This window comes from Nocardiopsis algeriensis (assembly GCF_014203695.1).
Lineage (GTDB): Bacteria > Actinomycetota > Actinomycetes > Streptosporangiales > Streptosporangiaceae > Nocardiopsis > Nocardiopsis algeriensis.
In genome coordinates this window covers 113,685-170,999 of record NZ_JACHJO010000002.1, presented here as the reverse complement: position 1 = coordinate 170,999, position 57,315 = coordinate 113,685, and the positions used below count along the sequence as shown (strand labels likewise).

49 protein-coding genes (2 of these 49 running past the window's edge) are annotated in these 57,315 nt (G+C 71.5%); 31 read left to right on the top strand and 18 right to left on the bottom strand.

Features of this window, described 5'->3' with window-relative positions; genetic code table 11:
- Window positions 1-658, bottom strand: partial view of an ABC transporter ATP-binding protein gene (locus FHS13_RS03070; protein ID WP_184287137.1) — the 5' portion only. It extends 266 nt beyond the left edge of the window; the window shows 658 of its 924 coding nt (coding positions 1-658); its start codon is at window positions 656-658; the stop codon falls past the left edge of the window.
- Between the two features lie 44 nt (window positions 659-702).
- The gene (locus FHS13_RS03065; RefSeq protein ID WP_184287134.1) at window positions 703-1,353 is read right to left on the bottom strand and encodes a TetR/AcrR family transcriptional regulator; all 651 of its coding nucleotides are present in this window, start codon (window positions 1,351-1,353) and stop codon (window positions 703-705) included.
- A 111-nt stretch (window positions 1,354-1,464) separates the two neighbouring features.
- Here FHS13_RS03065 and FHS13_RS03060 point away from each other — a divergent pair, with 111 nt between their 5' ends.
- Window positions 1,465-2,277 (top strand): carbon-nitrogen hydrolase family protein, encoded by an 813-nt coding sequence (locus FHS13_RS03060; protein WP_184287131.1) that lies wholly within the window; start codon window positions 1,465-1,467, stop codon window positions 2,275-2,277.
- 242 nt (window positions 2,278-2,519) lie between these two features.
- Window positions 2,520-2,762 carry a hypothetical protein gene (locus FHS13_RS03055; RefSeq protein WP_184287950.1) on the top strand — a complete coding sequence of 81 codons (243 nt, stop codon included), beginning with the start codon at window positions 2,520-2,522 and terminating at the stop codon, window positions 2,760-2,762.
- Window positions 2,763-3,006: 244 nt separating this feature from the next.
- Here the strand turns inward: FHS13_RS03055 and FHS13_RS03050 are convergent, their stop codons facing one another.
- Both FHS13_RS03050 and gabT read right to left on the bottom strand, forming a co-directional pair.
- Window positions 3,007-4,293, bottom strand: a complete 1,287-nt coding sequence (locus FHS13_RS03050) for an aspartate aminotransferase family protein (protein ID WP_184287128.1) — start codon at window positions 4,291-4,293, stop codon at window positions 3,007-3,009.
- A 132-nt stretch (window positions 4,294-4,425) separates the two neighbouring features.
- Window positions 4,426-5,763: a 4-aminobutyrate--2-oxoglutarate transaminase gene (gene gabT, locus FHS13_RS03045; protein WP_184287126.1), complete on the bottom strand. Its 1,338-nt coding sequence runs from the start codon at window positions 5,761-5,763 to the stop codon at window positions 4,426-4,428.
- A 159-nt stretch (window positions 5,764-5,922) separates the two neighbouring features.
- Here gabT and FHS13_RS03040 point away from each other — a divergent pair, with 159 nt between their 5' ends.
- The 10 genes from FHS13_RS03040 to FHS13_RS02995 all read left to right on the top strand — a co-directional run bounded on the left by FHS13_RS03040 (window position 5,923) and on the right by FHS13_RS02995 (window position 19,125).
- Window positions 5,923-7,380 carry a PucR family transcriptional regulator gene (locus FHS13_RS03040; protein ID WP_184287122.1) on the top strand — a complete coding sequence of 486 codons (1,458 nt, stop codon included), beginning with the start codon at window positions 5,923-5,925 and terminating at the stop codon, window positions 7,378-7,380.
- Window positions 7,381-7,495: 115 nt separating this feature from the next.
- A complete protein-coding gene (locus FHS13_RS03035) occupies window positions 7,496-10,471 on the top strand; it encodes an ATP-binding protein (protein WP_184287119.1) in 2,976 nt (991 codons plus the stop codon).
- 121 nt (window positions 10,472-10,592) lie between these two features.
- Window positions 10,593-11,474 (top strand): Fpg/Nei family DNA glycosylase, encoded by an 882-nt coding sequence (locus tag FHS13_RS03030; protein WP_184287116.1) that lies wholly within the window; start codon window positions 10,593-10,595, stop codon window positions 11,472-11,474.
- Window positions 11,475-11,596: 122 nt separating this feature from the next.
- Window positions 11,597-12,613 carry a LacI family DNA-binding transcriptional regulator gene (locus tag FHS13_RS03025; protein WP_184287113.1) on the top strand — a complete coding sequence of 339 codons (1,017 nt, stop codon included), beginning with the start codon at window positions 11,597-11,599 and terminating at the stop codon, window positions 12,611-12,613.
- A gap of 370 nt (window positions 12,614-12,983) precedes the next feature.
- Window positions 12,984-14,693, top strand: coding sequence for an ABC transporter substrate-binding protein (locus FHS13_RS03020; RefSeq protein WP_184287110.1), 1,710 nt, complete (start codon window positions 12,984-12,986; stop codon window positions 14,691-14,693).
- Between the two features lie 170 nt (window positions 14,694-14,863).
- Window positions 14,864-15,859, top strand: coding sequence for an ABC transporter permease subunit (locus FHS13_RS03015; protein ID WP_184287107.1), 996 nt, complete (start codon window positions 14,864-14,866; stop codon window positions 15,857-15,859).
- Complete coding sequence (locus tag FHS13_RS03010; RefSeq protein WP_184287104.1) at window positions 15,856-16,758, top strand: ABC transporter permease; 903 nt, start codon at window positions 15,856-15,858, stop codon at window positions 16,756-16,758. Before FHS13_RS03015 ends, FHS13_RS03010 begins: the two co-directional genes overlap by 4 nt.
- Window positions 16,758-17,708 (top strand): ABC transporter ATP-binding protein, encoded by a 951-nt coding sequence (locus FHS13_RS03005; RefSeq protein WP_184287101.1) that lies wholly within the window; start codon window positions 16,758-16,760, stop codon window positions 17,706-17,708. The genes FHS13_RS03010 and FHS13_RS03005 overlap by 1 nt, the downstream gene beginning before the upstream one ends.
- Window positions 17,709-17,716: 8 nt before the next feature.
- Window positions 17,717-18,625 carry an ATP-binding cassette domain-containing protein gene (locus tag FHS13_RS03000; protein WP_184287098.1) on the top strand — a complete coding sequence of 303 codons (909 nt, stop codon included), beginning with the start codon at window positions 17,717-17,719 and terminating at the stop codon, window positions 18,623-18,625.
- A gap of 296 nt (window positions 18,626-18,921) precedes the next feature.
- Complete coding sequence (locus FHS13_RS02995; RefSeq protein ID WP_184287096.1) at window positions 18,922-19,125, top strand: cold-shock protein; 204 nt, start codon at window positions 18,922-18,924, stop codon at window positions 19,123-19,125.
- A gap of 113 nt (window positions 19,126-19,238) precedes the next feature.
- On the opposite strand, the gene FHS13_RS02990 is transcribed toward FHS13_RS02995, so the two are convergent.
- The 5 genes from FHS13_RS02990 to FHS13_RS02970 form a co-directional block, all read right to left on the bottom strand.
- Entirely contained in the window at window positions 19,239-19,991 is a 753-nt protein-coding gene (locus tag FHS13_RS02990; RefSeq protein WP_184287094.1) for an MIP/aquaporin family protein, read from the bottom strand.
- 134 nt (window positions 19,992-20,125) lie between these two features.
- Window positions 20,126-21,619, bottom strand: coding sequence for a glycerol kinase GlpK (gene glpK, locus FHS13_RS02985; RefSeq protein ID WP_184287091.1), 1,494 nt, complete (start codon window positions 21,617-21,619; stop codon window positions 20,126-20,128).
- A 576-nt stretch (window positions 21,620-22,195) separates the two neighbouring features.
- The gene (locus FHS13_RS02980) at window positions 22,196-23,203 is read right to left on the bottom strand and encodes a threonine aldolase family protein (RefSeq protein ID WP_184287088.1); all 1,008 of its coding nucleotides are present in this window, start codon (window positions 23,201-23,203) and stop codon (window positions 22,196-22,198) included.
- A gap of 65 nt (window positions 23,204-23,268) precedes the next feature.
- Window positions 23,269-23,736, bottom strand: coding sequence for a MarR family winged helix-turn-helix transcriptional regulator (locus FHS13_RS02975; RefSeq protein WP_184287947.1), 468 nt, complete (start codon window positions 23,734-23,736; stop codon window positions 23,269-23,271).
- The gene (locus tag FHS13_RS02970; RefSeq protein ID WP_184287086.1) at window positions 23,733-24,365 is read right to left on the bottom strand and encodes a DJ-1/PfpI family protein; all 633 of its coding nucleotides are present in this window, start codon (window positions 24,363-24,365) and stop codon (window positions 23,733-23,735) included. The genes FHS13_RS02975 and FHS13_RS02970 overlap by 4 nt, the downstream gene beginning before the upstream one ends.
- Window positions 24,366-24,683: 318 nt before the next feature.
- Here FHS13_RS02970 and FHS13_RS02965 point away from each other — a divergent pair, with 318 nt between their 5' ends.
- The gene (locus FHS13_RS02965) at window positions 24,684-26,060 is read left to right on the top strand and encodes a GntP family permease (protein ID WP_184287083.1); all 1,377 of its coding nucleotides are present in this window, start codon (window positions 24,684-24,686) and stop codon (window positions 26,058-26,060) included.
- Here the strand turns inward: FHS13_RS02965 and FHS13_RS02960 are convergent.
- Entirely contained in the window at window positions 26,044-26,781 is a 738-nt protein-coding gene (locus tag FHS13_RS02960; RefSeq protein ID WP_184287080.1) for a FadR/GntR family transcriptional regulator, read from the bottom strand. The genes FHS13_RS02965 and FHS13_RS02960 overlap by 17 nt on opposite strands.
- Before the next feature lie 143 nt (window positions 26,782-26,924).
- On the opposite strand from FHS13_RS02960, the gene FHS13_RS02955 reads away from it, so the two are divergent.
- Together FHS13_RS02955 and FHS13_RS02950 are read left to right on the top strand one after the other, a co-directional pair.
- Entirely contained in the window at window positions 26,925-27,440 is a 516-nt protein-coding gene (locus tag FHS13_RS02955) for a gluconokinase (protein ID WP_184287078.1), read from the top strand.
- A gap of 81 nt (window positions 27,441-27,521) precedes the next feature.
- Window positions 27,522-28,211, top strand: a complete 690-nt coding sequence (locus FHS13_RS02950; RefSeq protein ID WP_184287075.1) for a hypothetical protein — start codon at window positions 27,522-27,524, stop codon at window positions 28,209-28,211.
- Window positions 28,212-28,240: 29 nt separating this feature from the next.
- On the opposite strand, the gene FHS13_RS02945 is transcribed toward FHS13_RS02950, so the two are convergent.
- Window positions 28,241-28,633, bottom strand: coding sequence for a hypothetical protein (locus FHS13_RS02945; protein ID WP_184287072.1), 393 nt, complete (start codon window positions 28,631-28,633; stop codon window positions 28,241-28,243).
- Between the two features lie 262 nt (window positions 28,634-28,895).
- Here FHS13_RS02945 and FHS13_RS02940 point away from each other — a divergent pair, with 262 nt between their 5' ends.
- The 6 genes from FHS13_RS02940 to FHS13_RS02915 all read left to right on the top strand — a co-directional run bounded on the left by FHS13_RS02940 (window position 28,896) and on the right by FHS13_RS02915 (window position 35,324).
- On the top strand, window positions 28,896-30,560 hold the full coding sequence (locus tag FHS13_RS02940) for an ABC transporter substrate-binding protein (protein WP_184287069.1): 1,665 nt from the start codon (window positions 28,896-28,898) through the stop codon (window positions 30,558-30,560).
- Window positions 30,561-30,716: 156 nt separating this feature from the next.
- On the top strand, window positions 30,717-31,721 hold the full coding sequence (locus FHS13_RS02935; protein WP_184287066.1) for an ABC transporter permease subunit: 1,005 nt from the start codon (window positions 30,717-30,719) through the stop codon (window positions 31,719-31,721).
- Window positions 31,718-32,764, top strand: coding sequence for an ABC transporter permease subunit (locus FHS13_RS02930; protein ID WP_184287063.1), 1,047 nt, complete (start codon window positions 31,718-31,720; stop codon window positions 32,762-32,764). Before FHS13_RS02935 ends, FHS13_RS02930 begins: the two co-directional genes overlap by 4 nt.
- 2 nt (window positions 32,765-32,766) lie before the next feature.
- Window positions 32,767-33,771 (top strand): ABC transporter ATP-binding protein, encoded by a 1,005-nt coding sequence (locus FHS13_RS02925; protein ID WP_184287060.1) that lies wholly within the window; start codon window positions 32,767-32,769, stop codon window positions 33,769-33,771.
- Entirely contained in the window at window positions 33,768-34,856 is a 1,089-nt protein-coding gene (locus FHS13_RS02920; RefSeq protein WP_184287057.1) for an ABC transporter ATP-binding protein, read from the top strand. The genes FHS13_RS02925 and FHS13_RS02920 overlap by 4 nt, the downstream gene beginning before the upstream one ends.
- Window positions 34,857-34,946: 90 nt before the next feature.
- Window positions 34,947-35,324, top strand: coding sequence for a thiol-disulfide oxidoreductase DCC family protein (locus FHS13_RS02915; RefSeq protein WP_184287054.1), 378 nt, complete (start codon window positions 34,947-34,949; stop codon window positions 35,322-35,324).
- Between the two features lie 58 nt (window positions 35,325-35,382).
- Here FHS13_RS02915 and FHS13_RS02910 read toward each other — a convergent pair whose 3' ends face one another.
- Window positions 35,383-36,261, bottom strand: a complete 879-nt coding sequence (locus FHS13_RS02910; protein ID WP_343064880.1) for a 3-methyladenine DNA glycosylase — start codon at window positions 36,259-36,261, stop codon at window positions 35,383-35,385.
- A gap of 20 nt (window positions 36,262-36,281) precedes the next feature.
- Window positions 36,282-38,036 (bottom strand): hypothetical protein, encoded by a 1,755-nt coding sequence (locus tag FHS13_RS02905; protein ID WP_184287051.1) that lies wholly within the window; start codon window positions 38,034-38,036, stop codon window positions 36,282-36,284.
- 239 nt (window positions 38,037-38,275) lie between these two features.
- Between FHS13_RS02905 and FHS13_RS02900 the strand changes: the two genes are divergently transcribed.
- On the top strand, window positions 38,276-39,700 hold the full coding sequence (locus tag FHS13_RS02900; protein WP_184287048.1) for an aldehyde dehydrogenase family protein: 1,425 nt from the start codon (window positions 38,276-38,278) through the stop codon (window positions 39,698-39,700).
- Window positions 39,701-39,758: 58 nt separating this feature from the next.
- On the opposite strand, the gene FHS13_RS02895 is transcribed toward FHS13_RS02900, so the two are convergent.
- Entirely contained in the window at window positions 39,759-40,781 is a 1,023-nt protein-coding gene (locus FHS13_RS02895) for a trypsin-like serine peptidase (protein WP_184287045.1), read from the bottom strand.
- A 168-nt stretch (window positions 40,782-40,949) separates the two neighbouring features.
- A complete protein-coding gene (locus FHS13_RS02890; RefSeq protein WP_184287041.1) occupies window positions 40,950-42,593 on the bottom strand; it encodes a CocE/NonD family hydrolase in 1,644 nt (547 codons plus the stop codon).
- 274 nt (window positions 42,594-42,867) lie between these two features.
- On the opposite strand from FHS13_RS02890, the gene dxr reads away from it, so the two are divergent.
- From dxr to FHS13_RS02860, 6 genes are all read left to right on the top strand, one after another.
- Complete coding sequence (gene dxr / locus FHS13_RS02885; protein WP_343064897.1) at window positions 42,868-44,085, top strand: 1-deoxy-D-xylulose-5-phosphate reductoisomerase; 1,218 nt, start codon at window positions 42,868-42,870, stop codon at window positions 44,083-44,085.
- 21 nt (window positions 44,086-44,106) lie between these two features.
- The gene (locus FHS13_RS02880; RefSeq protein WP_184287035.1) at window positions 44,107-45,459 is read left to right on the top strand and encodes a M50 family metallopeptidase; all 1,353 of its coding nucleotides are present in this window, start codon (window positions 44,107-44,109) and stop codon (window positions 45,457-45,459) included.
- Window positions 45,460-45,685: 226 nt separating this feature from the next.
- Window positions 45,686-46,840 carry a flavodoxin-dependent (E)-4-hydroxy-3-methylbut-2-enyl-diphosphate synthase gene (gene ispG / locus FHS13_RS02875; protein WP_184287032.1) on the top strand — a complete coding sequence of 385 codons (1,155 nt, stop codon included), beginning with the start codon at window positions 45,686-45,688 and terminating at the stop codon, window positions 46,838-46,840.
- Between the two features lie 352 nt (window positions 46,841-47,192).
- Window positions 47,193-48,653 (top strand): amino acid permease, encoded by a 1,461-nt coding sequence (locus FHS13_RS02870; RefSeq protein ID WP_184287029.1) that lies wholly within the window; start codon window positions 47,193-47,195, stop codon window positions 48,651-48,653.
- 218 nt (window positions 48,654-48,871) lie between these two features.
- Window positions 48,872-49,681 (top strand): nitrilase-related carbon-nitrogen hydrolase, encoded by an 810-nt coding sequence (locus FHS13_RS02865; RefSeq protein ID WP_184287026.1) that lies wholly within the window; start codon window positions 48,872-48,874, stop codon window positions 49,679-49,681.
- A 51-nt stretch (window positions 49,682-49,732) separates the two neighbouring features.
- Window positions 49,733-51,445 (top strand): flavin monoamine oxidase family protein, encoded by a 1,713-nt coding sequence (locus FHS13_RS02860; protein ID WP_184287023.1) that lies wholly within the window; start codon window positions 49,733-49,735, stop codon window positions 51,443-51,445.
- Between the two features lie 273 nt (window positions 51,446-51,718).
- Here FHS13_RS02860 and FHS13_RS02855 read toward each other — a convergent pair whose 3' ends face one another.
- Window positions 51,719-52,192 (bottom strand): Lrp/AsnC family transcriptional regulator, encoded by a 474-nt coding sequence (locus FHS13_RS02855; protein ID WP_184287020.1) that lies wholly within the window; start codon window positions 52,190-52,192, stop codon window positions 51,719-51,721.
- 171 nt (window positions 52,193-52,363) lie between these two features.
- On the opposite strand from FHS13_RS02855, the gene FHS13_RS02850 reads away from it, so the two are divergent.
- From FHS13_RS02850 to FHS13_RS02840, 3 genes are all read left to right on the top strand, one after another.
- Window positions 52,364-53,968 carry an alpha/beta hydrolase gene (locus FHS13_RS02850; RefSeq protein WP_184287941.1) on the top strand — a complete coding sequence of 535 codons (1,605 nt, stop codon included), beginning with the start codon at window positions 52,364-52,366 and terminating at the stop codon, window positions 53,966-53,968.
- Window positions 53,969-54,013: 45 nt separating this feature from the next.
- Window positions 54,014-54,853 carry a GNAT family N-acetyltransferase gene (locus FHS13_RS02845; RefSeq protein ID WP_184287017.1) on the top strand — a complete coding sequence of 280 codons (840 nt, stop codon included), beginning with the start codon at window positions 54,014-54,016 and terminating at the stop codon, window positions 54,851-54,853.
- A gap of 365 nt (window positions 54,854-55,218) precedes the next feature.
- Window positions 55,219-55,734, top strand: a complete 516-nt coding sequence (locus FHS13_RS02840; RefSeq protein WP_184287014.1) for an ATP-binding protein — start codon at window positions 55,219-55,221, stop codon at window positions 55,732-55,734.
- A 116-nt stretch (window positions 55,735-55,850) separates the two neighbouring features.
- Here the strand turns inward: FHS13_RS02840 and FHS13_RS02835 are convergent, their stop codons facing one another.
- Both FHS13_RS02835 and FHS13_RS02830 read right to left on the bottom strand, forming a co-directional pair.
- Window positions 55,851-56,693 carry an AMP-binding protein gene (locus tag FHS13_RS02835; RefSeq protein WP_184287011.1) on the bottom strand — a complete coding sequence of 281 codons (843 nt, stop codon included), beginning with the start codon at window positions 56,691-56,693 and terminating at the stop codon, window positions 55,851-55,853.
- A 396-nt stretch (window positions 56,694-57,089) separates the two neighbouring features.
- Window positions 57,090-57,315, bottom strand: partial view of a LuxR C-terminal-related transcriptional regulator gene (locus FHS13_RS02830; protein WP_184287939.1) — the 3' end only. Its footprint extends 2,273 nt past the window's final position; the window shows 226 of its 2,499 coding nt (coding positions 2,274-2,499); the start codon falls outside the window, past its right edge — the gene reads right to left on this strand; it ends in the stop codon at window positions 57,090-57,092.

Sequence of the window (57,315 nt, the reverse complement as noted above, 5' to 3'; positions counted from 1 at the left end):
GGCGCAGGCCCTCCAGCGTCCCCGACTCCACGGTGCGCCCCCGGCGGATGATGGTGACGGTGTCGCAGAGCTTCTCGACCTCGGACAGGATGTGGCTGGACAGCAGCACCGTGCGGCCCTGCGCCTTGGCCTCCAGCACGCACCGGGTGAACACCGACTCCATGAGCGGGTCCAGCCCGGAGGTGGGCTCGTCCAGGACGAGGAGTTCGGCGTCGGAGGCCAGCGCGGCGACGAGGGCGACCTTCTGCCGGTTGCCCTTGGAGTAGGTGCGGGCCTTCTTGGAGGGGTCCAGCTCGAAGCGGGCCAGCAGCTCCTCCCTGCGGTCGGGGTCCAGGCCGCCGCGCAGCCTTCCGAGCAGGTCGATGGCCTGGCCGCCGGTCATGTTGGGCCACAGGGAGACGTCCCCGGGCACGTAGGCCAGGCGGCGGTGCAGGGCGACGGCGTCCTTCCACGGGTCGCCGCCGAGCAGGCGGACCGTCCCGGCGTCGGCCCGCAGCAGGCCGAGCAGGACGCGGATGGTGGTGGACTTCCCGGCCCCGTTGGGGCCGAGGAAGCCGGCGACCTGGCCGGCCTCCACGGTGAGGTCGAGTCCGTCCAGGGCGGTGAAGCGCCCGAAGCGCTTCACGACGCCCCGGGCGTCGATGACGGTGTCTGTCATGGCCGGGGAATTCCTTTCTCGGGGGCGATGCGCCGCCGTGTCCGTCAGGTGGCGCCGTCTTTGTGGGCGAGGTAGGCGTCGAGGGCTGTGCTGTCGGGGAACAGGCCCTCGGTGTAGACCTCCAGGACGGGGAGCGCGTGCTCTGTCTGCCACTCCCGCACCACCTCGCGGAAGTCCACGTCGGGCCCCGGGTGCCGGAGGTTGACCAGGAGCACGAGCGCGCCCAGCGAACTGGCCGTCATCCACAGGGCCCGCGCCTTCGGGTCCCGGGTCGGGCGGATGGTGCCCGCCGCCTCACCGGCGGCCATGTAGCGCTCGACGTCGGCGACCATGCGGTCGAAGAGGGTGCGGGCGAGGTCTCCGCCGGCCTGCATGGAGCGGAAGACGTAGGCCACCAGGTGCGCGTACTCCTCCGCCGTGGCGAACTGCTCGATGAGCGTCCCGGAGTCGGGTGCGGTGACGCCCTCCGTCTTGACCTCGTCGATCGTGGCGGCGACGTGGTCGTCGCACGCCTTGCGCAGCGCCTCCTTGGAACCGAAGTGGTGGATCACGAGGCCGGGGGAGACCCCGGCGGCCTCGGCGATGGTCCGCACGCTGACGTCGAACCCGCGGTTGCCGAAGCACACGACGGCGGCGTCGCGGATGCGCGCGCGGGCCGTGAGGTCCGGGTTGCCGGGCGGTGTGGCTGAACTCATGTTCAAGAGACTAAACGACCGTTTAGCCCATGGCAAGGGCGTTTCAGATCGCTCTCTCGGGCTAGCCGTACACTCAGGGCACGAGCCCCAGGTGGACGAGGAGTGTTCTGCATGGTTCAGGTCGCGGTGGGCCAGTTCGCCCCGGGGCAGGACAAGAAGGCCAATCTGCACACGGTGGCCGAGCTGGCCGGACGGGCCGCGGAGCGGGGTGCGCGGGTGGTGCTGCTGCCCGAGTACGCCATGTTCACCGCGCCGCGCACCGACCACCGCTGCGTCGAGGCCGCGGAGCCCTTGGACGGCCCCTTCCTCGCGGCCGCGGCCGAGGTCGCCCGCAAGGAGGGTGTCCACCTGGTGGTCGGGGTCAACGAGGCCGGGGCGGAGGATGCGGAGCGCTTCACCAACACCCTGGTGGCGCTGTCACCGGAGGGGGAGCGGATCGCGCTCTACCGCAAGATCCACCTCTACGACGCCTTCGGTGTCCGGGAGTCGGACGTGGTCTCGCCCGGTCCTCTCGACGAGCCGCAGACCTTTGCCGTCGACGGGGTGGTCTTCGGCCTCCAGACATGCTACGACCTGCGCTTTCCCGAGGTGACTCGGCGTATCGCCGACGCCGGCGCGCATGTGGTCCTGCTCGCCGCGCAGTGGGTGCCGGGGCCTCTGAAGGAGGAGCACTGGCGGACGCTGCTGCGGGCCAGGGCCATCGAGAACACCGTGTACGTGGCGGCCTCGGGCCAGTCGGCGCCGCTGGGTGCCGGAAACAGCATGGTGGTCGATCCCATGGGGACGCCGGTCGCCGCGCTGGGAGAGCAGGGCTTCGAGGTCGCCGTGGCCGATGTTTCGGTTGCCCGGGTAGAGGAGGTTCGGGTCGCTAATCCGGCTCTTTCTCTCCGTCGCTTTTCGGTCGCTCCGCGGTCTGCGGGATGAGGTCCCTTACCCTTGCGGTCCGTCAGTTTTCCGGCAAAGCCTATGAATGTACAGGCTTGAACTGGGGTCTTCCCAGGCTTGTTCACGTAGGGTTATGATCTACCTGCACGGAGTGATTTGGTTTGGTCCGACCCCATCCGGGTCCCCCAGGCCTCTGATTCCTTTAAGGAGCCGGCGAGGACCGGCCCGCCAGACTGTCCTAAACCACGGGGGGAGCAAGGACATTGCGCGGAATGAGCACGATGTGCGAACCAGCCACGTCAGACGGTGCGTCCGACACCTACGTCTACGACCCGGAGGCGCTGAGCGCGGAGCAGCGCATGGGGGACGCCTGCGCCGCCTGCCACACCAGGTGGCCCAGGCCCCGCAGGGTCCTGGGGGTCCTGCCGGACGGGAGCCAGGTGTTCGGCTGCGGGGAGTGCGCGGCCGTCATGGGGCTCGAGGCGCCGACCGCCGTCGGCGAGAGGCTCTTCGCGGTCCGGTGAGCACCGGATGCGGCGGCGCTCCGGGTCCTAGGGGAGGAACGGACCCGGAGCGCCGGTGCGACGCGCTCGCTTCCACGGGGAGGAGGGGGAAGTGAGCACATCTTTCCTGGAAGGCATCCGATCGTCGGCGGCGGACCCGCCGACCGCACCTCCACGATACTCCGTGCCCCCTGTCACCGGCCGTCGGTGAGACTCATCGGTCCGGTATATCCGGGAACTCCGCCGTGTGCGTACCTCCGTGCCCTCACACCCCCGCGTCGACCGCGCGCACGGCGTCCAGCAGGATGTCGCGGCCCTCGGCGGCCTCCTCCTCCGACAGGGTCAGCGGCGGCGCCATGCGCAGCACGTTGCCGTGCACACCGCCCTTGCCGATGAGGAGCCCGCGCTCCCTGGCGGCCTCCAGAACCCTTCCCGCCGTCGCGGGTGCCGGGGCACCGGTCACCGGGTCGACCATCTCCACGGCGAACATCAGGCCCTTGCCCCGCACGTCCCCGACGCTCGCCAGTTCCGCCAGAGGGCGCAGACCCTCCAGGATCAGGGCGCCCCGGCGCAGCGCGTTGCCCTGGAGGTCGTGCTCCAGCACGTGGTCGAGAACGGCCCCGGCCGCGGCCATCGACACCGGGTTGCCGCCGAAGGTGGCCACGCCCGCGGCGGGGAGGCCGTCCATGAGGTCGCCGCGCGCCACGACACCGCCGACGGCGAAGCCGTTGCCCAGGCCCTTGGCGAAGGTCATGGCGTCGGGGACCACGCCGTGGTTGCCGATACCGAAGAAGCTCGTCCCGGTACGGCCCCAACCCGTCTGCACCTCGTCGGAGACGAAGAGGATGCCGTGCTCGTCCAGCACCTCCTTGTAGGCGGCGTACAGCCCGTCCGGCGGCATGGCGAAACCGTTCACACCCTGGACCGGCTCCGCGATCAGGCAGGCCACGTTCGGAGCGGCGGTGTCGAGGACGTCGCGCAGATCGGCGACGCAGGCCTCGACGTATTCCTTCTCCGACATTCCGCGGAACACCGGGGAGGCCTGGTCCGTGCCGTGCAGGTAGTGGACGTTGAGCGGTGAGAGGGAGGAGTTCTTCCACACGCGGTTGCCGGTCACGGCGATGGTGCCGTAGGAGCGGCCGTGGTAGCTGCCGCGCATGGCCAGGACCTCGTCGCTGCCGCGCGCGCAGGTGGCCAGCAGCAGAGCGGTCTCGTTGGCCTCGGTGCCGGAGTTGGTGAAGAACACCTTCGCGTCCGGGATGCCCGAGAGCTCGGCGATCCTCTCGGCGAGCTCGACCTGGCTGCGGATCAGGTAGAGCGTGGAGGTGTGCACGACCCCCTTGGCCAGCTGGCGCTCCACGGCCTCGCGCACCTCTGCCACGTCGTAGCCGAGCATGTTGGTGGCGATGCCGGCGAAGAAGTCGAGGTAGGTGCGCCCGTCGGCGCCGGTGACGCGCGAGCCGCTGCCACCGGTGATCTCCAGCGGGGACTCGTAGTACAGGGGCAGCCAGGAGGGCATGACCGCGCGGTGGCGCGAGAGAAGTTCCGACATGCGCCCAGTCTCCCCCGCCCCTGCTCACGGGTCCAGAGCGGCCCCTCCGACAGGCCCGCCAGGTACGCGCGAGGGCCGCGCCCCCGTCGGGGGCGCGGCCCTGCCTGCGGTACATCCCTCTTGGGGCGGACCTCAGATCTGCTCGAAGGCCTCGGCGAGGATGTCGAGGCCCTCGTGGAGGAGCTCGTCGCCGATCGCGAGCGGCGGCAGCATGCGGATCACGTTGCCGTAGGTGCCGGCGCTCAGCAGGATGAGGCCGCGGGCGTGGCAGTGGGCCAGGATCTTGGCGAGGGCCTCGGGGTTGGGCTCCTTGTCCTGGCCGGTGACCAGCTCGATCGCGACCATCGCGCCGCGACCGCGCACGTCACCGATGATCTCGTACCGGTCGGCCATCTCGCGCAGGCGGCCGAGCATCAGGTCGCCGATCTCGCGGGCCCGCTGCACCAGGCCGTCGGACTCGATGGCCTCCAGCGAGCCCAGTGCGGCGGCGCAGGCCGCCGGGTTGCCGCCGTAGGTGCCGCCCAGGCCACCGCCGTGCACGGCGTCCATCAGCTCGGCGCGGCCGGTCACCGCGGACAGGGGCAGGCCGCCGGCGATGCCCTTGGCGGTCACGATCAGGTCCGGGACGATGCCCTCGTGCTCGCAGGCGAACATGTGGCCGGTGCGGGCGAAGCCGGTCTGCACCTCGTCGGCGACGAACACGATGCCGTTGGCGCGGCAGAACTCCACCACGGCGGGCAGGAAGCCGGGGGCCGGCTCGATGAAGCCGCCCTCGCCCTGGATCGGCTCGATCACCACGGCGGCGACGTTGTCCGCGCCGATCTGCTTGGTGATCTGCTCGACGACCATCGCGGCGGCCTCGGGGCCGCAGTTGTCCGGGCCGGTCGGCCAGCGGTACGCGTAGGCCATGGGCATCCGGTAGATCTCACCCGCGAAGGGGCCGAAGCCCTGCTTGTAGGGCATGTTCTTGGCGGTCAGGCCCATGGTGAGGTTGGTGCGGCCGTGGTAGGCGTGGTCGAAGACCACCACAGCCTGGCGGCCCGTCGCGCTGCGGGCGATCTTCACCGCGTTCTCGACGGCCTCGGCACCGGAGTTGAGCAGGATCGAGCGCTTCTCGTGGTCACCCGGCGTGATGCGGTTGAGGGCCTCGCAGACCTCGACGTAGCTCTCGTACGGGTTGATCATGAAGCAGGTGTGGGTGAAGCGCCCCAGCTGCTCCGTGGCCCGCTCCACCACGCGGCGATCGGCGTTGCCGACGTTGGTCACCGCGATACCGGAGCCGAAGTCGATGAGGGCGTTGCCGTCGATGTCCTCGACGATGCCGCCGCCCGCGCGGGTGACGTACACGGGCAGGGTGCTGCCGACGCCCTGGGCGACAGCCGCGCGGCGGCGCTTCTGGAGCTCGAGGGACTTGGGGCCGGGGATCTCGGTGACGACCCGGCGGGACTGGGCGATCTCGGTCGCTGCCATGCGTCTGCCTCCTTCACTGGGTGCGGGAACGGTCGGGACGGTTGGCCGACGTGCACGACACTAGGTGCGCGGGAACACGTCAGGCATGGACACGGTGGATAATCGAACCAGGTGGATACGCCAATACGTCAGATCCTGCCAAGGAGGGGAGCTGCCGCGATGCCACCGACACTGGGCGCGCTGCTGCGGACGCCCTCCCTGCGGCTGGAGCTGCTCACCGGGCACGAGCACCTCGGCCGCCGGGTGGAGTGGGTCGCCGTCAGCGAGCTGACCGACCCCACCCCCTACCTGGCCGGCGGTGAGCTCCTGCTCACCACCGGCGTGCGCTGGGCCGACTCCGTCCCCGACCTGCGCGGCTACGTGCGCAGGCTCGCCGAGCGGAAGGTGGCCGGGCTGGGCTTCGGCGTCGGAGTGGTCCTGGAGCAGACCCCCGCGCAGCTGTGCGAGGCCGCGGAGGAGTTCGGCCTGGCCCTGTTGGAGATCGGCAGGGAGACCCCCTTCATCGCGGTCGGCAAGGAGGTGTCGCGCCTGCTGGCCAAGGAGGAGTACGAGGGGCTCAGCCGCGCCTTCACCGCCCAGCGCGACCTCACGCGGTCGGCGCTCTCGGGCGGGCCCGCGATCGCCGACCGGCTGGCCCGGGACCTCGACGCCTGGGTGCTCCTCCTGGCCTCCGACGGCTCGGTCCGCCACGCCTCGCCCGCGGCCGCCGCGGGACGCGGGGCCGACCTGGCCGGGGAACTGGGGCGCCTGCGTGCGGCGGGTCCCCGCGCCAGCCTCTCCCTGACATCGGGGGGCAAACACGTGTCCGTACAGCCGCTGGCCGTCGGCCACCGTGTCCGGGGCTTCCTCGCCGTGGGCGTGGACGGCCCCCTGGGCACCGAGCAGAGGACCCTCGTCAACGCCGCGGTGTCGCTGCTGTCCCTGGAGCTGGAGCGCAGCGCCTCGGGGGACACCGAGCGGACGGGGGAGGGCGTGCTCACCGCACTGCTCACCGGGGCGCTGGACCCCGAGCACCCGGGCGCCGCCCTGCTGCGCGAGGTGCTCCCGCCCGAGCCCGTCGTGGTGGCCGTGGCCGACCGCGCCGACCGCACCCACCCCCCGGACGGGGTGCTGGTCACCGAGCACGGCGGCCGCGGGGTGCTGCTCGCCGCGGCGGAAGCGGCCGCAGCCGCGGTCGGCGAGGTGCTGGAGGGCCCCACCGGGATGAGCACCCCCGTCTCCTACCGGGACCTGGCGCTCGCGCTCGCCCAGGCCGAGCGTGCCAGGGAGGCGGCCGGCACCGACGGGGTGGTCCGGGCCGCGGACCTGCCCGGCGGCCTGCTCGACCTGGCCGACAACCCGGTCGGGGCCCGGCTGGCCGAGGACCTGCTCGCCCCGCTCACGGCCGAGCGCACCTCCGCCGAGCTCCTCGCGTCGCTGCGCGCCTACCTCGCCGCCTCGGGCCGCTGGGACTCCGCGGCCGAGGCCCTCGGGATCCACCGCCACACGCTCCGCTACCGGATGAGGCGCATCAGGGAACTGCTCCCCGGTGACCTCGACGATCCCGACCACCGGGCCGAACTCTGGATCGCCCTGCGGATGAGCGGGCGCGGGGAGGGCGGGGCGCACCGTCCCTGAGGAGAACCGGGACGGTTTCCGCTGTTTCCCGGGCCCCGGACGCCGCTGTCCGTGACAATGGGCGCTGACATCGGAGTGTGACAGCACGGCTACGTGGTCGGCATCGGGAGGCGGTATGAGATCTCTGCGCGACGACGGGCAGACCGCGCAGAACGCCGGACCGGCTCCGGGGGCGGCCCTCCCCGGCGCCCGGAGCCCGGGAGAAGGGGATGCGCCGATGCACCGGAACCCCTCCGTCCCCCAGAGCGAGATCCGCGCCCTCCTTGCCTACCTGCGCGCCTGCCTGCGCCGCGAGGCCGTGCACACCCACGGCATGGGGCTCGATCTCCTCGGCACGGACGAGTGCGCCTGCCTGCCCGCCGGGCCGGAGCTGCTCTTCAGCGGCGCCGGCGAGACCCTTCCGCTCGGCCCCGCCGCGACCCGCGTCCTGCGGGCGGCGGACCGCGGCACCCTGACCCTGCGCTACGGCTATCCCCTCGTGATCCTCGGTGAGGGGACCGAGCGGTCCGTCCTGCCCCTGCTCACCGTCGATGTCCGGGCCGCGACCCCTGCCGAGGGGCCCGGTGTCCCCCGGGTCCGGGCGGTCGGCCCGCCCGACGTCAACCCCGCCCTCCTCGCCAGGGCCGGGATCACCGATCCCGAGGACCTCCTCGGGCTGCGCGCACGGCTGCGCTCGGGTGCCCCGGGCACGGGCAACCGACCGGCGGCCCTCGCCGCCCTCGCCGCGCAGGCGCGCGATCTCCTGGCCCGCCTGGAGATCGAACGCATCGACGACATCGACCCCCGCGCCGTGCGGGGCGCCCCCCGCAGCGCCTCGACCGGCGCCCACAACGTCGCCCTCCTCTTCCTTGCGGGTCCCGGAGCCGGCGGGCACGGGACCGGCACGGTCGGGGACGTCCTCGCCGATCTCGACCCGTCCGATCCCGACGGGTTCGACCCCGCGGACATCGGCGGCACGGCCCTGGAGGCCCTGCTGGGACCCTTCGGGGGCCCGGACGGCGCTCCCGCGGGCACGGACGGACCCGGTGACGGGGAGGAACCCGTCCCGATCTGCGCCGACGGAATCGGGCAGTCCCGGTACGAGGCCCTGTCCGAGGCGATGCGCGGACGGCTCACCGCGGTCGCCGCGCCGCCCGGCACCGGTGCGCACGACCTCGTCGACGCCGTCGTGCGCACGGCGGTCGGCACCGGACAGCGGGTCCTGGTGTGCGGGGCGTCCGAGGCCGATGTCCGGGAGTTCCTGGACCGGTCGGGGAAGGCCCCCGACCACCCCGTCGTGCGGGTCGGTGGCGAGGAGCACCTCGTCGGCCAGGTCCGCCTCCTCGCCTCCCTGCTCTCCGAGCGCCCCGGCAGCGCGGTCGCGGACGACGGCGGGGCGGCGGCCCGCGAGGACCTGGCCCGGCACTGGTCCCGGGTCCGCAAGGCGTGGGCGGCCATGGACGACCTGGCCTCCGGCGGCCACGAACTCGCCCGCCTGGTGGAGGAACGCCGCCGCGCCGTCGCCGAGGGATGGGACCCCGACACCCTGTTCACCCCCGAGCGGGGCGGCCCCGAGTACTGGCTGTACCGCGCCGAGCGCGCGGGCGCCGCCGGCCTGGCCGGACACCGCCACCGGGCTGCCGTGCGCCGGGAGCTGGGCGTGTCCACCGATCCTGCCGACCTCGACAGGCTGTGCTCGGTCGCCCGGCTGGAGACCCGATGGCGGGCGGCCGTGGACCGCCGTGTCCGGAGCGAACCGCTCGGCCGGCTCACCGAGGAGCTCGCCGACGCGCTCGAACGGCACAGCGAGGCCGGCACCGCCTGGTTCACCCTGGCGGTCGATGACCGCCTCCGGCGCGGCCGCCCGGCCCTGGAGAACCGCATCGAGAGCCTCAACTGGCACCAGGGCGGCGGCTGGCCCGGCATGCCCGCCCTGCTCGACACCCTGCCCGCCTGGACGTGCCGCACCGACCAGGTCCGTGCACTGCCGCCGCGGGCCGGCCTGTTCGACCTCGTGGTCGTCACGGGTGCCGAGCACACCCGGGTGGCCGAACTGCTGCCCGCCCTGTACCGGGGCAGGCGGGCCCTGGTCGTCGGCGACCCCGCCTGCCCCGGCCCGGGGAGCGCCCTGGAACCCGACGAGGAGAGGAGGATGCTCACCGCCGCGGGACTGAACCCCGACCGGGCGGGGAGGCGGAGGCTGCGCCACGGCTCGGGATCCGCGCTCGACGCCGTCCGGGCCTGTACCGGAACGACGCTGTGGCTGGACGAGCACACCGGTGCGCCTCCCCTGCTCGCCGAGGTCGCCCTCCGCCACTGCTACGACGGCCGGGCGGAGGTCCGTATCCGCCCCGATCCGGACGGAGGGCCTCCTCTGGAGTGGCGCGATGTCGGCGGCCGGTGCGAACCGGTCCCCGGGATGTCCTGCGTCAACCGGGACGAGGCCTACCGGACGGTCGTCGTGGTCGACGAGGTCGACGAGCACCTGCCCGCCGGAAGGGTGATCGCCGTGGTCACCCCGCTCCAACCCCAGGAGGCCCTCCTCCGCCGGCTGCTGGGCCGGCGCGCCCTGCGCCACCAGGTGCGTGTCGGCGGCCCCGGACTGCTCCGGCACGACCGCGACGCCGCCGACGTCACGGTGCTCTCCCCGGTGCTCGCCGAGGGTGCCCCCGCCGCCGTGGAGCGCAGGGTCCGGCGTATGCGGCACATGTGGTCGTCGGTGCTCACCCGCACCCGGCAGCGCCTGGTGGTCGTCGGTGACCGGGCGTACTGGTCGACGGCCGGGGGGTCGCTCGGGGACCTGGCGTCCCCGCCGGCCGAGCGGACCGATCCGGCGGTGCTCGCGCTGGCCGACGGGCTGCGCGAGGCGGGGGCCAGGGTCGTGCTCGCGCAGCCCGTGGCGGGTGGGACCGCGGACATGGCGGTCCACCTCGGTGCCCGACGCCTCCTGCTCCTGCTGGACCGGGCCCCCGACGGCCGGGCCCTGCGCCGCCTGGTCGACCGCGGCGACGCCCTCGGTCGAGCCGCCGGAGACCCCGTCGTGGTGGTCCCGGCCTGGCGCTGCTTCGCCGATCGCGGCACGCTGGTCGGGGAGATCCTCGCCGCACGCTGACACGGCCCCGGGCGGAAGGGCCCGGCAGGCGGTGACCTCCGCGGGGCGGGGCAGAGGCAACGGCGTCCTACCCTGGAGGCAGCACCGTGTCCGACACGGGCGGTTCGGAGGAGGGAGCAGGGTGCCTGAGGGCCACACGCTGCACCGGCTTGCGGCGCACTTCGACAAGACCTTCGGCGGCGGCGCCGTACGGGCGTCCAGTCCCCAGGGGCGCTTCGCGGAGGGAGCCGCCCGCATCGACGGCCGGGTGCTCACCGAGGGTGAGGCGCACGGCAAGCACCTGTTCCTCGGGTTCGACTCGGGGGAGTGGATGCGGGTCCACCTGGGTCTCTACGGCGCGTGGACCTTCGGCGACGCCGACGGTGAGCGCCACCTGGGCGCGCCCCGCGCGGAGGGGGCGGAGCGGCTCGGCCTCGTTCGCGACGACGAGGGTTTCGCCGTGCCCCCCGCCCCGGTCGGCGCGGTCCGGGCCCGTCTGGTGAACACCTCGGGATGGGCCGATCTGCGCGGCCCCTCGGCGTGCGAGGTGATCACCGAGGAGGAGAAGCGGGCGGTGCACGCCCGCCTGGGGCCCGACCCGCTGCGCGCGGACACCGACCCCGAACGGGCCTGGAGGACGGTCTCGCGCTCGCGCACCAGCATCGCCGCCCTGCTCATGCGCCAGGACGTCGTCGCGGGTGTCGGCAACATCTACCGTGCCGAGTCCCTGTTCCGGGCGGGCCTGGACCCGTCGAAGCCGGGCCGCGAGCTGGCCCGGGAGCAGTGGGACGTCCTGTGGGACGACCTGTCGGGACTGCTCCGCGACGGTGTGCGCGACGGCTACATCATCACGACCCGCCCCGAGCACCGGCCCGACCCGGACGTCCGACCGGTGCCCCGCCCCGACACCCTGTACGTCTGCTACCGCACGGGGGAGCCGTGCCGGGTCTGCGGATCGCCGATCGCCTCCCGGGAACTGGCGGGGCGTGTTCTCTACTGGTGCCCAGGGTGCCAGACCGCATAATTCCAGGCACCTTTGGGGGAAAGATCCCTTAGTGGGTGATTTGTGCGGGAGCCATGCAGTAGGATCCCCAGCTGTTCGCTTAACCGGTTCAGCGTGGGAGGTCGAGGCCCGTGGGATCGCTCATGAGGCGTCCGACGATCATGGACATCGCCCGCGCCGCGGGCGTGTCCAAAGGTGCGGTCTCCTACGCACTCAACGGCCGCCCGGGTGTCTCGGAGGAGACCCGGGAGCGGATCCTCGGCATCGCCCGCGACCTGGGCTGGGCCCCGAGCACCACGGCGCGCGCCCTGTCCCCGGGCGGACGGGTCGGCGCGATCGGCATGGTCGTCGACCGGCCCGCCCACGCCCTCGGGGTCGAACCCTTCTTCACCCAGCTCCTCACGGGCATCGAGACGGAACTGGCCTCCTCCGACACCGACCTGATTCTCAGGGTCACCGACGACGCCGGGGCCGAGGCGGACGCCTACCGGCGGTGGGCCGCGGAGCGCCGCGTCGACGGCGTGATCATGGTGGACCTGCGGATCGACGATCCCCGCGTGGCCCTCGTGGAAGGGCTCGCCCTGCCCGCCGTCGTCCTGGGCGGCCCCGGCGGAACGGGTGCCCTGCCCTGCCTGTACACCGACGACGCCTCCTCGGTCCGCGAGGTGGTGCGCTACCTCGCGGCGCTCGGGCACCGGAGGATCACCAGGGTGGCGGGGCCGGCGGAGTTCCTGCACACCCGGGACCGCACGCTGGCCTTCGAGGAGGCGACGGCCGGGGTGGGCGCGGCAGGGGACACGGTCCACGCCGACTACACCGGGGAGTCCGCCACCAGGGCGACCCGCCGCCTGCTGGCCCTGGCCGACCGGCCGACCGCCCTGGTCTTCGACAACGACGTCATGGCCCTGGCAGGGCTCGGTGTGGCGCACGAGATGGGGGTCGACGTGCCCTCGCAGCTGTCCATCGTCGCCTGGGACGACTCGGCCCTGTGCCAGCTGGTGCGCCCGTCGCTGACCGCGGTCGCCCGCGACGTGGTGGCCTGCGGTCGGCAGGTGGCGGGGATGATCGCGGAGGCGGTCGGCGGCGCGGCACCCCGTAGCCGGGAGACCGCGAGGGGTGAGCTCCAGCCGCGGGGGAGCACCGGGCCGCTGGAGCCGTGACCGCATCCGGGGAGGTGGACCTCACCACCCGGCCAGGGGACCATGGCCCCGGAGGCAAAAGCGCAGTTCGGATACGGTTCCGGGGTCTTTCTCCGGTTTCTGGACGCGTGTCCGCCCCGAGTTTTTCGGAGAAGTCGAGGTTCGATCGGCCTCGATCTGGGTACGTATGGGCATCTGCGCTGTTACAAGCAAATAACAGCGAAGTGTCAGGGATTGACGCTCTTCCACCCCACGTGTTGTTGTTAACATCACTTACCCGGTTCAGCAACGGCCCTGAGGTTCGCTTCCGTCTGGGAGCGCTCCCAACCTTCCGTCTCCCGGAAGAGGATTTCCCCCTGCACGGGCCGGCCGGGTGGAAGGAGGAGTCGAGATGAAGTCTCTTCGACTTCCTGCGGCGCTCGCGGCGCTGGCCCTCGTGGCCACTGCCTGTGCGGGCGAGGGCGGGAGTGAAGGAAGCGGCAACGGGGCCTACCCCCGGAACGAGACCCTGTACACCACGGGTACCGCGTGGGGTCCGCCGAGCAGCTGGAACCCGTTCATGCGCGGCAGCTACACGGTCGGCACGATCGGTCTCGTCTACGAGCCGCTGTTCCTGTACGACACCGAGAGCGGTGAGTACGTCCACTGGCTCGCCGAGAGCGACGAGTGGACCGAGGAGAACGTCCACCAGATCACCCTGCGCGAGGGCGTGACCTGGACCGACGGTGAGGCCCTCGGCGCCGACGACGTCGTGACCACGCTGGAGCTGGGCAAGGTCGGCGGTCCCTACACCAACGTCTGGGACTACGTCGAGAGCGTGGAGGCCGTCGACGAACTCACGGTCGAGGTCACCTTCGCGGAGAACCGCCCCCAGGAGTGGATGAACTGGGCCTACGCGAACCCGATCGTCCCCGAGCACATCTGGGGTGACGCGGACGAGGCCATGCTCTCCGAGGCCGCCAACGAGGACCCGGTCGGCACCGGCTCCTACGTCTACGAGTCCCACACCGACGACCGCATGGTCTGGGAGCGCAACGACGACTGGTGGGGCGCCGAGGCCCTCGACCTCACGATGGACGCCAAGTACATCATCGACATCGTCAACGCCTCCAACGAGGTGACGATGGGCATGCTGAACCAGCACGAGGTCGACCTCTCGAACAACTTCCTGCCGGGCATCGACCAGGTCCTCGACAGCGACCCGAACCTCGTCAGCTACTACGAGGGCCCGCCCTACATGAGGAGCGCCAACACCGCCTGGCTGGTGCCCAACACCACCAAGGCCCCGATGGACGACGTCGCCTTCCGCCAGGCCCTGGCCCACTCCATCAACATGACCGAGATCGTCGAGGGCCCCTACTCCAACCTGGTCCAGCCGGCCAACCCGACCGGTCTGCTGCCCGAGTGGGACGCCTACATCGACCACGAGCTGGTCGAGGAGGAGGGCTTCAGCTACAACGCCGAGGAAGCCGTCAAGTTCCTCGAGGACGCCGGCTACGTGGACGAGGACGGCGACGGCTTCGTCGAGACCCCCGACGGCGAGCCGATCGAGCTCAAGCTCGCGGTCCCCTCCGGCTGGACCGACTGGATGGAGGCCGCCCGCGTCATCGCCAAGAACGCGCAGGCGGTGGGCATCAACGTCGAGGCCGAGTTCCCCGAGTTCGACCTGCTGGTCGACAACCGCAACAGCGGCCAGTACGACATGATCATCAACAACGAGCGCCAGCTGAGCAACACGCCGTGGACCTACTACGACTACCTGTTCCAGCTGCCGATCAGCGACACGCAGACCACGGTCAACTTCCACCGCTACGAGAACGAGGAGGCCTGGGAACTCGTCGAGCAGCTCGCCGCCGTGCCGACCGACGACGTCGAGGCCGCCGCTGAGATCACCTCGAAGATCCAGGAGATCCAGCTGGCCGAGCTGCCCGCCATCCCGCTCTGGTACAACGGCCTCTGGGCCCAGGCCAGCAACAAGACCTGGACCAACTGGCCGAGCGAGGCCGAGGGCACGCCGGACACGCCCGCCACGATGTGGAACGGCTGGTTCGAGCTGGGTGCGATCCAGACCCTGGCGGCGATCGAGCCGGCCGCCGAGTAAGGGCTCCCCACCTTCCCCTCCCCACCTGGCGCTCCCGGTCGCGAACGGCGCGAGACATCCGGCCGGGAGCGCTTCTCCGACAGGACGCACCACGGGGCACACGGCTTCCGTCCCGTGGTGCGTCCCCGTCGGGGACCTCGCCTGTCCGCCACCGTCACCTGGAGGAACGAGTGTGGCGCTACATTGGCCGTAAGCTCTTCGTCTACCTGCTTACGTTCGTCATCGCGGTCACCATCAACTGGATGATTCCGCGCTTCATGCCGGGCGACCCCGTCCGCAGCATGCTCAACCGGGCCTCGATCAGCGATCCCGAGGCCCTCGAGCGGATGACCACCTACTACGAGACGGTCTTCGGCCTCGACACCCCCCTGTACCAGCAGTACTTCAACTTCTGGGCGGGACTGTTCCGAGGAGAGCTGGGCGTGAGCTCGATGCTCTACCCGCAGCCGGTCCTGGACATCATCCTCCGCTCGCTGCCCTACACGTTGGCCCTGCTCCTGCCCGCCATCCTGCTCAGCTGGATCGTGGGCAACCGCTTCGGCGCCTTCGCCGCCCGCAACAAGGTCCTGGACAACACCGTCCTGCCCGTCGGCTACATCCTGACCGCGACCCCGTACATGTGGCTGGCCCTGCTGCTGGCCTGGAGCATGGGCATCGTCCTGGGCTGGTTCCCGGCCTCGGGCGGATACAGCTTCTCGCTGATCCCCGAGTTCAGCTGGCTCTTCATCTCCGACCTCATCAGCCACTGGTTCCTGCCGTTCATGTCCCTCTTCATCGTCGCGCTCGGCGGTTGGGCGATCGGCATGCGGAACATGATCATCTACGAGCTGGAGGCCGACTACTCCAACTACCTCCAGGCCCTGGGCGCCCCGCGCCGCCTGATCCGCCGCTACGCGTTCCGCAACGCGATGCTGCCCCAGATCACGGGTCTGGCGGTCCAGCTCGGCACGGTCATCGCCGGCGCCCTGCTGACCGAGATCGTCTTCAACTACCCCGGTCTCGGGACCCTGATCCTGAGCGCCCTGAACAACCGCGACTTCTTCGTGCTCCAGGGCGTCTTCCTCTTCGTCGTGGTCGGTGTCCTGATCGCCAACTTCATCATCGACATCATCTACGTCCTGATCGACCCGCGTACCCGGGTCCAGATGACGGGAGGCGGGGCATGAGCAACGTCGCCGGTGCACCCGGAACCGCGGAGAAGTCCGACGGCGCCGCAGCGAAGCGCGGTTCGGAGGCCCTCCACTACGCCAGACGCAACCCCAAGCTCCTCATCGGCCTCGGCATCGTCCTCGGCCTTCTGCTGCTGGGCATCATCGCCCCGTTCTTCGTCGACCACGACCCCAACGAGTACATCGGCCCCCAGGGCCAGGCGCCCGACGGCGAGTACTGGATGGGGACGACGAGCTTCGGCCAGGACATCTGGGCCCAGTTCGTCTACGGCCTGCGCGCGACCTTCCTCATCGGGATCTTCGGCGGCGGCGTGGCCTTCGTCATCGGCACCGCCGTCGGCTTCGTGGCCGGCTACAAGGGCGGGATCATCGACGAGATCCTCAACATGCTCACCAACGTCGTCCTGGTGCTGCCCGCCCTGGTCGTCCTCATCGTGGTGACCGCCTACCTGGAGGTGCGCGGCCTCTTCGTCCAGGGTGTGTTCATCGGTCTGACCTCGTGGCCGTGGGCCGCCCGGGCGGTGCGCTCCCAGGCGCTCTCCCTGGCCAACCGCGACTACGTCGACCTGGCCCGCCTCAGCGGCCGCCGCACCTGGAAGATCATCACCAGCGAGATCGCTCCCAACATGAGCTCCTACCTGGTGATGTCCTTCATCCTCCTCTTCGGCGGCGCGATCCTCATCGCCGCGGGCCTGGACTTCATCGGCCTCGGCCCCTCCAACGGCGTCTCCCTCGGCCTCATGCTCGAGAGCGCGGTCGGCTGGGGCGCGCTCCAGCGCGGCATGTGGTGGTGGTTCATTCCGCCGGGCCTCGGGATCACGGTGATCGTGGCCTCGCTGTACATCCTCAACGTCGGGTTGGACGAAGTGTTCAACCCCAAGCTGCGGGAGCTGTGATGACTCTTCGCGTCAACGACCTGAAGGTCTACTACCAGACCCTGCGCGGGGACGTCCACGCCCTCGACGGTGTCACCTTCGACCTCGCCGACGGGGAGATCATGGGCCTGGCCGGCGAGTCCGGCTGCGGCAAGACGACCCTGGGCAAGAGCCTCATCCGCCTCGACTCGCGGATGAAGCACGTGGGCGGCACGATCGAGCTGGACGGCAAGAACGTGCCGATCGCCGACGAGAAGGCGATGGTGCCGCTGCGCTACCACGAGATCTCGCTCATCCCGCAGTACGCGATGAGCGCGCTCAACCCCACCCGCAAGATCGGGCGGATGATCAAGGACCTGATGAAGGCCCGCGGGGTGGACCCGGCCTCGATCGAGGACGAGCTGCACCGCCGCCTGGAGCTGGTGGGTCTGGAACAGGACGTCCTCAACCGGTTCCCGATCGAGCTCTCGGGCGGTATGAAGCAGCGCGTGGTCATGGTGATCTCCACGCTGCTCAACCCGTCCCTGCTCATCGCGGACGAGGTCACCTCCGCCCTGGACGTGTCCACCCAGCGCGCGGTGGCCGAGTCCATGGTGGAGTTCCGCGACCGCGGGTTCGTCAAGAGCATGGTGTTCGTGACCCACGACCTGTCCCTCGTCTACCAGATGGCGGACACGATCATGGTGATGTACGCCGGGCACGTCGTGGAGAAGGCCTCGGCCAAGACCATCGTCAACGAGCCCAAGCACCCCTACACCCAGATGCTCATCTCGGCGCTTCCGGAGGTGGGCAGCACCGAGGAGCAGGGGCGCCTGGAGGGCATCCCCGGCAAGCCGCCCGGCCTGCTCGACCCGCCCACGGGCTGCCGTTTCAAGGACCGCTGCCCGCTGGCCTTCTCCAAGTGCTCCGAGCGGCCGCCCCTGGTCGAGATCGAACCCGGCCACTGGGCCGCCTGCTGGAAGACGGGGTGAGGTAGACCGTGCTGGAACTCAAGAACGTGCACAAGGTGTACAGGGTGGGCGCGTTCGGCGGCGGCCGGAAACGCGCCGTGCGCGACGTCAGCCTGACGGTGGAGCCGGGCGAGGTCGTGTCGCTGATCGGTGAGAGCGGCAGCGGCAAGAGCACCCTCGGCAAGATGGTCCTGGGCCTGTTCCGGCCGACGGAGGGGCAGATCCTCTTCGAGGGCACCGACATCACCACGATCAAGGGCCACGCCGCGCGCAAGGAGTACTACCGCCACGTGCAGGGGGTCTTCCAGGACCCGTTCAGCAGCTTCAACCCGATCTTCAAGGCGGACCGGGTCTTCGAGATGATCCGGTCCACCTATTACCCCGGCGTCTCGGACGCCGACTGGAAGGACCGGGTGCTCGACGCGCTGGGCACGGTGCGGCTCGATCCCGACAACGTGCTCAACAAGTACCCGCACCAGCTGAGCGGCGGCCAGCTCCAGCGCGTCCTCATCGCGAGGGCCCTGCTGCTGGACATCAAGCTGCTGGTCGCCGACGAGATCATCAGCATGCTGGACGCCTCGACCCGCATCGACGTCCTGAACCTGCTCAGCGACCTCAAGGAGCGCGGGCTCGGCATCCTGTTCGTCACCCACGACCTGTCGCTGGGCAACTACGTCAGCGACAAGTCGGTGATCCTTCGCAAGGGGGCCATCGCCGAGATGGGGCCGACGGCGCGGGTGTTCGAGAACCCCCTGCACCCCTACAGCCGACACCTGCTCTCCTGCGTGCCCCAGCTGCACCGCACCTGGGCGGAGGTGGACGCCGAACTGGCGGCCAACCCGCCGGAGGACGTCGAGCTCCCCGTGGCGCCCGACGAGGAGTCGGCGCCGCTGGTGGAGGTCGAGGAGGGCCACTTCGTCGGGATCAACCAGGGTTGATCCGCGGCGGACCGGGGAAGGTGCGCGCGTCCTCCGTGCCCGTCGGAGGGGCGCGGGGCGCCTTCCCCGTTCCGGCTCCGGGTATTCCCCCGAGGCCGGTGTGTGTTGCCACACCGGAATCCCTGGTGATCCGGGGTTCATGTGGTAGGTTCAAAGAGATTGTTAGTCGTTGAATTTCGCAGTTGGTGTCTTGCCCGCGGAGTTTGTGACCGGCGGGCGGTTTCTTTTGGAGTCGGCTCGCGGCAATTCACGGACGTGCGTTCGCGTCCGTGGTACACCGAGCTGAAGGAGAGAACATGGCTCAGGGAACTGTGAAGTGGTTCAACGGCGAGAAGGGCTTCGGCTTCATCTCCCCCGACGACGGCGGCCCCGACGCCTTCGTGCACTACAGCGCGATCCAGGGCAGCGGCTTCCGCAACCTGGAGGAGAACCAGCGCGTGGAGTTCGACGTCGTCGCCGGCCAGCGCGGCCCGCAGGCGGAGAACGTCGTCGCCCTCTGAGACGAGACGTGACGCCCACCCGGCCCTCGGGACGGTGTAGGACGTGATCGGGCGCCCCCGGAAGAGCACTGCTCCTCCGGGGGCGCTCGCGTGTGTGCACCGGGCGGTCCGGATCAGCCCCCGAAGCCGGTGAGGTTCCAGATCCAGGCACCGATCACACCGCCCGTCAGCGGGGCGACCACCGGGATCCAGGCGTATCCCCAGTCGGAGGAGCCCTTGCCGGGAATGGGCAGGAGCGCGTGCGCGATGCGCGGCCCCAGGTCGCGGGCCGGGTTGATGGCGTAGCCGGTCGGGCCGCCGAGGGACAGGCCGATCGCCAGTACCAGCAGGCCCACCAGCAGCGGCGAGATGCCGCTGGAGAACAGTCCCGCCAGGTCCACCCCGCCCTGCGAGACGTGTTCGGAGTTCGCACCGATGCCCAGGACGCCCAGCACCAGCATCGCGGTGCCGACGGCTTCGGTCGTGAAGTTGGCGGCGGGGCTGCGCACGGCCGGAGAGGTGCTGAAGACACCCAGCTTCGCGCCGGGGTCCTCCGTCTCCTCCCAGTGCGCGAGGTAGGCCAGGTAGACCAGCACGGCGCCGGTGAAGGCGCCCAGGACCTGTGCCGCCATGTAGCCCGGCACCAGGGCCCAGTCGAACTCGCCGATGCTGGCCAGCCCCAGCGTCACCGCCGGGTTGATGTGGGCGCCGCTGACGGCGCCCACCACGTAGACGGCGACGGCCACGGCCATACCCCAGCCGAGCGTCACCACGATCCAGCCGCCGTCGAGGGCCTTGGACCGGGCGAGGGAGACACCGGCGACGACGCCGCCGCCGAGCAGGATCAGGATCGCAGTACCGACGAACTCCGCCAGGTATACCGTCATGACGTCACCTCCGCCCCGGAGAGGGGCTGTCGGGTCACGGGAGCCCCTCACGCCCGCGGGCAGCGGCGCGGTCGGACAGGCCCGTCACCGGGATGGATGGTCGGGGCGCCCGGCGGCGCCCCTGTCCGGGGCGCCTACTCCTCGTGCTCGACCCAGTCGAGGGTGCGCTGCACGGCCTTGCGCCAGTTGCGGTACTCGCGGTCGCGCACGGCGGGTTCCATCTCCGGAGCCCACTCGGCGTCCTTGCGCCAGTTCGCGCGCAGCGCCTCCGTGTCGGGCCAGTAGCCCACGGCCAGGCCCGCGGCGTAGGCGGCGCCCAGGCACGTGGTCTCGGAGACCCTCGGCCGGACGACCCCCGTGTCGAGCACGTCGGCCAGGATCTGCATCAGCAGGTCGTCCGCGGTCATGCCGCCGTCCACCTTGAGGGTGGTGAGCTCCACCTCGGCGTCGGCGTTCATCGCGTCGACGACCTCGCGGGTCTGCCAGGCGGTCGCCTCCAGGACGGCGCGGGCGATGTGGCCCTTGTTGACGTAACCGGTCAGACCGGTCATGACGCCGCGGGCGTCGCTGCGCCAGTGCGGGGCGAACAATCCGGAGAAGGCCGGCACGATGTAGCAGCCGCCGTTGTCCTCCACGGTCCGGGCGAGCTCCTGGACCTCCGGTGCGCTGGAGATGAGGCCGAGGTTGTCGCGCAGCCACTGCACGAGTGCGCCCGTGACCGCGATCGAGCCCTCCAGGGCGTACACCGCCGGTTCGTCGCCGAGCTTGTACCCCAGGGTGGTGAGCAGGCCGTTGTCGGAGGTCACCGGTTCGGTCCCGGTGTTCATCACCAGGAAGGTCCCGGTGCCGTAGGTGCCCTTGACGTCGCCGGGGTCGAAGCAGGTCTGGCCGAACAGAGCGGCGTGCTGGTCGCCCAGGGCGGAGGCGACGGGGGTCCCCTCCAGGAAGCCGCGGGCCTCGCCGTAGACCTCGGAGGAGGAGCGGATCTCCGGCAGCACGGCCTCGGGGATGCCCATGGCCTCCAGGGTCGCGCCGTCCCACTCCAGGGTCCGCAGGTTCATCAGCATGGTGCGGCTGGCGTTGGTGACGTCGGTGACGTGGCGTCCGGTGAGGTTCCAGATGATCCAGGTGTCCATGGTGCCGAACAGGACCTCGCCGCGCTCGGCGCGCTCGCGCAGTCCGTCGACGTTGTCGAGCAGCCAGCGGAGTTTGGGGCCGGAGAAGTAGGTGGCCAGGGGCAGGCCGCAGCTCTCGCGGAACCGGTCCTGGCCCTCGTCGCCGCCGAGTGCGCGCACCAGGGTGTCGGTGCGGGTGTCCTGCCAGACGATCGCGTTGTGCACGGGCTCTCCGGTGGCCTTGTCCCACACGACCGTCGTCTCGCGCTGGTTGGTGATGCCGATGGCGGCGACCTGGTCGGGCGTGATGCCGTTCTTCTCCAGGCAGTTGCGCAGGACCGCCTCGACGTTGCTCCAGATCTCCGCGGCGTCGTGCTCGACCCAGCCCGGCCGGGGAAAGACCTGGCGGTGCTCGCGCTGGTCGACGGAGACGGCGTTGCCGTCCCGGTCGAAGAGGATGCAGCGGCTGGAGGTCGTGCCCTGGTCGATCGCGGCGACGTACTGCTGACTCATCGGAAAATGCTCTCGCCTTCAGGTGGAGGGCCGGGGAAACGGGGCTGGGAATGCGCGAAGCCGGGCTATATCCGCACGTTGTGTGACATTGGCGTATAACAGGCGTTAGTTTTGTTCCTCCCTCTTCCCGCGTCAAGGCTGCGTCACGCAGCAGTGTCGCCCAGGTCACATTCCCTTGGGCAACGATCGCAAGGCGTACGGGCATGCGGAAGCCGCCGCGCGGTCGGGGCGCGGCGGGACGGGCGGCCCAGGAGGACCGGCAGGGGCCGTACCCGGCTCTCGGGAGACGGCGCGGGCGGCAGCGGCCGACCCCGGCGTCCCGCTCGGTGAAGCCCACGTGCCGAAGGGTGCGCAGGATGCCGAGCACGGTCTCCCCGGGCAGCCCCGGGGAGCGGGAGGTCTCCGCCGGTCCCGGGCGCGGGGCGCCGTCGGCGAGCGGCTGCGGGGCGGCCGCCGCGCGTCCGGCCGACCGGGTTCTTCCCGGCACGGGAACGACCGCTCTGCCCCGCGGCGACGCCGTACGGGGATGCTGCGGTTCGGGGTACCGGCCGGCACGGTGCCGACGGGACCGGTGCCTCAGAGCTCGGCGGCGGCCTTGGCCACGGCACGGGCCGCCTCGTCGGCGTCCCGGTCGGTGATCTCCAGGTGCATCACCAGGCGGACCGTGTCCGGACCGATGGACAGGGCGCGGACGCCGTGCCCGGCCAGGGCCGCGAGGAACCGCTCGCCCGTGCCCTGCGGGGTCTCCAGCAGGACCATGCTGGTCTGCGCACGCGCCGTGATCCCGGGGGCCTCCCCGATCCGGTCGGCCAGCGCGGCCGCGCGGCGGTGGTCCTCGGACACGCGCTCCCGGTGGTGGCGCAGCGCGTACAGCGCGCCCGCGGCGATGACGCCCGCCTGCCGCATCCCCGCTCCCAGCATCTTGCGGGCCCGCCGGGCCCGGGTGATGCTGTCCGCGTCGCCGGCCAGGGCCGAGCCGACCGGGGCGCCGAGGCCCTTGGAGAAGCACACCGACACGGTGTCGAAGCCCTCGGCGACCTGTGCGGGGGAGGCCTCGAGCGCCGCCGCGGCGTTCCACAGGCGGGCTCCGTCCAGATGGGCGCGCAGGCCGTGGCGGTGGGCGAAGCCCGTGACCCTTCGCTGGTCGGCGAGCGGTACGACCCGGCCGGTGAAGGTGTTCTCCAGCCAGACGAGGGCGGGCTCGGCGCGGTGGATGTCGCCGCGGCCGGAGATCCACGACTCCAGCAGTGCGTCGGAGGGGGCCGGCGTCTCGGAGTGGAGACGGGGCAGCGCCCGGGCGAGCACGGCGGTGGCTCCCTGCTCGTCACCCACGAGGTGGTGGTGCTCATGGGCCCACACCTCGTCGCCGCTGCGCACCGAGACGTACAGGCCCAGCTGGTTGGCCATGTGACCGGACGGGACGTAGAGCGCGGCCTCCTTGCCCAGGAGCGCGGCGGTCTCCTCCTCCAGCGCGCGGACGGTGGGATCCTCGCCGAAGACGTCGTCACCGACCTCGGCCTCGGCCATGGCGCGCCGCATCTGCGGGGTGGGCCGGGTGACGGTGTCCGAGCGGAGGTCGATCATGGCGGGCATCCTCGTGGTCCGGGGCGGGTGTCCCCAGACGATACCGGCGCTCCCGACCCGTGCGTTCAGGGTCCGGCCCCGCCGATCCGGTCCATCGCCGCGGAGAGGCGGTGCAGGGTCTCCAGGGCCTCCCGCGCCTCCTCCGGACCCAGTTCGGCGAGCAGTGCGTCGGCGAGGCGGCGGTGGGAGGGGGTGATGCGGCGCAAGGCGGTGCGGCCCTCCTCCGTGGGGGCGAGCAGCTTGGCGCGGTGGTGCGCGGGGTTGGGCCGGTACTCGGCGAGACCCTGGCCGACGAGGAGGTCGGCGATGCGCTGGACGCTCTGCCTGCTGGTGCCCAGGCCGCGGGCGATCGCGGAGACGGACAGGGGCTCGGTGGTGACCGAACCCAGCACCTGCCAGCGGGCGGCGGTGAGCCCGGCCTCGCGGGCGAGCTCCTCCGAGGCCGACAGGAACTGGCCGTTGAGCCGGAAGACGGTGAGCGCGGTCCCGGTGAGCAGCTCGGCGGGCGCGCGGTCGGGGGAGGGCACGGTCAGGACCCCTCCACCAGGGAGAAGTAGGCGGTGGGGTCGTGCTGTGCGTACAGGCGGTACCAGGCGTCCAGCACGCGCGGGGTGAACAGGTCGAGCGCGGTGAAGATCTCGCGGGCGAACTCCAGGGACGCGGTCGGTCCTGCCGTGACGAGGCCGTCGTCGGTGACCGCGAGCGCGTCGCGGTAGCGGCTGGTCCCCGCGTAGCCGGTGGCCAGCAGGTACTCGGGAGCGGCGCTGGTGTGGTCGCGGTGGTCGAGCAGGCCCTCGCGGGCCAGGCCGGCGGTGGCGCCGCAGATCGCGGCCACCGGAACCCCCGCGTCGAGGAAGATCCCGGCGGCCGAGGCGAAGGGGGTCATCTCCTCGGGGTCGCTGTCCCACAGGGAGGAACCCGGCAGGATGAGCATCGAGCTGGACGACGGCCTGACCTCGGGAAGCGAGGTGTCGGGCAGGACGGTGAGGCCGCCCATGGTGGTCACCGGGGCTCCGGTGAGGCCGACGGTCACCACGTTGTGGCGGCCGGGCACGCGCTGCCCCTCGCCGCTGCGGATGGTGGCGATCGCGTGTCCGATCTCCCCGTCGGCGAGTTGGTCGTAGACGGCGAGGTGGACGGTCTTCTCGAACTCTTCTTTCATGTCAGCATCCTGTCATGTTGACAATATGTTGTCAACGCTGGCGCGGGATGTGCGGTGCCGCCCCCGCGCCCGATCGACGGGTAAGCGCCATGATGCCGCCGGGTGGGGGTGCTTGTCGCGACTTCGGGGAAAACACCGGGAATCACCGCGAGAGGGCATCTCCGCAGGTGGTAGGACGCGAGAGGTTCGGGCGACCGTTCGCAGAACTTCACAAATGGTATTACCATTCACTGGGCCGCCTCCCCGAGGGCGTACCCGGCGACCTGCCGTGACGTCCCTGTGCGTCCGACACCGACCACCGCACCGGAAGGCTCCACCATGGAGAACTTCGAGCCCGTCCACGGAACGGGCGCCCTCCTCGGGATCGCGGCGGGGGCCGTCGCGCTCCTGCTGTTCCTCATCATCCGGCTGAGGCTGCACGCCTTCGTCGCCCTCGTCCTGGTCAGTGTCCTGACCGCCCTCGCCGCGGGCATCCCCGTCTCCGGCGTGGTGGACGTCCTCCTCGAAGGCTTCGGCGGCACGCTCGCCAACGTCGCCCTCCTGGTGGGGCTCGGCGTCATGATCGGCCGCATGCTGGAGACCACCGGCGGCGCCGCCGTCCTGGCCGGGGCGCTGATCAGACTCTTCGGCGAGAAACGGGCCCCGCTCGCCCTCGGTGTGGCCTCGCTGCTCTTCGGCTTCCCGATCTTCTTCGACGCAGGCCTCATCGTCATGCTGCCGATCGTCTTCAGCGTCGCCCGGCGCCTCGGCGGCTCCGTCCTGCTCTACGCGCTGCCCGCGGCCGGCGCCTTCGCGGTCATGCACGCCTTCGTGCCGCCGCACCCCGGTCCCGTCACCGCCGCCGTGGAGATCGGGGCCGACATGGGCCTGACCCTGCTGGTCGGCACCGTCCTGGCCGTGCCCACCTGGTACCTGGCCAGCTACCTGTACGGCCTGTGGGCGGGTCGGCGCTGGGAGCTCCCCGCGCCCGACGACGTCATGTCGGACGGCAGTGTCACGCACGAGAACCCGCCGCGTCTGGCCACTGTTGTCGGCATCCTGCTGCTCCCGATGCTGCTGATCTTCGCCAACACCGGTGTGAACACCCTCGTGAGCACCGGCACGGTCCCCGAGGACGCTCTGTGGGTCGCGGTCGCCTCGCTGATCGGTGCGACACCCATCGCCCTGCTCATCACCGTGCTCGTGGCCATGCCGGTACTCAGCCGGGGGCGCTTCACGCGCCGCCGTGTGGAGGAGATCGTCGGCGACGCCCTCGGCCCGGTGTGCGCCATCATCCTCATCACGGGCGCGGGCGGCATGTTCGGCGGGGTGCTGCGCGCCAGCGGCATCGGCGACGCCCTGGCCGGGACCCTGGAGTCCACCGGCCTGCCGGTGATCGTCGCGGCGTTCGCGATCGCGCTGGCCCTGCGGGTCGCCCAGGGCTCGGCCACCGTCGCCATCACCACCGCGGCGGGCCTCATCGCCCCCGCGGTCCAGGCCTCGCCGGGGCTGTCGACGATCGACCTGTCCCTGATCGTCATCGCGATCGCCTCGGGCGCCACCGCGCTGTCGCACGTCAACGACTCGGGCTTCTGGCTGGTCGGCCGCTTCCTGGGTATGGACGTCAAGACCACGCTCAAGACCTGGACCGTCATGGAGACGCTGATCGGCTTCATCGGCTTCGGCCTCGCGGCCGGCCTCAGCCTGGTTCTGTGACCCTCCTGTGCTCCGGTCCGTGCTCCGGGTCGGCCTCCAGGGCCTCGGCGACCTCGGTGACGATGGAACGCATCGCCGCCTCCGCCGCGTCGGGGAGGCCGTCCCGGACGGCCCGGGCGACCTCCGCGTGCAACCGCAGCGCCTCGGGGCGCGGACGGCGCGGCATCAGGTCGTAGGAGGTGCGTCCGACCAGGACCTCCGAGACGACCTGGGCCAGTCCGGCGAGCATCTCGTTGCCGGACAGTTCGAGGATGCGATGGTGGAAGGCGATGTCCAGTTCGAGGAAGGCATCCAGGTCCCCGGCGCGGCCCGTGCGGTCGAGGCGGTCGGCGATCTCCATGAGCCGGGCCCGTTCCTCCGCGTCGCCGCGCACGGCGGCCAGGGCGGCCGCGCCCGGCTCGACGGCGGCGCGCAGCTCGTTGAGGGAGCGCAGCTGCTCCATCCGGCCCGGCCCGGCCAGGCGCCAGCGGATCAGCTGGGGGTCGAAGACACTCCAGTCCCGCCGGGGGCGCACCCGGATGCCCGTCCGGGGCCTGCTGACCACGAGGCGCATGGACTCGAGCACGCGGACGGCCTCGCGGGCCACGGTCCGGGAGACGCCGAAGTCCTTCTCCAGACCCTGGAGGGTGAAGGAATGGCCCGCGGCGTACTCGCCCGCGGCGATGGCCGGTCCCAGCACCGACAGCACCCGGTTGTGCAGCGTGCGGTGGTCAGCGCCCATCGTTCTCCCTGTACCCGGCTCCGTGTCCGCGCCCCCTGTGGCCGGTTCCGGACGCGGGGACAGGCTGAAGCCTAACGGGACCGATCGATATCACTATGGGTGGCGGTGCCTGCGCTCGGCAGGACCCACGACACGGAGAAACCATGCACTTTGTCTTCATGGGAGTCTCGGGCAGCGGCAAGACCACGGTCGCCGTGCGGGTGGCCAAGGAACTCGGGCTTCCCTTCGCCGAGGCCGACGACTTCCATCCCCGGTCCAACGTCGACAAGATGGCGGCGGGCATTCCCCTCACCGACGAGGACCGCAGGCCGTGGCTGCATGAGCTGGCGGACTGGATCGGTGAGCAGGAGGCCCTCGGCGAGTCGACCGCGATGGCGTGCTCCGCGCTCAGGAGAAGCTACCGCGACATCCTGCGCGCGGCGGCACCGGGGGTCTGCTTCCTGCACATGGACGGCCCCGCCGAGGTGATCCTGGGGCGCCTCGAGGCCCGCTCCGGCCACTTCATGCCCTCCGCCCTGCTCCAGTCGCAGCTGCAGACCCTCGAGCCGCTGGAGCCCGACGAGGAGGGCCGGGAGTTCGACGTCCGGGCCGACAGCGACACCCTCGCGGGGCAGGCCCTGGAGTACGTCCGGGAAAGGATGCGCGGCACCGGCGCCTGAGACCCGCAGCCTCGGACAGGGGAGCGGAGATGCCCGGTTTGCGCCTTGCGCGGCGGCTTGGAGCGCGGGACCCTGTTCGGCATGCATGATTCCGTTTCGTCCCCCGCCACCCCCTCCCCAGGGCCGCTCCGGTCGGTACTGGCCTTCGCGGCCGACCTCGTTGCCGAGCGCCATCCCGGGGTGCGACCCCCGCTGGACGTGCGGCAGACCTTCGCCCTGATGTTCACCGTGATTCCGGTGCACGGGCTCCTGGGGTACCTGCTCTGGGAGCTGCTGGACGACGGACTGCCCTCCGCCGTCGGAAACGACCTGCGGACACTGCTGGTCGTCACTGCCTGCTCCGCGCTCCTCCTGGCGGCACTGGCCGTGCCGGTCCTGCGCGGCGGCCACATCCTGTGGCGCCTCGCGCAGGCCGGTGCCCTGGTCGCACTCGGCAACGGTCTCGGTGCGCTCCAGGTGTCGTCGAAGCTGGCGGACACGACCCTGCTCCTCGGTGCCCTTCTCGCCGTGCTCACGACCGTCGTCCTCAACATCGCCCTGTGGAGCACCGAGGTCCGCCGCTGGTGCGGCGCCGTGCCGGTTCCCGGGGCGAAAGCGGTCTCCCCGGGGACCGCAGACCCCGCGGCGAAGGGTCTCGTACCGTTCGCGCCCGCCGCCGCGCGGCAGGAGCGGCCGCTCTCGGAGTCCGCCGGGCCGGCCGTGTCCGCGTCCGCCGACCCCGGGGAGAAGCCGGGCGCGGAACCGGAGGAGAGGAACGGCACGCAGGACTGAACCGGTCTCCCCACCTCTTCACGTCCGGGTCACTCGCCCTCGCCGTCCGCCAGGGCGTCCAGGCGGGCCAGGTGCTCGCTGTCGTCCTCGCCGTGCCGTGACGCGTAGGCCTCGCGTGCCTCGTCGGCGATGTCGGCGCTCTCGTCCTCGAACCCGTAGTCGGCGAGGTCCTCGAGGAGGTCGACGGCCCGGTGCAGGAGGTCGGGCTCCTCGTCGTCCTGCCCGGGAGAGTGCTTTCCGATGGCGGAGAGCACGGCGTCGCGGGCCTCGTCCGCAGCGTTCTCCGAACCGGCCGCGGCGGTCAGCCGGATCCTGGTGATGGGGTCCTCGTCGGCGACCAGCATCAGCTGCTCGGCCAGCCAGGCACTGTCCTGGCTCTCGAGGAAGGCGGCCAGCGCCGCATCGTCAAGGGGTGAGGTCATTCCGAGAGCATAAGCGCATCGGGGCCGTCTCCGGGCGCCGGAACGAGACAATCAAGACATAAGGGCGTTAAGAGTATAATTAGGGATAAATATTTTCGGGGTGGACAAGCTGTCCATAAAACCGCAACTATGAATTGCGGCACAGATGGGAAACGGTTGTATTAATACCCAGCCGTCTATCTTCCCAGCTGGTACGGCCCCCGCTAGGGTCCACTCAATCGATCCGGGCACCCCCGGCCCGCTTCCCCCCATTGAGGTGGACATGTTCACGAAGCCCTCCAGGAAGCTGCTGGCCCCCCTGGCCGCAGCGGCCTCCCTCACGCTGCTGGCCACGGCCTGCGCGGAGAGCGAACGAGACGAGGGGGGCCAGGAGGCCCCCTTCGTGTTCGGTTCCGCAGGCGACATCAAGTCTCTCGACCCCTTCCTCGCCAATGACGGCGAGACCTTCCGCTACAGCCGTCAGGTGTTCCAGACCCTCCTCGAGCACGAGTCCGGCGGCAGCGAGATCGTCGGCGGACTCGCCGAGGACTGGGAGCAGTCCGAGGACGGTACCGTCTGGACCTTCCACCTGCGCGACGGCGTGGTCTTCCACGACGGCGACGAGCTCGACGCCGAGGCGGTCTGCGCCAACTTCGACCGCTGGCACAACCTGTCCGGCCCCTGGCAGAGCTCCAACAACTCCTACTACTGGCAGGCGATCTTCGGCGGGTTCGCCGAGAACGAGGACGAGGCCCTGCCCGAGTCCCGCTACGTCTCCTGCGAGGCCACCGACGAGCTGACCGCCGTCATCACCATCACCGAGTACTCCTCGATCTTCCCCGGCGGCTTCAGCCTCGCCGCGTTCGGCATCATGAGCCCCAGCACGCTGGAGGCCATCGCCGACGCCGAGATCACCGGCGAGGAGGGCAACTACAGCCTGCCCGACTACACGCGCACACCCGGCACGGTCGCCGGTACCGGCCCGTTCACCGTCGAGGAGTGGAACCGCGACCAGGCCGAGGTCACCCTCAAGCGCTTCGACGACTACTGGGGTGACACCGCGGGCTTCGAGACGATGATCCTGCGGGCCATCCCCGACGAGAACGCACGCCGCCAGGCCCTCGAGGCCGGGGACATCCACGGCTACGACCTGGTCGCGCCCGCCGACGTGGAGCCGCTCGTGGAGGCCGGCTTCCAGGTGCCCACCCGCGACGTCTTCAACGTGCTCTACCTGGCCTACCAGCAGGAGACCAACGAGGCCCTCGCCGAGCTCGAGGTCCGCCAGGCCCTCGCCCACGCCGTCGACCGCCAGCGCATCGTGGACACCATCCTCCCCGAGGGCGGCGAGGTCGCGACCCAGTTCCACCCCGACACGCTCGACGGCTGGTCCCCGGACGTCACGACCTACGAGTACGACCCCGAACGGGCCGAGGAGCTGCTGGAGGAGGCCGGCCACGCCGACCTGACCATCGACTTCTGCTACCCCACCGAGGTCACCCGCCCGTACATGCCGGCGCCGCGCGACATCTTCGACGTCATTTCCGCCGACCTGGAGGCCGTGGGCGTCACCGTGGAGGCCAAGTCCTACGAGTGGACCGAGTACATCGGCCGCACCGACAGCGGTGAGTGCTCGCTGTACCTGCTCGGCTGGACCGGCGACTACAACGACGCCTACAACTTCATCGGCACCTGGTTCGCCGTGCAGAACGACGCCTGGGGCATGGACGAGCCCGAGCTCTTCGATGCCATGGCCGAGGCCAGCAGCAACCCGGACCAGGAGGAGCGCATCGCCGCCTACCAGGAGCTGAACGAGCAGATCATGGAGATCCTGCCGGGCCTGCCCATCTCCAGCTCCCCGCCGTCCATCGCGTTCGCCGCGAACGTCGAGCCCCCCGCCGTCAGCCCGCTGACGCAGGAGAACTTCGCAGAGGGCTCCTGGAAGGAATAGGCCCTTCCCCACCCTCGACGGACGGCCCGACAGCCGCGGTCCGCGAGGACGGGTTCCGGCCGGGACCCTTGAGGTGCCGGCCGGAACCGCTTCGTGCTCCCGCCGCGGCTCCGGCCGCGGCCCCTCCCTGTCCACCACTGGCGAAAGGCGGCGAAGGTGCTGCGATTCCTCGTCAGGCGTACCCTCCAGCTGATACCGACCCTGGGCGGTCTGTCGATCCTGCTGTTCGTCTGGCTCCAACGGCTGCCCGGCGGCCCCGAGTACGCCCTCCTCCCCGATGACGCGACCCCCGAGCAGCGAGAGCAGATGCGCCGATCGCTCGGGCTCGAGGAACCGATCGCGGTCCAGTACCTCACCTTCCTGCGCCGGATCCTCCAGGGCGACCTGGGCACGTCGCTGCAGACCGGGCGCCCGGTCCTGGAGGAGTTCCTCACCCGTTTCCCGGCCACGTTCGAGCTCTCCGTGACCGCGATGGCCATCGCCGTCTCGGTGGGCCTCCCCCTCGGCTACCTCGCCGCCCGCCGGCGGGGCGGCGTCCTGGACTTCGCCGCCGTCGGCGGATCCCTGCTCGGCATCTGCACCCCGGTCTTCTTCCTGGCCTTCGTCCTCAAGGTGGTCTTCTCCGAGGGACTCGGCCTGTTCCCGTCCGCCTTCCGGCTCTCCCCGGGGCTGAGCCGCACCGAGCTCAGCGGCTTCGTCGTCCTGGACGGGCTGCGCACCGGTGAGCTGGACGTGGTGTGGGACGCCCTGCTCCACCTGGCCCTGCCCGGCGTCGCACTGGCGTCCATCCCGCTCGCGGTCATCGTCCGCATGACCCGTGCCAGCGTCCTGGAGGTCCTCGACGAGGACTACGTGCGCACCGCGGACGCCAAGGGCCTGCACCGCTCCACCGTGCGGACCCGCCACGTGATGCGCAACGCGATGCTGCCCGTGGTCACCTCGATCGGACTGCTCACCGGCAGCCTGTTCGCCGGGGCGGTCCTCACCGAGAGCGTGTTCGCCTTCCCCGGGATCGGCTCGTTCGTGTACGTGGCGACCCAGACCCGCGACTATCCGGTCCTCACCGGGTTCATCCTGGTCATCGCCGCCATGTACGTCCTCATCAACCTGCTGGTGGACATCTCCTACAGCCTCCTCGACCCGAGAGTGCGGGCCCAGTGACGACGACACCGAGTTCCCAGAACCTGCCCGGGGACCCGGGCACGGCCGTGCCGGCCGAGGCCGGCGGAGACGGGCGCACCCCCCTCCTCGGCCGCAGGGCCGCCAAGGTCGACCGCCTCGCCGAGCTGATGGGGGAGCGCGCCGACGACGGCCACGGCGCCGGCGTCTGGCGCACGGCCTTCCGGCGCCTGCGCCGCAGCCCCATGGCGATCAGCGGCGCCGTGATCGTCGCCCTGTTCCTCCTCGTCGCCCTGTTCGCGCCGCTCATCGCGCCCTACAGCGCCACGTCGCAGGCCTGGGGCAACGAGGTCTTCCCCAACCAGAACGTCTTCGTCGGACCCCGTGCCGAGAACTGGCTCGGGCTGGACAACCTCGGCCGCGACCAGTTCTCCCGCATGGTGGTCGGCGCCCGCCAGACGCTCCTCGTCGGCGTGGTCGCCACCCTCGTCGGCTTCTGCGCCGGCGCCCTGCTCGGAGGAAGCGCCGGCGCGGCCGCCGTCCTCGGCGGCCGGCGGGGCGCCTGGTACGACAACGCCGTCATGCGCGTCATCGACATGATGCTGGCACTGCCCACCCTGCTGCTCGCGGTCACGGTCGCCGCACTGGTCGGCCCCAGCCTGACCACGGTCATGCTCGCGGTCGGTATCGCCCAGGTGCCGATCTTCGCCCGCCTGCTGCGCGGGGCGATGATCTCCCAGGGCAGCCGCGACTACGTCCTGGCCGCCCGGGCCCTGGGGGTGCGCAAGCGGAGGATCGCGCTCGCGCACATCCTCCCCAACTCGCTGGGCCCGGTCATCGTGCAGTCCACCCTCACCCTGGCCACCGCCATCATCGACGCCGCCGCCCTGTCCTACCTGGGCCTGGGCAACCCCGACCCGTCCTTCCCCGAGTGGGGGACGATGCTCGCCGACGCGCAGAGGTTCCTGTCCAGCGCACCGCAGCTGGCCGTGTACCCGGCGCTGGCCATCATCGTCACCGCGCTGGGCTTCACCCTGCTCGGTGAGGCCATGCGGGAGGCCCTCGACCCGAAGCTGAGGAAATGACCATGAGTAACGGCACACCGCTGCTCGCGGTGGAGGAGCTGTCCGTGGTGTTCGGCGGGCGCGGCTCCGACGAGGTACGGGCCGTGGACGGAGTGTCCTTCACCCTGAACGAGGGAAAGGTCACGGGCCTGGTCGGAGAGTCCGGCTGCGGCAAGAGCGTCACCTCCCTGGCCCTCATGGGGCTGCTCCCCTCCCGCGGCGTGCGCATCGGCGGATCCGCCGTCATGCGGCTGCCCGAGGGGGAGACGGACCTGCTCCGGCTCCCCGCCCGCCGCATGCGCGACCTGCGCGGGTCGCAGCTGGCGATGATCTTCCAGGATCCGCTCAGCTCCCTCAACCCGGTGGTGCCCATCGGCGTCCAGGTGACCGAGATCCTCCGGAGACACCGGCGCATGGGCGGGTCCGCCGCGGCGAAGGAGGCCGCCGTCCTCCTGGACCGGGTGGGCATCCCCGACCCCACGCGCCGGCTCCGCGAATATCCGCACCAGCTGTCCGGCGGCATGCGCCAGCGCGCGCTCATCGCCATGGCGGTGGCCTGCCGCCCCCGCGTGATGATCGCCGACGAGCCGACCACCGCCCTCGACGTCACCATCCAGGCGCAGATCCTCGAACTGCTCAAGGAACTGGTCACCGAGGAGGGCACCGCGCTGCTCATGATCACCCACGACCTCGGGGTGGTCGCCGGGCTGTGCGACGACATCAACGTGCTGTACGCGGGCCGGGCGGTGGAGAGCGCACCGCGCGGTCCGCTGTTCGCCGAGCCCGCCCACCCCTACACGATCGGCCTGCTGGGCTCCGTCCCCCGCCTGGACGCGCCCCGCGGGGAACCGCTCACCCCGATCCGCGGATCGGTCAACGACAACATCGCCTGGACCGACGGGTGCGCGTTCGCACCCCGCTGCGACCGCTACGCCGCGGAGTGCCTGGAAGGGCCGCCGCCGCTGGTGCCGGCCGGGGACGGCCACACGCACCGGTGCGTGGACCCCGCCGAGGAGGAGACCGAATGAGCCTGCTGCGGATCAACGACCTCAAGGTGCACTTCCCGATCCGGCGGGGCGCCCTGGTCGACCGGACCGTCGGCCACGTGTACGCCGTCGACGGGGTGAGCCTGGAGATCGAGCGGGGCACCACCTACGGCCTGGTGGGGGAGTCCGGCTGCGGCAAGACCACCCTGGGGCGGGCGGTGCTGCGCCTGGTCGACATCACCTCCGGTGAGGTCTTCTTCGACGGGCGCGACCTGGCGTCGCTGGACGGCGAGTCCATGCGCCGGGAGCGCCGCAACCTCCAGATGGTCTTCCAGGACCCCCTCGGCAGCCTCAACCCCCGGCAGGACATCGGTTCCCTCCTCCTGGAGGGCCTGCAGACCCACGGGATCGGCGGTCCCGCCGAGGAGGACATGCCGGCCGGGCGCGGGGCGCGCCGCCGGGCGGTGCTGGAGGACCAGCGGCGCCGGGTGGTCGACGCCCTGGAGCGGGTCGGCCTGTCGGCGAAGGCGCTCACCCGCTACCCCCACGAGTTCTCCGGCGGGCAGCGCCAGCGCATCGGCATCGCCCGGGCCCTGGTGCTGGAGCCGGACCTGATCATCTGCGACGAGCCGGTGTCGGCACTGGACGTGTCGATCCAGGCACAGGTGCTCAACCTTCTGGAGAGCCTCCAGTCCGAACTCGGGCTGACCTATCTGGTCATCGCGCACGACCTCGCGGTGGTGCGCCACGTCAGCGACGTGGTGGGGGTCATGTATCTCGGGGCGCTGGTGGAGGAGGCTTCCAGCGACGACCTGTACCGCACGCCCCTGCACCCCTACACGCGGTCGCTGATGTCGGCGGTGCCGGTGCCCGACCCCGAGGTGGAGGACACCCGCGAGCGCATCCTCCTGTCGGGCGACCTGCCCTCCCCGGCGAACCCGCCCGCCGGCTGCCGGTTCCACACCCGCTGCCCGTGGCGCCAACAGGACCGCTGCGCCACCGAGCGGCCCGTGCTGCGCGAGGTGGGCGGAAGCGGCCACCGGGTGGCCTGCCACCACGCGGAGCGCATCCTCTCCGGCGAGATCGGGCCGCGCGACGCCGGCGCCGTCGGGGCGGGCGCGGAGTGACCTCGCGCGGGGGCGGGCCCCGGACGGAGGAACGGCGGCCGTTCCGGCGCCCCCGCGGGTGAGGTGCGCCGGCGCGGGAAGAACCATCCCATGAGCACGAGCGCGGTCCCCGCCTCCGGGGTGTTCCTGTACGACGCCGACTGCGGTTTCTGCAAGAGGTCGGTGGCCTTCGCGCGGGACCGGTTGCGGGCGCGGTCGCAATTCACCGCCTGGCAGGACTTCGACCTGGACTCGGTGGGCCTCTCGCCCGGGCAGACCCGGGAGGCGGCGTGGATGGTCCTTCCCGACGGCCGCCGCTTCCGGGGCGGGGACGCCGTCGCCGAGCTGCTGCTCCGGGCCCGGCCCCTGGTGCGCCCGGCGGGGCGGCTCATGCGCCTGCCGCTGCTGCGTGCGCTCAACCGCCGGGCCTACCGCTGGGTGGCCGACAACCGCCACCGCTTCTCCGGCTTCTCCGGCGGTGCGTTGTAGGCCGTGTTCCTCGGGCCCTCTCGCCGTAACGGCGGAGCCGACGCCCCGGCCGGTACGTTCAGGTGTTCCGCAGGGCGCGGCAGGCCTCCAGGAGCCGCTCGCGCAGCTCCGCGCCGCGCTCGGCGAAGCCGCTCTGCGCCTCCATGTACCGCGCCTTGCCCTCCGCGGTCTCGATCGGGACCGGTTCGTACCCCCAGGCCCGGAGGTCGTAGGGGGAGGCCCGCATGTCCAGGACCCGGATGTCGCGGGACAGCTCGAAGCAGTCCGCCACCAGCTCCGAGGGCACCGCCGGGGCCAGCTTGTACGCCCACTTGTACAGGTCCATGTTGGCGTGCAGGCAGCCCGGCTGGTCCATCTCCACCTGGGTCTCCCGGGTGGGGCGGAGCGTGTTGCGCGGACGGGCCGCGTCGGTGAAGAAGCGGAACGCGTCGAAGTGCGAGCAGGCGATCCGATGTGACTCCACCACCCGGTCGGTGCCCTCCTGGCCCAGCCGCAGCGGGACCTGGCCGTGCCGCACCCGGTCGGTCCGGTACACCATCGCCCACTCGTGCAACCCGAAGCAGCCCAGGTGCGCCGGGCGGGAGGAGACCGCCGTCAGCAGCCGCTCCACGAAGTCCACCACCGGCCGCGCCGCCAGGAACGCCTCGGTGTCCAGGCCCACGGCGCCGCCCGGAAGCTCCGTGTAGAAGCGCTCCGACAGCCGCTCGTGCGCGCCGAGCAGGACCGTGCCGGCCCCCGGGTGCCAGCGCCGCAGCTGTGCGGGCTTGAGGTTGTAGTAGGTGAACAGGAAGTCCTCCACCGGGTGGCGCTCGCCCGCGCGCCGCCTGCGCAGGTGTCCGCCGACCAGGGCGTCGACCCTCCTGCCGTGCCGATGCGCCCGCTCCCGCCACTCGCCCTCGGCCAGCACGGCCGGGGTCCTGGTACCTGTTGCCGTCACGGCCACCAGGGTACGCGCGCTCAGTTCGTCTGCTGCACGGGCAGGTGCCGGCCCAGATAGCCGACGTAGACGCGGTTGGTGGTGCCCGGGCCCAGATGCGGGTAGAAGTACAGCCGCGGGCAGATGCCGTACTCGATGTCGAGCTTGATGTGCGCGTACATCGGCACCCGGCCGCCGGGCGCCACCTCCTCCGGCACCCGGAACACGCGCTTCTCGCTGAGCTTTCCCCGGTTGCGCACGTGGTCGGACTCCTGCGACGCCAGGCGCTTGATCGGGATCACCCGGTACCCGTCCGGGTTCTCCCGCAGGTAGGAGTGGAAGCCCAGCCCGCGGTCGGGGTGGTCGAACTGGTAGCGCGCGTAGTCGTTGAGGGCGAGCAGGGCCTCCCAGGCACGCGTGACCCACAGGGACTCCTTGCGGCTCTCGGAGAGCTCGTACACCTCCTGGGCGTCGATGGTGAAGTACAGGTACGGCAGCCCTGTGCCGTCGGTGATGTGCTCCAGCAGTTCCGGCACGTCCTGCGGAGGCCTGCGCCGGGGGTCGGTCGGCGCGGGTGCGGCGGCCAGTCGGAACAGCCCGGCGTCGCGCGCCTGTCCGCGCAGCCACCGGGCCTCGTACCGGGCGCTGTTCAGCTGCTCCCGGGTGGCGCCCAGCTCCTCGGTGAGGTCGGCGGTCTCGGCCAGCAGCTCCTGGCGTTCCTCCGAGAGTTCCTTGACCTGGCTCCCGAGCCGGGTGACCTCCTCCCTCAGGCGCCGGATCTGCAGTTCCAGCGCCTCGCGCTCCTGGGCGGCCGCGATCTCGGCTGCGGGGTCGGCCCCGGGCGCGACCGGGGTGTCCCGGCTCGGCGGGGGAGCCGACGCCAGCAGGTCCTCGGTCTCCTCCGACAGCAGCGCGTCCACCGCCTGGAGGGGCTCGGGCAGCCGGATCGCCAGCGCGTTGTCCCTGACCCGGCGCGAGAGTGCGGCCCCCACCCAGTTGCGGATGTGCTCGCCCTCCCTGGCGGTGTCCAGGGTGGAAGGGTTCATGCGCGGATGCCGCGAGCCGTCGTCCTCGTCCTCCACCCCGGGTAAGAAGGTGCGCACTCCTCCGGCCGGGACGTCCAGCCCCGGGGGAAGGCGTTCGGCGACCTTGCCCCGGGCCGCGGCGTCGAGCACGTAGACGGCGCACATGCCGGTGCATCGCGACAGTGCCGCGGCCATGGCGCCGCGCCAGTCGGCGACGGTGACGTCCTTGGGCGCCCCGGTGGCCAGGACCGCCAGCCTCCGCCCGGGATCGCGGACCGTCGCGACCAGGGCGTCCACGAGGGCGTCGTCGCGTCCGCGCACGATGCGCGGTCCCGAGGGCAGGGGATGGCCGCCGTCGTGCGCGGGCAGCGCGTCCAGCAGCATGCGGGCGGCCTCGGGAGGCATGACGTCGACCTTGGGCTGCTCGGGGAGGAGGGGAACGGGTTCGACCGCCATGTCCAGCCAGACGTACCGCCACGGTGACAGCTCGGGATCGACCACCACGGTGACGGAGGTGCGCCACACCCCGTCCGGTTTCTCGGACTCCGTGGTCAGCCGCAGGAAGGACAGGCCCTCCTCGGTGTTGTCGTGCCGCACCACCAGGGCGCACGAGCGGTTGCTCAGCTCATGGCGGCCCGAGGAGGAGAAGTCCACACGCGCGCCCGAATTGCCCCGCTTGCTCAGCCACCGGGACAGCACGGCCGAGACGGCGGGGACCAGGTCGCCCCCGTTCTCGGGAACCGACACGAGCGTGCGGTAGACAAGCGGCAATGAGCACTCCCCGGCTCCCGTCGGCGGTCGGCCAGAGGCTCCGTCCGAGCAGGGCAGAGGCCTCATCACCACTGTGTATGAAGTCATCTCCCAGCGCCAGTCGGTTGGCGGAAGATCCCGTCCTGCCCCGTTCCCGGTGCCGGTTCTGTTCGCAGTGCTCCATGATGGCTAAGCCGTGCGGCCTGCTTGGCAACGGTGGACAAAGCGGGTGTGCGCTCCGCGGCACTAGCGTCGCTCCCATGTCCACGTACTCGTTCTGGCTGGCCGGCACCGCCGCGACCGGCGACACCGAAACCACCGTCGTCAACCCCTACACCGGCGAGGCCGTGGGCCGGGTCTCCGTCCCCACCGCGGAGCAGGTCGAGCGGGCCGTCGCCGCTGCCCACGCGGTCGCAGCCGAGGCCGCGGCCCTGCCCGCCCACGTCAAGGCGGCCGCGCTCGACCACATCTCCCGCAGGATCGGTGAGCGCGCCGAGGAGATCGCCCGGACCATCACCGCGGAGAGCGGCAAGCCCCTCAAGTGGGCCAGGGTCGAGGCGGCCCGCGCCGTGTCGGTGTTCCGCTGGGCCGCGGAGGAGGCGCGCCGCGACAGCGGTGAGCTCCAGCGCCTGGACACCGACGCCGGCGGCACCGGTCGCATGGCCCTGGTGCGGCGCGTCCCCAAGGGCCCGGTCCTCGGCATCTCGCCCTTCAACTTCCCGCTCAACCTGGTCGCCCACAAGGTCGCCCCGGCGATCGCGGTCGGCGCTCCCGTCGTCCTCAAGCCCGCCCCGGCCACGCCGATCACCGCCCTTCTGCTGGGCGAGATCATCGCCGAGACCGACCTGCCCGGCGGCATGGTGTCGATCCTGCCCGTGCCCAACGAGCAGGCCGCCTCCCTCATCGCCGACGAGCGCCTTCCCGTCGTCTCCTTCACCGGCGGCGCCTTCGGCTGGGAGATCCAGCGCCGGGTCCCGCACAAGCACGTCACCCTGGAACTGGGCGGAAACGCCGCCGCCGTCGTGCTCGACGACGCCGATCTGGACTGGGCCGCCCAGCGGGTGGCCCTGTTCGGCAACAACCAGGCGGGCCAGGTCTGCATCGGGGTGCAGCGCGTCGTCGTCACCGACGCGGTGTACGACACCTTCGTGCCGCGCCTGGTCGAGGCCGTGGAGGCCCTGGCGACCGGGGACCCGGCCGACCCCGAGACCGTGGTCGGGCCGCTGGTGGACGAGGCCGCCGCCGAGCGCGTCCAGTCCTGGATCGACGAGGCCGTCGCGGCCGGCGCGCGCGTGCTCACCGGCGGCACCCGCGAGGGAGTGACCGTCGCGCCGACGGTGATCGCCGACGCGCCCGCGGACTCCAAGGTGCTGCGCCAGGAGGTGTTCGGCCCGGTGCTGGTCCTGCAGCGCGTCGCCGACACCGACGCCGCGTTCGCCGCTGTCAACGACAGCGACTTCGGCCTCCAGGCGGGCGTGTTCACCCGCGACCTGCCCACCGCCTTCCGGGCCCACCGCGAGCTGGAGGTCGGTGGCGTGGTGATCGGCGACGTGCCCAGCTTCCGCGCCGACCAGATGCCCTACGGCGGCGTCAAGAAGTCGGGTGTGGGCCGCGAGGGCGTGCGCGCGGCGATGACCGACCTCACCCACGAGCGGGTCATGGTGATCACCGGCATCGACCTGTGACATCCCGGTCGGGGAACGGCGGCGCCCTCGGCGCCGCCGTTCCGCGTTCCGGGCCCGGTCAGAGGGCGGCGGCGCTCTCGTACAGCTCGCGCGCCTGTGCCCCCAGGCGGGGGCCGTACTGGGTGCGGCTGTCGTCCTCGTACTTGAAACTGACCACCGAGGCGATCGTGCCCGTGCCGGTCCCCGTGTCGAAGCCGGTGAACCAGGGGCCGCCGCTGGAGCCCTGGGTCATGTCGCAGCGCATCCCGTTGGCCGTGGTGCCGCCGCTGTCGGCCCGGGTCCGACCCGAGCAGTAGTGCAGTGCACTGCCGTCGTAGGGGGGAACGGCCGGATAGCCGAACGCGTAGACCTGCACCCCTTCGCGCACCCGGTCCGCGGTCCAGGTGCTGAAGGAGATCTGCTGCGCGCCGACCCGGTCCTGCACAGGGGTGCCGCCGTCGGTGTTGAGCACCGCCATCGCGAAGTCGTAGCTGTCGTCGGCATCGCGCGACCACTGCGGTGGGACCAGCAGGTCGCGCGCGGTGTAGCGGCCGTGGGGGGTCTCCCCGTCCGCGTACGCGGGGACGAAGGTCCAGTTGCGCGCCCACGAGCCGCGGCCGTCCTTGACGCAGTGCCCCGCGGTGATCAGCGTGCTCCTGTTGCGCGCGTCCACCACGGAGGCGGTGCAGGTGAGGTCGGTGCCGTCCATGGTCAGGTAGACCTTGCCGGTGGTCCGCACGACCCGGCCTCCCGCGCTCCAGGGTGCGCCGGGGCTGTCGGCCCGCGGTGCCGCCTGGGAGGCGGCCGCGGGCGGATCGGCGGTCGGGGCGCCCTCCAGGAGGCTGCTGACGGGCCGGGCCGCGGCCATCCTCTCGAGTGTCCAGTAGTCCAGGACGGCACGGTCCTGCTCCTCGGTGACGGCGGCGGCCTGGTGCGCGACACCCTCCTGGTGCGGCTCCCCGCTGCCCGGCGCGGTGCGGACGCTCGCCGTGTGCAGGGCCTGCGCGGGCCCCTCCGCGCGGTCGAGGAGGACCGTCCCCCCGGCGACGAGCGCGGCGGCGGCCAGGGGAGCGAGGATCTTGTGTGCGGTGGACGAGATCATGCCCGAATCCTTGCACACTCCCTGTATCCGCTCGGGTACTTTCGGTTGGCGGGGTGGAGGGTGTGTGAGGACCCGGCACAAGGGGAGGGCCGCCTCCGGTGGGGGGAACCGGAGGCGGCCCGGACCGTCCGCGCGGCGCTGCGGGAGTAGTGCCGTGCGGGCGGCCGATCAGGCGAGCGGGATGGTGATCCTGGAGGGCTCCTCCTCGGGGGAGGAGACCGTGACCCGGTCCCCGATCTCGCTCTCGTTCTGGTACCGGGCGTCCCTGCTGTCCACCACGACGGCCAGCCGGTGACCGGCCGGGACGTCCCACACCACGGACCCGAGCTCGGTGGTGACCGTCACGGGCTCGCCCGGGGTCGCGCCGCGCAGGGTGTAGGGCGCGTGGGAGACCAGGGCGCCGGTGCCGTTGCCGTCGACCGCGAACAGGTACACGAACACCGACTGGTCCTCGGTGGTCGGGGTGACCGTGAAGGTCGCCTCCGGTGTACCCGCCACCCGCGCCCCGTTCGGGTAGGGCTCGCTCGTCCACACGGCCGCCCGGTAGCGGTCGATCAGGGGGAGGCGGACCCCGGTGGGCACGTCGAAGAACTGCTGCAGCGCGCCGGACAGGAGCACGGTGCCGCTCTCGGCGGCCGTGTTGACACCGGTGCGGAAACCGTAGTTCCAGCCGGTGGCGGGCTCCGCTCCCATCGCGCCCTGGCTCTGCCAGCGCAGCCAGCTGGTGCTGGGCCTGTCGAGGTAGAGATCCTGGGTGCTGCCGGTCACCGAGGGCCAGTCGGCGTGCGAGGTCCAGCCGCCGCGGCCGTTGTTGGGCTTGACGTGCACCGGGTCCTCGGTGTCGACGCCGTTGGCCTCGCCCCGGAGGTGGTGGTCGAACCAGTCGCCGACCGACGCCCACACCTCGTCGGGCAGGCCGAGCGCGCCGAAGGCGTCGCGGGTGGCGTGGTCGCCGGGCGCGAGCATCAGGCGCTTGGGCCCTTCGAGCTCCTCGTAGAAGTCGGCGAGGTGACCGGCGGGGAAGAAGCCGTCGTTCCAGGCGTGGCCGATCATCACGGCGGTGCCGTTGTCGTTGATCCGGTCCACCTTGGTGGCGGCCGAGCGGTCGGGGGCGATCTCCAGGGCGGGCCCGAAGTCGCCGCTGCGGTAGCCCTCCTCCACACGGGTCAGGGTCTCGCCCTTGTTGCCGAGGAGGCCGCCCGAGAACAGGAGCACCTCGATCGACTGCGCGGTGGCGGTCTGGTTGGGCAGCAGGGAGACCTCCAGGTCGGCCCAGCCGCTGAGTGCGGCGACCGCCTTGACGCGGTCGTCCTCGGCCGCGGTCAGCAGGCTGATGCCGGCGCCGTAGGAGATACCGGCCATGCCGATCTTCTCGGGGTCGGCGTCGGTGTTCTCCAGGGCCCAGTCGATGACGGCACTGGCGTCGGCGCGGTCCTCGGGGCCGGCGATCTCGATCTCGCCGCCGGAGTCGTAGAAGCCGCGCGAGGTGTAGGTGACGACCTGGTAGCCGGACTCGAGGGCGAGCTTGGCGCCCGCGCCCACGTAGAGCAGGTTGTTGGTACCCCACGCGGAGGGCATCACCAGGAGGGGGTGGGGCCCCTCCGTGCCGGTGGGGGTGATCACCTTGGCCTGGAGCCGGGTGCCGTCGTGGCTGGTGATCGTCTCCCGGCTGACGGTGGCGCCGATGGCGGCCGCCGCCGGGGCGGGGGTGAGCAGTACCGATGCGAGCACGGCTGCCGCCGCGCCTGAGAGCAGGCGCACCAGCCGTCCGTGCCGGGGGGCCTCGGCGGCCCGGGGGGTCTTCGAACGCATTCTCTCGGGAACCTCGGATGAGCGGGGGAACAGGAGGTTTCCGATGGGGGTCGCGCCTCCACGCCATCGGAGGGCCCGGTGTTCGGCCTCACCGGGCAGCAGCACGTATTTAACTGTGAGGTAACTTACTTGCGAGTAAAACGTAGGCGAGGCGCGACCGGTTGTAAAGACCGGGCGGGCGGAGGGGGCCGCGGGGCATCGTCCACAGGCCCCGGCGGCCACCCGCCCGGTGCGGGACAATGGGGGCGTGCGAGAAGAACAGCAGCGAAGCGTAGTGATCCTCGGGTCGACCGGATCGATCGGGACCCAGGCCCTCGACATCGTCCAGCGCAACCCCCGCCGCTTCCGGGTGGCGGGCCTGGCCGCCGGTGGCGGACGGGTGGACCTGCTCGCCAAGCAGGCGGCCGAGTTCGACGTACCCCTCGTCGCCGTCGCCGACCCGGACCGGGCCGCCGAACTGTCGCGTGCCCTCGCGGCGCACGGGAGCCGCGCCGCCGTCCTGCCCGGCCCCGGGGGCGTGGCCGAGCTCGCCGGGAGCGCCTGCGACGTGGTGCTCAACGGCATCACCGGTGCCCTCGGCCTGGAATCCACCCTCGCCGCCCTGCGGGCGGGCACCTCCCTCGCCCTGGCCAACAAGGAGTCCCTCATCATCGGCGGGCCCCTCGTACGCGCTCTCGCCCGCCCCGGTCAGATCGTCCCCGTCGACTCCGAGCACTTCGCCATCGCCCAGTGCTTCCCCCACCTGCCCGGGGACGAGCTCACCGGCCTCGCCCAGGGGCACGTGAGGGCGCGAAGGGAAGAGGTGCGCCGCCTCGTCGTCACCGCCAGCGGCGGTCCCTTCCGGGGCCGGAGCCGGGACGAGCTGGCCGGTGTCACCCCCGCCGAGGCGCTCGACCACCCCACGTGGAGCATGGGCCCCGTCATCACCGTCAACTCCGCCACCCTGGTCAACAAGGGGCTGGAGGTCATCGAGGCCAGCCTGCTGTTCGACATGCCCTTCGACAAGATCGACGTGGTCGTGCACCCGCAGTCGATCGTCCACTCCATGGTGGAGTACGTCGACGGCTCCACCATCGCCAAGGCCAGTCCGCCCAGCATGATGATCCCCATCGCCTACGGGCTCGGCGCACCCGACCGCGTCCCCGACGCCGCACCCGGCCTGGACTGGACCCGGGCCCAGAACTGGACCTTCGAGCCGCTGGACCACGAGGCCTTTCCCGCGGTCCGATTGGCGTGCGAGGTCGGTGCCGCGGGCGGTACCGCGCCCGCCGTCTACAACGCGGCCAACGAGGAGGCCGTCGACGCCTTCCTCCAGGGAAACCTCGCTTTCCCGGCCATCATGGACACCGTGTCGCGGGTAGTCTCGGAACACCAGCGGACGGACCGCCCCGGTGGGGCGTCCGGACAGGAGCTGAGCCTCGACGACGTGTACGCCGCCGACGGCTGGGCCCGTACACGGGCGCGTGAGCTGGTCGCACGCCGCCAGGCCTGACACCGGTTTGAGGAGAGATGCATGGTCCTGCTGCTGACCGTGGTCGGGATCGCCCTGTTCGTTCTCGGTCTGCTGTTCTCGATCGCCTGGCACGAACTCGGCCACCTCGCCACCGCCAAGATGTTCGGTGTCAAGTGCACCGAGTACATGGTGGGCTTCGGCAAGACCCTGTGGTCGTTCCGCCGGGGTGACACCGAGTACGGCATCAAAGCCGTCCCGCTGGGCGGTTATGTCCGCATGGTGGGCATGATGCCGCCCTCGCGCCGGAGCGACGATAGCGGGCGCAAGCTCTCCCGCTGGCGCGCCATGGCCGAGGACGCCCGCGAGGCCTCCTACGTCGAGCTCTCGCCCGAGGACCAGGACCGGCAGTTCTACCAGCGGGCCCCGTGGAAGCGGCTCATCGTGATGTTCGCCGGGCCCGGCATGAACGTCGTCCTGGCCGCGATCCTGCTGGGCGTGCTGTTCATGGGTATCGGCGTGCCCCAGCAGACCACGCAGATCGGCGCCGTCAACGAGTGTGTGGCGCCCGCCGACAGCGGCGCCACCTCCTGCGAGGGACTCCCGCAGACCCCCGCGGCCGAGGCGGGTCTGCGGCCCGGGGACGTCATCGTGGAGGTGGGCGGCGTGCCCACCCCCGACTGGAACACCGCGAACCAGGCCATCCGCGGCTCGATGGGGCCCACCGAGATCGTCGTCGAGCGCGACGGCGAGCGCGTGGCCGAGAGCGTCGACATCATCGAGAACGAGCTCCCCGCCCGCGACGCCGAGGGCGACTTCCTCTACGAGACCGACGAGGACGGCGACGAGGTCGTGGACGAGCAGGGCCTGCCCGTCCACAGGATGGAGACGGTGGGCTTCCTCGGCATCATCTTCGCCACCGAGCGCGCCCCGCTCACCCTCGGCGAGTCCGCCGAGGAGATGGGCGCCATGATGGTCGGCGTGGGCGAGGCGCTCGTCGGACTGCCGGCCAAGGTCCCCGGCGTGTTCGCCGCCGCCTTCCTCGGCGAGGAGCGCACGGCCGACTCCCCGGTGGGCATCGTCGGCATCTCCCGCATCGGCGGCGAGATCATGGCCCAGGGTCTGCCGATCGCCGACACCGCGTCGATCATGATCCAGATGCTGGCCGGGGTGAACCTCTTCCTGTTCGCCTTCAACATGCTGCCGATCCTGCCCCTGGACGGCGGGCACATGGTCGGTGCGATCTGGGAGTGGATCAAGCGCGGCTGGGCCAAGCTGGCCCGCAGGCCCGAGCCGGCCCCGGTGGACGTGGCGATGCTGACGCCCGTCGCCTACGTCGTGGTGGCGTGCTTCCTGGTGTTCAGCGTCGTCCTGCTGGTCGCCGACGTCTTCAACCCGGTTCGGCTGTTCGGCTGAGCCCCGGCCGGGAGGCGGCCCCGCCTCCCGGCCGGGGAGCTCCGGGGTGCCGGGGACCGTCCCCGCTCCAGGTAACCTGGGCTCGCGACCCGGGAACGGCGGCGAGCCCCGCCGAGCCGGTGCTCCCCGATCGCGGCACCGTGCGCTGTACCGCCGGACGCCTTCCCGAAAACGGACGAATTCAAGTGCCGCCCCCTTCCCCGGCGGCAGACGAGGTGAATCAAGCGTGACCGTCGATCTCGGTATCCCCGCCACCCCGCCGCGCCCGCTGGCGACCCGGCGCAAGTCCCGGCAGATCATGGTCGGCAACGTTCCTGTGGGCGGTGACGCCCCGGTGTCCGTGCAGTCGATGACGACCACCCGTACCTCCGACATCAACGCCACCCTCCAGCAGATCGCCGAGCTCACCGCGGCGGGATGCCAGATCGTCCGGGTGGCCGTGCCCACCAACGACGACGCCGAGGCGCTGGCGGTCATCGCGAAGAAGTCGCAGATCCCGGTGATCGCCGACATCCACTTCCAGCCCAAGTACGTGTACGCGGCGATCGATGCCGGGTGCGCGGCGGTGCGCGTCAACCCGGGCAACATCAAGAAGTTCGACGACCAGGTCAAGGAGATCGCCAAGGCGGCCGGGGACGCGGGCACCCCCATCCGCATCGGCGTCAACGCAGGGTCGCTCGACAAGCGCCTGCTCGCCAAGTACGGCAAGGCCACGCCCGAGGCGCTCGTGGAGTCGGCCCTGTGGGAGTGCTCCCTGTTCGAGGAGCACGGTTTCCGCGACATCAAGATCTCGGTCAAGCACAACGACCCGGTCGTGATGGTCAACGCCTACCGGCAGCTGGCCTCGGCCTGCGACTACCCGCTGCACCTGGGTGTGACCGAGGCCGGCCCCGCGTTCCAGGGCACCATCAAGTCGGCGGTGGCCTTCGGCGCCCTGCTCTCCGAGGGCATCGGCGACACCATCCGGGTCTCCCTCTCCGCGCCTCCGTCCGAGGAGATCAAGGTGGGCAACCAGATCCTGGAGTCGCTCGGCCTGCGCGAGCGCGGCCTGGAGATCGTCTCCTGCCCCAGCTGCGGCCGGGCCCAGGTGGACGTCTACACGCTGGCCGAGGAGGTCACCGCCGGCCTGGAGGGCATGGACGTTCCGCTGCGCGTGGCCGTCATGGGCTGCGTCGTCAACGGCCCCGGCGAGGCACGCGACGCCGACCTGGGCGTGGCCTCGGGCAACGGCAAGGGCCAGATCTTCGTCAAGGGCGAGGTCATCAAGACCGTCCCCGAGTCCAAGATCGTGGAGACCCTCATCGAGGAGGCCCTGCGCATCGCGGAGGAGATGGGTGAGGGAGCCGGGTCGGGCGAGCCCACCGTCTCCGTCGCCGGCTGACCCGATCCCCGCACGTCCTCGGCCGCGCCGCCTCGGCGCGGCCGTTCGTGTGTCCGCGGCCGCCCGCACCGGTCGGGCGTGTGCCGAGTCCCGGTTCTTCTCCTTGTGTCTTCTCTCACGTCGGCGCTGCATGTGTGCGTCACAGTGCACGTTCTCGGCGTCCAGGGGCCTGAGGCGCAAGAAAAAGTGGTCATGTTGCCCACACAACACCATTAACGTTGCTCTGGGCACTTTTGAGTCGATACAGACACAAAATGCCCGTCTGTGCCTGGCCCCGAGAGGGCGTCCGCGTCCGCGTATCGGGCGATCCCCGCTACGCGGCGCATCCGCATGCAGTGACGAGGAGCAGTACGTGGTCGATCAGAAGACCCCGGCGGACGCCGCGGCGTCCAGGGGCCGGGGAGGTGCGCCCGCGATCCGGGAGCGCCTGACCCGGCGCAAGCCGGTGGAGGAGCTCGTGGCCGAGACCCAGGCGGCGGAGGGCACCGGGCTCCAGCGGCACATGGGGTTCTGGCAGCTGTCCATGATCGGGATCGGCGCGACCCTGGGCACCGGTATCTTCGTCGTCCTGGGAGAGGCGGTCCCCGTCGCGGGTCCCGCCGTCATCCTGTCCTTCGTGCTCGCGGGTCTGACAGCGCTGTTCTCCGCGCTGGCCTACGCCGAGATGGCCGGCATGATCCCCGCCTCCGGCTCCGCCTACTCCTACAGCTACGCCACCATCGGCGAGTTCATGGCCTGGGTGTGCGGCTGGTGCCTGATGCTCACCTACGGCGTCTCGGTCGCGGCGGTGGGCGTCGGCTGGGGCGAGTACATCAACGAGCTGCTCCACCTCACCACCGGACTGTCCCTGCCGCAGGCCCTCCTGGCGGGGCCGATGGAGGGCGGCCTGGTCAACCTGCCCGCCGCCGCGGTCGTGCTGCTGTCGATGTTCGCCCTGCTCGGCGGGGTGCGGGAGAGCAGCCGGCTCAACGCGGTCATGGTGGTGGTCAAGGTCGCCATCCTCGTGATGTTCGTGGCCATCGCGGTCACGGCCGTCCAGGAGGGAAACTTCGCCCCCTTCATGCCGATGGGCATGGCGGGCGTCAGCGCCGCGGGCGCCACCCTGTTCTTCTCGTACATCGGCTTCGACTCGGTCTCCACCGCGAGCGAGGAGGCAAGGAACCCCCAGCGCGACCTGCCGCGCGCCATCATGTTCTCCATGATCCTGGTGACGGCGATCTACTGCCTGGTGGCGTTCGCCGCGGTCGGCGCGTTCAACTGGACCGGTTTCGCCGACGGGGAGACGTCCCTGGCCGGCATCCTGACCAAGGTCACCGGGACCCCGGTGTGGGCGGTCGTCTTCGCTGCGGGGGCGGTTCTGGCCCTGGCCAGCGTCGTCCTGGTGGTGCTCTACAGCCAGACGCGGATCCTGTACGCGATGTCGCGCGACGGCCTCATCCCCGCGGCCTTCTCCGAGGTCGACGCCAAGGGCACCCCGTGCATTAATACCCTCGTCACCTCTCTGGTCATCGCGGTGCTGGCCGCCCTGGTGCCGCTGGGCCCGCTCGCCGACGCCACCTCCATCGGCACGCTCTTCGCGTTCGCGCTGGTCAACGTGGCCGTCCTGGTGCTGCGCCGGACCCGTCCCGACCTCCCGCGCGCCTTCCGCGTTCCCGGTGCCCCGGTCACCCCGGTGCTGGGTGTGCTGGCCTGCGCCTTCCTGATGTTCAGCATGTCCCTGAGCGTCTGGCTGGCCTTCCTGGCCTGGCTCGCGGTGGGCTTCGCGGTGTACTTCGGCTACGGCATGCGCCGCTCCGCCTTGGAGCGCGTCTGACCGCACACCGCGTCGACGAGGGGCCGGGGGGAGACTTCCCGGCCCCTCGTCGCGTCCGGAGCCGTGGGAGAGGTCACAGAAAGACGCGGAACGCAAAGAACCACGTCAGAGCCAGGAAAATACGCAAAGTTCCACGTCCTCCGATCACTTTTCCGACGGTTCTCGCCGCCTAGAGTGGACACGGCCGCGACGACGTTCCCGGGAGAGGAGGCACGGCCGTGCACACGCGACGACCCCTGCGGGTGGCCCTGGACCAGGGCTGCGGCCGCAGCGGCGACACCGCTTCCGCCCTGTCCCGCCTCGCAGAGCGGGCCCGGGCCGCCGCCGACGCCGGCGCCGACCTGATCGCCGGCCCGGAGATGTCCCTCACCGGCTACAACATCGGCCCCGCCACCGCCCGGCTCGCCGAGCCCGCGGACGGCCCTCTGGCGGAGGCGGTCTCCGCCATCGCCCGCGAGAACGGCATCGCCGTGGCCTACGGCTTCCCCGAGCGGGCGAACGGGGCGGTGTACAACACCGTCCAGGTCGTGGACTCCTCCGGGGAGCGACTGGCCGCCTACCGCAAGACCCACCTCTTCGGCGACCTGGACCGCGAATCCTTCACCCCCGGCGACGAGCCGGTCGTGCAGGCCGACCTCTGCGGCGTGCGCCTGGGCCTGCTCGTCTGCTACGACGTCGAGTTCCCCGAGGCGGTCCGCGCCCACGCGCTGGCCGGGACGGAGCTCCTCCTCGTCCCCACCGCTCTCATGCTGCCCTTCACCCGGATCCCCGAACAGGTCGTGCCCGTACGCGCCCTGGAGAACCAGATCCACGTGGCCTACGTGAACCGCTGCGACACCGAGGGGGACCTGCGCTACGCGGGCCTGAGCACCCTCGTGGCGCCCGACGGCTCCGAGACGCTGCGGGCCGGCCCCGGCGAGGAACTCCTGATCGGCGACGTCGACCCGGACGCGGTCGCCCGCGCCCGCCGCGAGCAGTCCTATCTCGCCGACCGCCGACCCGCCGTGTACACGCGCCTCGTGCTCTGACCGTTCCGCCGCCCCGAGAACATTCGCCCAGCCACCTCCGGGAGGAACCCCATGACCTCTGCCGTGCCCACGGCCGCCGGTGCCGCGCAGGAGCAGGAACCGCCGCTGAACATGTGCGGTCCGGACTTCCCGTTCCCCTACGACGCCTACCTGGCCCACCCCGCGGGCCTGGGCCAGGTGCCCGCCGACCGGCTGGGCACCGAGGTCGCCGTGATCGGCGGGGGACTCTCGGGGATCGTGACCGCCTACGAGCTGATGAAGATGGGCCTGCGGCCGGTCGTGTACGAGGCGGACCGGATCGGCGGGCGCCTGCGGACCGAGCGCTTCCCCGGGCTGCCCGACGAGGTGGTCGCCGAGATGGGCGCCATGCGCTTCCCCCCGTCCTCCACCGCCTTCTGGCACTACGCGAACCTCGTGGGCCTGAGGGCGGCGCCCTTCCCCAACCCGCTCTCCCCGGCCGCCCCGAGCACGGTGGTCGACCTCAAGGGCGAGACCCACTACGCCACCACCCAGGACGACCTTCCCGAGGTCTACCGCGAGGTGGCCCGCGCCTGGGAGCGGACCCTGGAGGAGGGCGCCCAGCACTCGCGGATGCAGAAAGCCCTCCGGGAGCGCGACACGGCCACCCAGAAGGAGATCTGGAACGCACTCGTCGAGCGGCTCGACAACCAGACCTTCTACGGCTTCCTGTGCGAATCCCCTGCCTTCTCCTCCTTCCGGCACCGCGAGATCTTCGGCCAGGTGGGCTTCGGAACCGGAGGCTGGGACACCGACTTCCCCAACTCCATCCTGGAGATCCTGCGCGTCACCTACACAGGTGCCGACGACGACCACATGGGCATCGTCGGCGGCGTCCAGCAGCTGCCGCTGCGCCTGTGGGAGGACGCCCCCGACAAGCTCGTCCACTGGGCGCAGGGCACCACCCTGGCCTCGCTGCACGGGGACGGACCCCGCCCGGCGGTGACTGCCCTGCGCCGCACCGCGGCCCCGGGGTCCCCCTCGGGGAACATCACGGTCACCGACGCCTCCGGCTCCACCCGCACCTACGCTGCGGCCGTGTTCACCGCGCAGAGCTGGATGATGCTCTCCAAGGTCGACTGCGACGAGGAACTCCTGCCCATCGACCACTGGACGGCGATCGAGCGCACCCATTACATGGAGTCCTCGAAGCTGTTCGTGCCGGTGGACCGCGCGTTCTGGCGGGACAAGGACCCCGAGACCGGCCGCGACACCATGAGCATGACCCTGACCGACCGGATGACCCGGGGCACCTACCTCCTGGAGGGCCCCGACCCGGACGGCCCCGCGGCGATCTGCATGTCCTACACCTGGTGTGACGATGCACTCAAATGGCTGCCCCTGTCGGCCGGAGAGCGCATGGAGGTCATGCTCTCCTCGCTCGGCAAGATCTATCCCGGTGTGGACATCCGGTCCCACATCACGGGCGACCCGGTCACGGTCTCCTGGGAGGACGAGCCCTACTTCATGGGCGCCTTCAAGGCCAATCTGCCCGGCCACTACCGCTACCAGCGCCGCCTGTTCACCCACTTCAGGCAGGACTCGCTCCCCGAGCGCCACCGCGGCCTGTTCCTTGCCGGCGACGACGTGTCGTGGACCGCGGGATGGGCCGAGGGCGCGGTGCAGACCGCCCTCAACGCGGTCTGGGGCGTGATGCACCACCTGGGTGGTGCGACCGACCCGCTCAACCCCGGACCCGGGGACCTGTTCGACGAGCTGGCGCCGGTCGCCCTCCCGGAGAACTAGGATCTGCAGGTCGGGACCCACGGACCAGGAACCCACAAGGTTCCTCCCCAAGGGCCCTGCTCCTCGGATGCTTTCGCGCTCTCGGCGCAGCAGGCGCCTCTGCGGGAAGCCGATCCGGCAGTTCCGCGAGGCGGAGTGCTCATCCCCTGGCCGGCCCTCCCGTCGTTTCTCCGACACGGGAGGGGAGAGCCCGGCCGCCGCGCGGCGAAATGACCCGAGGAGCAGGGTCCGGCAGCTCCGGGCGCGTGCCAGCGAACCTCACGCGCCCGGAGCTCAGCCGTTTCCGGACACCTCGGAGGCTCCCGCGAGGACGGGCCGGTCGACCAGCCGCGACAGCACGAGGGTGCTTTTCGTGCGGACCACGAACGGCTCGGCGCCGATGCGCTCGATCACCTGCTCCAGGTGCTGGGTGTCGCGGGCACGTACCTGCACGACGGCATCCGCGTCCCCGGTGACCGTACAGGCGGAGGTGACCTCGGCGTAGCCCTCGAGGCCCTGGCGGATCTCGGAGGGAGAGGTGCGGGCCCGGCAGTACAGCTCGATGAAGGCCTCGGTGGTCCATCCGACGGCCTTCGGTTCGACCACCACGGTGAACCCGCGCACGGCGCCCGACTCCACCAGGCGGTCCAGACGGCGCTTGACCGCGGAGGGGCTGAGTCCGACCCGGCCGCCGATCTCGGCGAAGCTCGTCCGCGCGTCCGCGCCGAGTATCGCGATGATCCGCTCATCGACACGATCAAGCCGCATTGCGCCCCTTTGCTGGTCTCTGGCCAGGTAGGGCAATGCTATCGGCGGGCGGGGCCGCCGTGTCGCTTCTCCCGGCACGCACGGTCGCGGGGAGAATACGAGCAGTCGTCGAGGGGGCGGGGGAGTGCGCACGTGGGAGTACGGGGACCGGCCGCGCTGTCGGCCGGGGTGATGCTGGTCTCCCTGTGGGCGGCGCCCGCGCAGGCGGAGGGCGCCGCCGAGGCCCTGCGCACCGACCAGGGCACACTCGAGTGGCTGCCCTGCGAGGACATCGACCCGGTCGGGGACGAGGTCCTGGAGTGCGCCGCCCTCACCGTCCCCATGGCGCACACCCCCGGCGGAGACGGCGACCGCGCCCTCGGGGACACGGTGCGGATCGCCCTGTCCCGCGTTCGCGCCACGGACAGGGCCGAGCACACGCTCCTGGTCAATCCCGGAGGTCCGGGCAGCCCCGGCCGCCTCTGGGCCTCCCACACCCACGCCCGCATGCCGCCGGAGCTGCGCGAGGTCTACGACGTCGTCGCCTTCGACCCGCGCGGCACCGGGGCCTCCACCCCCTCGATCTCCTGCGACCCCGGCCACTTCGCCCCGGTCCGCCCCGACACGGTCCCGGCCGGGGAGGAGGCCGAGGCGGCCCTGCGCGCCCGGGCCGAGAAACACGCCGCCGCGTGCGCGGAGAACACGGGCCCCCTCCTCGAACACGTCCGCACCGAGGACACCGCCCGCGACATGGACGCCGTCCGGGCCGCCCTCGGCCTCGAACGCATCGACTACCTCGGCTACTCCTACGGCAGCTACCTCGGCACCGTCTACTCCGCGCTCCACCCCGGCCGGGTCCGCGCCCTGGTCCTGGACAGCGCCGTCGACCCCGACACCCCCTGGTACGAGAGCAACCTCCGGCAGAGCCGGGCCCTGGACCGCGCGGCCCGGAGCTTCTTCGCCTGGACGGCCCGCCACGACGGAACCTACGGCCTGGGCGCCACCGAGGAGGAGGTGGCGAAGGCCTACCAGGACCTGCGCGCCGAACTGGCCTCGGAGCCGATCGGGTCCACCGTCGGGCCCACCGAACTGGAGGGTGTCGCCATCGTCACCGCCTACAGCGGGCAGGCCTGGCTGTCCGTGGCCGATGCCCTGTCCGCCTGGATCACGCGGGGAGACCCTGCCCCTCTCCTGGCCCTGCACGAGGCCTACGGGGAGCAGCCCGACACCGGCACCGACAACGCCTACGGCGGTTACCTCGCGGTCCAGTGCACCGACGCCCCCTGGCCCGGGGGCTGGGACCGCTGGCGCGCCGACGCCGAGGCGGTCCACGACCGGGCACCCTTCATGGGGTGGCACAACATCTGGTACAACGCCCCGTGCGCCTTCTGGCAGGCGCAGGCCGGGCCCTGGTTCCAGGTCGGCGACGGCGCCGGCGAACACCGGGCCCACACCGGGGACGCGCTGATCGTCCACGCCACCGGTGACGGCGCCACCCCGGTCGAGGGGGCCCTCGCCCTGCGCGAGCGCCTGCCGGGATCGGTCCTGGTCGTCGAGGAGGGCGGCCGCAGCCACGGTGTCTCGCTCACAGGGAACACGTGCGTCGACGCGGTGGTCTCCGCCTACCTGCTGGAGGGCAGGCTGCCGGTGCGGCGCGGGGGAGAGGGTGCCGACCTCTCGTGCGAGGCCCGCCCGGAACCGCGGCCGACCGACTCGCAGGACGCACCTGGGAGGATGGCGGAGAACTTCGGGCCTCTCGGGGCGGAACACCCCGAAAAGTCCGGGGTGTCCGGGTAGCGTTCGCGTAGGCTGGGAAGACGCCGGCCAGATGGGGGAGATGCGATGCTGCGAACCTCGCCGCTGCGGATTCTCGGGGAGCAGGACCGGGACGCGGTACGCGCCATCCTGGACCGGGACCCGGCGGGCAACGTGTTCGTCGCCTCGCGGCTGTCGGCGGCCGGGATAGCGGCCACCCGCACCGCCGAGGTGTGGGGCCACGTCGAGCGCGGGCGCCTCACCGCCCTGTGCTACTCCGGGGCCAACCTCGTTCCCGTCAACGCCGGCCCGGCGGCGATCCGCAGCTTCGCCGACCACGCCCGCCGGCGCGGCCGGCGCTGCTCCTCGATCGTCGGGCCGGTCGATGCCGTCACCGACTTCTGGGAGCAGGTCGCCCCGGCCTGGGGGCCCGCCCGGGCCATCCGAGCCAGCCAGCCGGTGCTGGAGATCCGCGAGCCCGCCTCCGTCCCCGCCGACCCCCTGGTGCGCAGGGTCCGCCCCTCCGAGCTCGACATCCTCGTGCCCGCCTGTGTGGCCATGTTCACCGAGGAGGTCGGGGTGCCACCGGACTCGGGTGACGGCGGCGCGCTCTACCGGGCCCGGGTGGAGGAACTCGTGCGCACGGGGCGCGCCTTCGCCCGCATCGAGGACGGCCGGGTGGTGTTCAAGGCGGAGATCGGCGCGGTCACCGAGCACGCCTGCCAGGTCCAGGGCGTGTGGGTCCATCCGGAGCTGCGGGGACGGGGCCACTCGGTTCCCGGGATGGCCGCCGTGGTCCGGTACGCCCTGGCCGAGATCGCGCCGCGGGTCACGCTCTACGTCAACGACTTCAACGCCCCGGCCCGGGCCGCCTACGGCCGTGTCGGTTTCCGCCAGGTCGGAGAGGTCATGTCCGTCCTGTTCTGAACGGGGCGGGGACCGTGTCGTAATCGATACTGCAAAGACACGGGACCGTGGTGTTTGGCCGAAGTCATTTCCGTTTTGTAGTGCTTGTGGGCGGATTATTCGATTCTTCGGTTTCGTTCGTTCCTATTTCGCCCGGGCCGAGCGGTCCATGCGGCATTGCCGAAGTGTCGCACGTCACACGCTGTGGCCTCGGCCTGGGGCGTCACCTCTTTGTCCTCGCCGGGGAGGACACATGACAGGCCTTGGTGAACGATTTCCGGCGCCGCGAACCGCGGTGTGCTGTTCTGGAGCGAGCGCACCCTTGTCTAAGGTGAAGTGAAGGCGGCGCACACTGCGCGCCCTTCGCGGGTGATGGGAGCAACCGGATGGCTGAAGCGAGGCAACTCCGGGAACACGTGCCCGCGGAGGCCTCCGGGAGCACGGATTCCGTGGAGAGCACGGGTCTCACCGGGGGAGCCACGGACCACACGGTGTGGAGCTGCGCCGGGAACCTGACGGCGGTCCGCTCCGTGCGTGCGCGTGTACGCGAGTTCCTCGCCCGCATGGGCCACTCCGAGGGTGTCCTGGACGATGCGGAGCTCGCCGTCAGCGAGTTGGCCACCAACGCCCTCCTGCACTCCCGCTCCGGCCAGAGCGGCGGGGTCATGACGCTGTTCATCCGCTCCGACTCCGTCCGTCTGCGTGTGGCCGTCGCCGATCAGGGCGAGCGCAGGGGACCGGGCGGACACACCCGGGAGGACAGCGGGGACTTCGGCCGCGGCAAGCTCATCGTCGACAGCTGCGCCACCCGCAGCGGCGAGTACCGGAGCGAGTCCACCCACGTGGCCTGGTTCGAGATCGACGACGAGCACCGCTCCCGGAGGGACGACGACGGGCACTGAGCCCGAACCGCCCCGGGTGTGTCCGGCGAGGGCCGCGGGGAGCCCGGAGCCGCGGGGAGCAGGGCCGCCGCGGGGCGGGCTCCGCCGCTACGGCGAGAGCATCCAAAGAACAGGGCCTATGCCCGGGCCCCCGGCGCGGCGACGCGCTCGGGGTGCGGGGTGCAGCGCACCGTCACCCGCCGGCCCTCGGGGGCGGGGCAGCCGGATCCGGCCACCACGCAGGCCCCCGTCCACAGAGCCAGCGCCACCAGGGCCAGCCGGGTGGGTTCCTCGCCCTCCTCGTCCACGGCGACCACGTCCTCGGCCGTCAGGTCCAGGCACTCGCGCAGGGCACAGAAGCGGGACATGAGGTCGCTGTGCGGGTACAGGGTGATCAGCAGGCCGCCGGAGCCGTCCTCGTAGCCCAGGACACCGTTGTCGAAGAGGCCGCGAGAGGGGCTGTAGCCGTTCCCGTCGGGGCTGGGCCGCAGCAGCTCGTCGAAGGGCGTCGTCCCCGGTTCACTCCCGAAGCAGATCACCTGGCGGACCCGCGACCTCTCGGCCAGGTCGAGCCCGGCCCGTGCCATGTCGGCGCTCACCAGCAGCAGCCGGGCGTCGGTCTCCTCGAGGGCCGCGCGCTGGGTACGGGGATCGGAGGAGACGGACAGGGGCAGTGCGCGTCCGCCCACGGCCATCACGGTGTAGGTGGCCAGGAACCTGTCGGGCGAGACCGGGGCGAGGATGCCCACCACGTCACCCAGGCACATGCCGCGGTGGCTCAGCCCCGCCGCCGCCCGCTCCACGGTGGCGGCGAAGGTGAGGGCGTCGACCCGCCTCCCTCCGGCGCGGATCGTCCCCCCCAGGCCGGGGCGCAGTTCGAGCCGCTCGCACAGGCCTCCCGTCAGTGATCCGATCGGGTCGTCCCGGCGCGGCAGGTGGCGCCCCGGTCGTCCGGTTCCTGAAGACAGCACTACCCCCATGCGTTCCCCCAGTTCGCCCTGACCTCGGTGGTACCGCAGCCCGGGTTCGTCACGCCCCCTCCGCGTGACGAACCCGGGAGCGCCGCACCGGTTGTCGAAGCGGGAGCCTCCCCGGAACACACCCCGCACCGGTGTGGTTCTTCCACCTGCCCCGGGTGCTCTCCCCGGGGCTGACGCGCCATCGGCTGCCGCGGTGCTCGGACCGGGCCCGACGGGCGTTCCGGGACCGCGGAGCCGTGCCGGAAAGGTGGCGCGACCTCGCTGTCCCATGCCTCCAACATTAGCGCCTTCACGGTCGAATGCACATGCATATTGCCATGCATATGCATATGTAGATTTGCCGTGCACGTGAGAGGGAGCGCCTGCCGCGCCTCGGGAACCCGGGCGCCGAGCGTACTAGGACGTGCGGTGACGCTCCACCCAGGCCGCGATCTGCGTCCGCGAGTTGAAGCCCATCTTGCGGTTGATGTTGGCGATGTGCCGGGCGGCGGTGGAGGGGGTGATGAACAGCGCCCGGGCGATCTCCGGGTTGCTCTTGCCTCCACTCACCAGCCGGGCGACCTCCAGCTCCCGCCGGGTCAGCCCGTCCTGCGGCGACGTCGTCTCGGGCGAGAGCGCGGGT

Coding starts and splice junctions, on each gene's coding strand:
- FHS13_RS02880 (WP_184287035.1), top strand. CDS start 44,107: ATGGTCCTGCTGCTGACCGTGGTCGGGATCGCCCTGTTCGTTCTCGGT.
- FHS13_RS02925 (WP_184287060.1), top strand. CDS start 32,767: ATGAGTAACGGCACACCGCTGCTCGCGGTGGAGGAGCTGTCCGTGGTG.
- gabT (WP_184287126.1), bottom strand. CDS start 5,763: ATGGCAGCGACCGAGATCGCCCAGTCCCGCCGGGTCGTCACCGAGATC.
- FHS13_RS02835 (WP_184287011.1), bottom strand. CDS start 56,693: ATGGGGGTAGTGCTGTCTTCAGGAACCGGACGACCGGGGCGCCACCTG.
- FHS13_RS03010 (WP_184287104.1), top strand. CDS start 15,856: ATGAGCAACGTCGCCGGTGCACCCGGAACCGCGGAGAAGTCCGACGGC.
- FHS13_RS03005 (WP_184287101.1), top strand. CDS start 16,758: ATGACTCTTCGCGTCAACGACCTGAAGGTCTACTACCAGACCCTGCGC.
- FHS13_RS02995 (WP_184287096.1), top strand. CDS start 18,922: ATGGCTCAGGGAACTGTGAAGTGGTTCAACGGCGAGAAGGGCTTCGGC.
- FHS13_RS02890 (WP_184287041.1), bottom strand. CDS start 42,593: ATGCGTTCGAAGACCCCCCGGGCCGCCGAGGCCCCCCGGCACGGACGG.
- FHS13_RS02900 (WP_184287048.1), top strand. CDS start 38,276: ATGTCCACGTACTCGTTCTGGCTGGCCGGCACCGCCGCGACCGGCGAC.
- FHS13_RS03025 (WP_184287113.1), top strand. CDS start 11,597: ATGAGGCGTCCGACGATCATGGACATCGCCCGCGCCGCGGGCGTGTCC.
- FHS13_RS03040 (WP_184287122.1), top strand. CDS start 5,923: ATGCCACCGACACTGGGCGCGCTGCTGCGGACGCCCTCCCTGCGGCTG.
- FHS13_RS03035 (WP_184287119.1), top strand. CDS start 7,496: ATGAGATCTCTGCGCGACGACGGGCAGACCGCGCAGAACGCCGGACCG.
- FHS13_RS02855 (WP_184287020.1), bottom strand. CDS start 52,192: ATGCGGCTTGATCGTGTCGATGAGCGGATCATCGCGATACTCGGCGCG.
- FHS13_RS02955 (WP_184287078.1), top strand. CDS start 26,925: ATGCACTTTGTCTTCATGGGAGTCTCGGGCAGCGGCAAGACCACGGTC.
- FHS13_RS03050 (WP_184287128.1), bottom strand. CDS start 4,293: ATGTCGGAACTTCTCTCGCGCCACCGCGCGGTCATGCCCTCCTGGCTG.
- FHS13_RS02840 (WP_184287014.1), top strand. CDS start 55,219: ATGGCTGAAGCGAGGCAACTCCGGGAACACGTGCCCGCGGAGGCCTCC.
- FHS13_RS02845 (WP_184287017.1), top strand. CDS start 54,014: ATGCTGCGAACCTCGCCGCTGCGGATTCTCGGGGAGCAGGACCGGGAC.
- FHS13_RS02990 (WP_184287094.1), bottom strand. CDS start 19,991: ATGACGGTATACCTGGCGGAGTTCGTCGGTACTGCGATCCTGATCCTG.
- FHS13_RS02945 (WP_184287072.1), bottom strand. CDS start 28,633: ATGACCTCACCCCTTGACGATGCGGCGCTGGCCGCCTTCCTCGAGAGC.
- FHS13_RS02860 (WP_184287023.1), top strand. CDS start 49,733: ATGACCTCTGCCGTGCCCACGGCCGCCGGTGCCGCGCAGGAGCAGGAA.
- FHS13_RS03065 (WP_184287134.1), bottom strand. CDS start 1,353: ATGAGTTCAGCCACACCGCCCGGCAACCCGGACCTCACGGCCCGCGCG.
- FHS13_RS02950 (WP_184287075.1), top strand. CDS start 27,522: ATGCATGATTCCGTTTCGTCCCCCGCCACCCCCTCCCCAGGGCCGCTC.
- glpK (WP_184287091.1), bottom strand. CDS start 21,619: ATGAGTCAGCAGTACGTCGCCGCGATCGACCAGGGCACGACCTCCAGC.
- FHS13_RS02920 (WP_184287057.1), top strand. CDS start 33,768: ATGAGCCTGCTGCGGATCAACGACCTCAAGGTGCACTTCCCGATCCGG.
- FHS13_RS02940 (WP_184287069.1), top strand. CDS start 28,896: ATGTTCACGAAGCCCTCCAGGAAGCTGCTGGCCCCCCTGGCCGCAGCG.
- FHS13_RS02970 (WP_184287086.1), bottom strand. CDS start 24,365: ATGAAAGAAGAGTTCGAGAAGACCGTCCACCTCGCCGTCTACGACCAA.
- FHS13_RS02980 (WP_184287088.1), bottom strand. CDS start 23,203: ATGATCGACCTCCGCTCGGACACCGTCACCCGGCCCACCCCGCAGATG.
- FHS13_RS02895 (WP_184287045.1), bottom strand. CDS start 40,781: ATGATCTCGTCCACCGCACACAAGATCCTCGCTCCCCTGGCCGCCGCC.
- FHS13_RS02960 (WP_184287080.1), bottom strand. CDS start 26,781: ATGGGCGCTGACCACCGCACGCTGCACAACCGGGTGCTGTCGGTGCTG.
- FHS13_RS02965 (WP_184287083.1), top strand. CDS start 24,684: ATGGAGAACTTCGAGCCCGTCCACGGAACGGGCGCCCTCCTCGGGATC.
- FHS13_RS02850 (WP_184287941.1), top strand. CDS start 52,364: ATGCTGGTCTCCCTGTGGGCGGCGCCCGCGCAGGCGGAGGGCGCCGCC.
- FHS13_RS03055 (WP_184287950.1), top strand. CDS start 2,520: ATGTGCGAACCAGCCACGTCAGACGGTGCGTCCGACACCTACGTCTAC.
- FHS13_RS03060 (WP_184287131.1), top strand. CDS start 1,465: ATGGTTCAGGTCGCGGTGGGCCAGTTCGCCCCGGGGCAGGACAAGAAG.
- FHS13_RS02915 (WP_184287054.1), top strand. CDS start 34,947: ATGAGCACGAGCGCGGTCCCCGCCTCCGGGGTGTTCCTGTACGACGCC.
- FHS13_RS03020 (WP_184287110.1), top strand. CDS start 12,984: ATGAAGTCTCTTCGACTTCCTGCGGCGCTCGCGGCGCTGGCCCTCGTG.